Source organism: Pseudomonas fluorescens (assembly GCF_001307155.1).
GTDB classification, from domain to species: domain Bacteria; phylum Pseudomonadota; class Gammaproteobacteria; order Pseudomonadales; family Pseudomonadaceae; genus Aquipseudomonas; species Aquipseudomonas helvetica.
Genome location: NZ_CP012830.1, coordinates 6,238,334 through 6,293,143, shown reverse-complemented (window position 1 = coordinate 6,293,143; position 54,810 = coordinate 6,238,334). Strand labels below are relative to the sequence as shown.

At 56.7% G+C, this 54,810-nt stretch carries 60 protein-coding genes and 4 pseudogenes (2 of these 64 only partly in view); 33 read left to right on the top strand and 31 right to left on the bottom strand.

What is annotated here, in order from left to right:
* The 3 genes in view from kdpB to kdpF are tightly spaced (at most 10 nt apart) and all read right to left on the bottom strand, a layout consistent with a single transcriptional unit that may run on beyond the window.
* Positions 1-1,187 carry the 5' portion of a potassium-transporting ATPase subunit KdpB gene (kdpB, locus tag AO353_RS28945; protein ID WP_054598062.1) on the bottom strand. It extends 892 nt beyond the left edge of the window, so 1,187 of the gene's 2,079 nt are visible here — the first part of the coding sequence; it begins with the start codon at positions 1,185-1,187; its stop codon lies beyond the left edge, outside the window.
* A 10-nt stretch (positions 1,188-1,197) separates the two neighbouring features.
* The gene (gene kdpA, locus AO353_RS28940) at positions 1,198-2,970 is read right to left on the bottom strand and encodes a potassium-transporting ATPase subunit KdpA (protein WP_054598061.1); all 1,773 of its coding nucleotides are present in this window, start codon (positions 2,968-2,970) and stop codon (positions 1,198-1,200) included.
* Complete coding sequence (gene kdpF / locus AO353_RS28935) at positions 2,967-3,059, bottom strand: K(+)-transporting ATPase subunit F (RefSeq protein WP_019689681.1); 93 nt, start codon at positions 3,057-3,059, stop codon at positions 2,967-2,969. Before kdpF ends, kdpA begins: the two co-directional genes overlap by 4 nt.
* A 369-nt stretch (positions 3,060-3,428) precedes the next feature.
* Between kdpF and AO353_RS28930 the strand changes: the two genes are divergently transcribed.
* Positions 3,429-3,701 (top strand): hypothetical protein, encoded by a 273-nt coding sequence (locus AO353_RS28930; RefSeq protein ID WP_024264653.1) that lies wholly within the window; start codon positions 3,429-3,431, stop codon positions 3,699-3,701.
* Positions 3,702-3,956: 255 nt separating this feature from the next.
* On the opposite strand, the gene AO353_RS28925 is transcribed toward AO353_RS28930, so the two are convergent.
* From AO353_RS28925 to AO353_RS28895, 7 genes are all read right to left on the bottom strand, one after another.
* Entirely contained in the window at positions 3,957-4,370 is a 414-nt protein-coding gene (locus tag AO353_RS28925; RefSeq protein WP_054598060.1) for a hypothetical protein, read from the bottom strand.
* 99 nt (positions 4,371-4,469) lie between these two features.
* On the bottom strand, positions 4,470-5,051 hold the full coding sequence (locus AO353_RS28920) for a hypothetical protein (RefSeq protein WP_237142950.1): 582 nt from the start codon (positions 5,049-5,051) through the stop codon (positions 4,470-4,472).
* The gene (locus AO353_RS31840) at positions 5,014-5,775 is read right to left on the bottom strand and encodes a hypothetical protein (RefSeq protein WP_237142949.1); all 762 of its coding nucleotides are present in this window, start codon (positions 5,773-5,775) and stop codon (positions 5,014-5,016) included. The genes AO353_RS28920 and AO353_RS31840 overlap by 38 nt, the downstream gene beginning before the upstream one ends.
* Positions 5,776-5,846: 71 nt before the next feature.
* Positions 5,847-6,314, bottom strand: coding sequence for a hypothetical protein (locus AO353_RS31835; RefSeq protein WP_237142948.1), 468 nt, complete (start codon positions 6,312-6,314; stop codon positions 5,847-5,849).
* Between the two features lie 54 nt (positions 6,315-6,368).
* The gene (locus AO353_RS30325; protein ID WP_081013848.1) at positions 6,369-7,529 is read right to left on the bottom strand and encodes an IS30 family transposase; all 1,161 of its coding nucleotides are present in this window, start codon (positions 7,527-7,529) and stop codon (positions 6,369-6,371) included.
* Positions 7,530-7,642: 113 nt separating this feature from the next.
* Entirely contained in the window at positions 7,643-7,876 is a 234-nt protein-coding gene (locus AO353_RS28900; RefSeq protein WP_054598058.1) for a hypothetical protein, read from the bottom strand.
* Between the two features lie 12 nt (positions 7,877-7,888).
* Positions 7,889-8,368 carry a hypothetical protein gene (locus AO353_RS28895; RefSeq protein WP_054598057.1) on the bottom strand — a complete coding sequence of 160 codons (480 nt, stop codon included), beginning with the start codon at positions 8,366-8,368 and terminating at the stop codon, positions 7,889-7,891.
* Positions 8,369-8,820: 452 nt separating this feature from the next.
* On the opposite strand from AO353_RS28895, the gene AO353_RS28890 reads away from it, so the two are divergent.
* On the top strand, positions 8,821-9,333 hold the full coding sequence (locus tag AO353_RS28890) for a hypothetical protein (RefSeq protein WP_054598056.1): 513 nt from the start codon (positions 8,821-8,823) through the stop codon (positions 9,331-9,333).
* A gap of 241 nt (positions 9,334-9,574) precedes the next feature.
* Here AO353_RS28890 and AO353_RS28885 read toward each other — a convergent pair whose 3' ends face one another.
* Positions 9,575-9,988, bottom strand: coding sequence for a hypothetical protein (locus AO353_RS28885; protein WP_054598055.1), 414 nt, complete (start codon positions 9,986-9,988; stop codon positions 9,575-9,577).
* Between the two features lie 327 nt (positions 9,989-10,315).
* Here AO353_RS28885 and AO353_RS28880 point away from each other — a divergent pair, with 327 nt between their 5' ends.
* From AO353_RS28880 to AO353_RS28865, 4 genes are all read left to right on the top strand, one after another.
* Positions 10,316-11,368, top strand: a complete 1,053-nt coding sequence (locus AO353_RS28880) for an alpha/beta hydrolase family protein (protein ID WP_054598054.1) — start codon at positions 10,316-10,318, stop codon at positions 11,366-11,368.
* Between the two features lie 506 nt (positions 11,369-11,874).
* Positions 11,875-12,171: a DUF7660 family protein gene (locus tag AO353_RS28875; protein ID WP_203226135.1), complete on the top strand. Its 297-nt coding sequence runs from the start codon at positions 11,875-11,877 to the stop codon at positions 12,169-12,171.
* Between the two features lie 40 nt (positions 12,172-12,211).
* Positions 12,212-12,385 (top strand): hypothetical protein, encoded by a 174-nt coding sequence (locus AO353_RS31265; RefSeq protein ID WP_158246517.1) that lies wholly within the window; start codon positions 12,212-12,214, stop codon positions 12,383-12,385.
* Between the two features lie 384 nt (positions 12,386-12,769).
* On the top strand, positions 12,770-12,949 hold the full coding sequence (locus AO353_RS28865; protein ID WP_054598051.1) for a hypothetical protein: 180 nt from the start codon (positions 12,770-12,772) through the stop codon (positions 12,947-12,949).
* A 25-nt stretch (positions 12,950-12,974) separates the two neighbouring features.
* Here AO353_RS28865 and AO353_RS28860 read toward each other — a convergent pair whose 3' ends face one another.
* Positions 12,975-13,301: a barstar family protein gene (locus tag AO353_RS28860; protein WP_054598050.1), complete on the bottom strand. Its 327-nt coding sequence runs from the start codon at positions 13,299-13,301 to the stop codon at positions 12,975-12,977.
* Positions 13,302-13,506: 205 nt separating this feature from the next.
* On the opposite strand from AO353_RS28860, the gene AO353_RS32300 reads away from it, so the two are divergent.
* Positions 13,507-13,878 (top strand): immunity protein Imm33 domain-containing protein, encoded by a 372-nt coding sequence (locus AO353_RS32300; RefSeq protein WP_420480471.1) that lies wholly within the window; start codon positions 13,507-13,509, stop codon positions 13,876-13,878.
* A gap of 193 nt (positions 13,879-14,071) precedes the next feature.
* Here the strand turns inward: AO353_RS32300 and AO353_RS28855 are convergent, their stop codons facing one another.
* A complete protein-coding gene (locus tag AO353_RS28855) occupies positions 14,072-15,280 on the bottom strand; it encodes an MFS transporter (protein WP_054598049.1) in 1,209 nt (402 codons plus the stop codon).
* 98 nt (positions 15,281-15,378) lie between these two features.
* On the opposite strand from AO353_RS28855, the gene AO353_RS28850 reads away from it, so the two are divergent.
* Complete coding sequence (locus AO353_RS28850; RefSeq protein WP_054598048.1) at positions 15,379-16,320, top strand: LysR family transcriptional regulator; 942 nt, start codon at positions 15,379-15,381, stop codon at positions 16,318-16,320.
* A gap of 144 nt (positions 16,321-16,464) precedes the next feature.
* On the opposite strand, the gene AO353_RS28845 is transcribed toward AO353_RS28850, so the two are convergent.
* The gene (locus AO353_RS28845) at positions 16,465-16,854 is read right to left on the bottom strand and encodes a MerR family transcriptional regulator (protein ID WP_054598047.1); all 390 of its coding nucleotides are present in this window, start codon (positions 16,852-16,854) and stop codon (positions 16,465-16,467) included.
* 74 nt (positions 16,855-16,928) lie between these two features.
* Between AO353_RS28845 and AO353_RS28840 the strand changes: the two genes are divergently transcribed.
* Together AO353_RS28840 and AO353_RS28835 are read left to right on the top strand one after the other, a co-directional pair.
* Positions 16,929-17,999 (top strand): SDR family oxidoreductase, encoded by a 1,071-nt coding sequence (locus AO353_RS28840; protein ID WP_054598046.1) that lies wholly within the window; start codon positions 16,929-16,931, stop codon positions 17,997-17,999.
* A 174-nt stretch (positions 18,000-18,173) separates the two neighbouring features.
* Positions 18,174-19,073, top strand: a complete 900-nt coding sequence (locus tag AO353_RS28835; protein ID WP_054598045.1) for a DMT family transporter — start codon at positions 18,174-18,176, stop codon at positions 19,071-19,073.
* Positions 19,074-19,096: 23 nt separating this feature from the next.
* Here AO353_RS28835 and AO353_RS28830 read toward each other — a convergent pair whose 3' ends face one another.
* Both AO353_RS28830 and AO353_RS28825 read right to left on the bottom strand, forming a co-directional pair.
* Complete coding sequence (locus tag AO353_RS28830) at positions 19,097-20,050, bottom strand: hypothetical protein (RefSeq protein ID WP_237142947.1); 954 nt, start codon at positions 20,048-20,050, stop codon at positions 19,097-19,099.
* Positions 20,051-20,333: 283 nt separating this feature from the next.
* Positions 20,334-21,251, bottom strand: a complete 918-nt coding sequence (locus AO353_RS28825; RefSeq protein WP_054598044.1) for a LysR family transcriptional regulator — start codon at positions 21,249-21,251, stop codon at positions 20,334-20,336.
* Between the two features lie 125 nt (positions 21,252-21,376).
* Between AO353_RS28825 and AO353_RS28820 the strand changes: the two genes are divergently transcribed.
* The 7 genes from AO353_RS28820 to AO353_RS28785 all read left to right on the top strand — a co-directional run bounded on the left by AO353_RS28820 (position 21,377) and on the right by AO353_RS28785 (position 28,152).
* A complete protein-coding gene (locus AO353_RS28820) occupies positions 21,377-22,135 on the top strand; it encodes a 5-oxoprolinase subunit PxpA (RefSeq protein ID WP_054598043.1) in 759 nt (252 codons plus the stop codon).
* A gap of 91 nt (positions 22,136-22,226) precedes the next feature.
* Positions 22,227-22,472 (top strand): acetyl-CoA carboxylase, encoded by a 246-nt coding sequence (locus AO353_RS28815; RefSeq protein ID WP_054598042.1) that lies wholly within the window; start codon positions 22,227-22,229, stop codon positions 22,470-22,472.
* Positions 22,473-22,482: 10 nt separating this feature from the next.
* Positions 22,483-23,856, top strand: coding sequence for an acetyl-CoA carboxylase biotin carboxylase subunit (locus AO353_RS28810; protein ID WP_054598041.1), 1,374 nt, complete (start codon positions 22,483-22,485; stop codon positions 23,854-23,856).
* Positions 23,853-24,725 (top strand): 5-oxoprolinase subunit B family protein, encoded by an 873-nt coding sequence (locus AO353_RS28805; RefSeq protein ID WP_054598040.1) that lies wholly within the window; start codon positions 23,853-23,855, stop codon positions 24,723-24,725. The genes AO353_RS28810 and AO353_RS28805 overlap by 4 nt, the downstream gene beginning before the upstream one ends.
* Complete coding sequence (locus AO353_RS28800) at positions 24,722-25,696, top strand: biotin-dependent carboxyltransferase family protein (RefSeq protein ID WP_054598039.1); 975 nt, start codon at positions 24,722-24,724, stop codon at positions 25,694-25,696. The genes AO353_RS28805 and AO353_RS28800 overlap by 4 nt, the downstream gene beginning before the upstream one ends.
* A 111-nt stretch (positions 25,697-25,807) precedes the next feature.
* Positions 25,808-27,130: a purine-cytosine permease family protein gene (locus tag AO353_RS28795; RefSeq protein WP_054598038.1), complete on the top strand. Its 1,323-nt coding sequence runs from the start codon at positions 25,808-25,810 to the stop codon at positions 27,128-27,130.
* Positions 27,131-27,606: 476 nt separating this feature from the next.
* Positions 27,607-28,152, top strand: a complete 546-nt coding sequence (locus tag AO353_RS28785) for a DUF2867 domain-containing protein (RefSeq protein ID WP_054598036.1) — start codon at positions 27,607-27,609, stop codon at positions 28,150-28,152.
* A gap of 375 nt (positions 28,153-28,527) precedes the next feature.
* On the opposite strand, the gene AO353_RS28780 is transcribed toward AO353_RS28785, so the two are convergent.
* Positions 28,528-28,911, bottom strand: a complete 384-nt coding sequence (locus AO353_RS28780; RefSeq protein ID WP_054598035.1) for a tautomerase family protein — start codon at positions 28,909-28,911, stop codon at positions 28,528-28,530.
* Between the two features lie 284 nt (positions 28,912-29,195).
* Between AO353_RS28780 and AO353_RS28775 the strand changes: the two genes are divergently transcribed.
* Together AO353_RS28775 and AO353_RS31170 are read left to right on the top strand one after the other, a co-directional pair.
* On the top strand, positions 29,196-29,681 hold the full coding sequence (locus AO353_RS28775) for a hypothetical protein (RefSeq protein ID WP_054598034.1): 486 nt from the start codon (positions 29,196-29,198) through the stop codon (positions 29,679-29,681).
* A gap of 126 nt (positions 29,682-29,807) precedes the next feature.
* Positions 29,808-30,233, top strand: coding sequence for a hypothetical protein (locus AO353_RS31170; protein WP_146016065.1), 426 nt, complete (start codon positions 29,808-29,810; stop codon positions 30,231-30,233).
* Between the two features lie 89 nt (positions 30,234-30,322).
* On the opposite strand, the gene AO353_RS28765 is transcribed toward AO353_RS31170, so the two are convergent.
* Complete coding sequence (locus tag AO353_RS28765) at positions 30,323-31,183, bottom strand: CAP domain-containing protein (RefSeq protein ID WP_054598032.1); 861 nt, start codon at positions 31,181-31,183, stop codon at positions 30,323-30,325.
* A gap of 353 nt (positions 31,184-31,536) precedes the next feature.
* Between AO353_RS28765 and AO353_RS28760 the strand changes: the two genes are divergently transcribed.
* Entirely contained in the window at positions 31,537-32,442 is a 906-nt protein-coding gene (locus AO353_RS28760; RefSeq protein WP_054598031.1) for a hypothetical protein, read from the top strand.
* A gap of 172 nt (positions 32,443-32,614) precedes the next feature.
* Here the strand turns inward: AO353_RS28760 and AO353_RS28755 are convergent, their stop codons facing one another.
* The 3 genes from AO353_RS28755 to AO353_RS28750 all read right to left on the bottom strand — a co-directional run bounded on the left by AO353_RS28755 (position 32,615) and on the right by AO353_RS28750 (position 34,786).
* Positions 32,615-33,262 carry a VOC family protein gene (locus tag AO353_RS28755; RefSeq protein WP_054598030.1) on the bottom strand — a complete coding sequence of 216 codons (648 nt, stop codon included), beginning with the start codon at positions 33,260-33,262 and terminating at the stop codon, positions 32,615-32,617.
* A 109-nt stretch (positions 33,263-33,371) separates the two neighbouring features.
* Positions 33,372-33,749, bottom strand: a complete 378-nt coding sequence (locus AO353_RS30315) for a c-type cytochrome (RefSeq protein WP_203226144.1) — start codon at positions 33,747-33,749, stop codon at positions 33,372-33,374.
* A gap of 164 nt (positions 33,750-33,913) precedes the next feature.
* Positions 33,914-34,786, bottom strand: a complete 873-nt coding sequence (locus tag AO353_RS28750) for a LysR substrate-binding domain-containing protein (protein ID WP_054598029.1) — start codon at positions 34,784-34,786, stop codon at positions 33,914-33,916.
* A gap of 134 nt (positions 34,787-34,920) precedes the next feature.
* Between AO353_RS28750 and AO353_RS28745 the strand changes: the two genes are divergently transcribed.
* From AO353_RS28745 to AO353_RS28730, 4 genes are read left to right on the top strand one after another with little or no spacing between them, the layout of a single operon-like run.
* Positions 34,921-35,973 carry an agmatine deiminase family protein gene (locus tag AO353_RS28745; RefSeq protein WP_054598028.1) on the top strand — a complete coding sequence of 351 codons (1,053 nt, stop codon included), beginning with the start codon at positions 34,921-34,923 and terminating at the stop codon, positions 35,971-35,973.
* Positions 35,974-35,977: 4 nt separating this feature from the next.
* Complete coding sequence (aguB, locus tag AO353_RS28740) at positions 35,978-36,886, top strand: N-carbamoylputrescine amidase (protein WP_054598027.1); 909 nt, start codon at positions 35,978-35,980, stop codon at positions 36,884-36,886.
* Between the two features lies 1 nt (position 36,887).
* Positions 36,888-37,991, top strand: coding sequence for an extracellular solute-binding protein (locus tag AO353_RS28735; RefSeq protein WP_054598026.1), 1,104 nt, complete (start codon positions 36,888-36,890; stop codon positions 37,989-37,991).
* A 14-nt stretch (positions 37,992-38,005) separates the two neighbouring features.
* Positions 38,006-39,130, top strand: a complete 1,125-nt coding sequence (locus AO353_RS28730; protein WP_054598025.1) for an agmatine deiminase family protein — start codon at positions 38,006-38,008, stop codon at positions 39,128-39,130.
* A 752-nt stretch (positions 39,131-39,882) separates the two neighbouring features.
* On the opposite strand, the gene AO353_RS31830 is transcribed toward AO353_RS28730, so the two are convergent.
* Positions 39,883-40,923, bottom strand: a complete 1,041-nt coding sequence (locus AO353_RS31830; RefSeq protein WP_237142946.1) for a hypothetical protein — start codon at positions 40,921-40,923, stop codon at positions 39,883-39,885.
* 131 nt (positions 40,924-41,054) lie between these two features.
* On the opposite strand from AO353_RS31830, the gene AO353_RS28715 reads away from it, so the two are divergent.
* Entirely contained in the window at positions 41,055-41,615 is a 561-nt protein-coding gene (locus AO353_RS28715; protein ID WP_054598023.1) for a hypothetical protein, read from the top strand.
* Positions 41,616-42,008: 393 nt separating this feature from the next.
* On the opposite strand, the gene AO353_RS28710 is transcribed toward AO353_RS28715, so the two are convergent.
* Complete coding sequence (locus tag AO353_RS28710) at positions 42,009-42,908, bottom strand: LysR family transcriptional regulator (RefSeq protein WP_054598022.1); 900 nt, start codon at positions 42,906-42,908, stop codon at positions 42,009-42,011.
* A gap of 139 nt (positions 42,909-43,047) precedes the next feature.
* On the opposite strand from AO353_RS28710, the gene AO353_RS28705 reads away from it, so the two are divergent.
* The 3 genes and pseudogenes from AO353_RS28705 to AO353_RS30310 form a co-directional block, all read left to right on the top strand.
* Positions 43,048-43,662, top strand: coding sequence for an FMN-dependent NADH-azoreductase (locus AO353_RS28705; RefSeq protein WP_054598021.1), 615 nt, complete (start codon positions 43,048-43,050; stop codon positions 43,660-43,662).
* 112 nt (positions 43,663-43,774) lie between these two features.
* Positions 43,775-44,153 (top strand): annotated as a pseudogene (locus tag AO353_RS28700) (agmatine deiminase family protein); the annotation flags it as partial.
* A 17-nt stretch (positions 44,154-44,170) separates the two neighbouring features.
* Positions 44,171-44,327, top strand: a pseudogene (locus AO353_RS30310) (transposase domain-containing protein); the annotation flags it as partial.
* A gap of 5 nt (positions 44,328-44,332) precedes the next feature.
* On the opposite strand, the gene AO353_RS28695 reads toward AO353_RS30310, so the two are convergent.
* The 3 genes from AO353_RS28695 to AO353_RS32295 form a co-directional block, all read right to left on the bottom strand.
* Positions 44,333-45,541, bottom strand: a complete 1,209-nt coding sequence (locus AO353_RS28695) for an MFS transporter (RefSeq protein ID WP_054598019.1) — start codon at positions 45,539-45,541, stop codon at positions 44,333-44,335.
* Positions 45,542-45,646: 105 nt separating this feature from the next.
* Positions 45,647-46,513 carry a LysR family transcriptional regulator gene (locus AO353_RS28690; protein ID WP_081013846.1) on the bottom strand — a complete coding sequence of 289 codons (867 nt, stop codon included), beginning with the start codon at positions 46,511-46,513 and terminating at the stop codon, positions 45,647-45,649.
* Positions 46,514-46,982: 469 nt separating this feature from the next.
* Positions 46,983-47,306, bottom strand: coding sequence for a DUF3885 domain-containing protein (locus AO353_RS32295; RefSeq protein ID WP_420480475.1), 324 nt, complete (start codon positions 47,304-47,306; stop codon positions 46,983-46,985).
* A gap of 72 nt (positions 47,307-47,378) precedes the next feature.
* On the opposite strand from AO353_RS32295, the gene tnpB reads away from it, so the two are divergent.
* From tnpB to AO353_RS30300, 3 genes and pseudogenes are all read left to right on the top strand, one after another.
* Positions 47,379-47,663: an IS66 family insertion sequence element accessory protein TnpB gene (gene tnpB / locus AO353_RS28680; RefSeq protein ID WP_054598016.1), complete on the top strand. Its 285-nt coding sequence runs from the start codon at positions 47,379-47,381 to the stop codon at positions 47,661-47,663.
* Position 47,664: 1 nt separating this feature from the next.
* Positions 47,665-47,955 (top strand): annotated as a pseudogene (locus AO353_RS28675) (transposase domain-containing protein); the annotation flags it as partial.
* A pseudogene (locus AO353_RS30300) lies at positions 47,933-48,133 on the top strand (transposase domain-containing protein); the annotation flags it as partial. The pseudogenes AO353_RS28675 and AO353_RS30300, both read left to right, overlap by 23 nt.
* 669 nt (positions 48,134-48,802) lie before the next feature.
* Here AO353_RS30300 and AO353_RS28670 read toward each other — a convergent pair.
* From AO353_RS28670 to AO353_RS28650, 4 genes are all read right to left on the bottom strand, one after another.
* A complete protein-coding gene (locus tag AO353_RS28670) occupies positions 48,803-49,093 on the bottom strand; it encodes a hypothetical protein (RefSeq protein ID WP_237142945.1) in 291 nt (96 codons plus the stop codon).
* Between the two features lie 418 nt (positions 49,094-49,511).
* On the bottom strand, positions 49,512-49,946 hold the full coding sequence (locus AO353_RS28660) for a DUF6678 family protein (RefSeq protein WP_054598013.1): 435 nt from the start codon (positions 49,944-49,946) through the stop codon (positions 49,512-49,514).
* A gap of 115 nt (positions 49,947-50,061) precedes the next feature.
* Positions 50,062-50,544 (bottom strand): GNAT family N-acetyltransferase, encoded by a 483-nt coding sequence (locus AO353_RS28655; RefSeq protein WP_054598012.1) that lies wholly within the window; start codon positions 50,542-50,544, stop codon positions 50,062-50,064.
* 114 nt (positions 50,545-50,658) lie between these two features.
* A complete protein-coding gene (locus tag AO353_RS28650) occupies positions 50,659-51,480 on the bottom strand; it encodes a helix-turn-helix transcriptional regulator (RefSeq protein WP_054598011.1) in 822 nt (273 codons plus the stop codon).
* 96 nt (positions 51,481-51,576) lie between these two features.
* On the opposite strand from AO353_RS28650, the gene AO353_RS28645 reads away from it, so the two are divergent.
* A complete protein-coding gene (locus AO353_RS28645; protein WP_054598010.1) occupies positions 51,577-52,533 on the top strand; it encodes a threonine dehydratase in 957 nt (318 codons plus the stop codon).
* Positions 52,534-52,646: 113 nt separating this feature from the next.
* Here the strand turns inward: AO353_RS28645 and AO353_RS28640 are convergent, their stop codons facing one another.
* Complete coding sequence (locus tag AO353_RS28640) at positions 52,647-52,916, bottom strand: contact-dependent growth inhibition system immunity protein (protein WP_146016236.1); 270 nt, start codon at positions 52,914-52,916, stop codon at positions 52,647-52,649.
* A 394-nt stretch (positions 52,917-53,310) separates the two neighbouring features.
* Here AO353_RS28640 and AO353_RS28635 point away from each other — a divergent pair, with 394 nt between their 5' ends.
* Positions 53,311-54,810, top strand: the 5' portion of a protein-coding gene (locus AO353_RS28635) for a hypothetical protein (protein WP_054598008.1). 828 nt of this gene lie beyond the right edge of the window; 1,500 of the gene's 2,328 nt are visible here — the first part of the coding sequence; it begins with the start codon at positions 53,311-53,313; its stop codon lies off the right edge, out of view.

The window sequence follows — 54,810 nt, the reverse complement described above, 5'->3', positions numbered from 1 at the left end:
ACGCCGCTCATGCGGGTCTGCGCCGAAAAGTGCACGAAGTGCGCATGCAGCGCGGTGATGTCGCGTTCGCGCAGGTTGAACCGTTGTTTGGCCAGGACCACGATGCTGCGTCCTTCAGGCGTTTCGTCGGCCAGTGACGCCAGCTGTGCGATATCCGCCAGCTCCGCTTCCTTGATGCCCGGCGCCGGCAAGAACGCCGAGGCGTGGCGGTTGCCCAGGGTGATGGTCCCGGTCTTGTCGAGCAGCAACACGTCAACATCACCGGCAGCCTCCACGGCCCGCCCGGAGGTGGCGATCACGTTGGCTTCCATCATGCGGCTCATGCCCGCCACACCGACCGCCGACAGCAGCCCGGCGATGGTCGTCGGGATCAGGCACACCAACAACGAGATGAGCACGGTGATCGACACCGGCGAGCCGGATTTGGCGGCTGCGACCCCAAACAGGGAGTAGGGCAGGAGTGTCACCGTCACGCCGAGGAACACGATGGTCAATGCGACCAGCAGGATCGACAGGGCGATTTCGTTCGGGGTCTTTTGCCGCTTGGCATTTTCGACCATGGCAATCATGCGGTCGACGAAGGTCTCGCCGGGGTTGGCGGTCACGCGGACGACGATCCAGTCCGACAGCACCCGCGTACCGCCGGTCACCGACGAGAAGTCGCCGCCAGACTCGCGAATCACCGGGGCCGATTCGCCGGTAATCGCCGACTCATCCACCGAGGCCGCGCCTTCGATCACCTCGCCGTCGGCGGGGATCACCGAGTTCGCGAGGTCACCGGCTTCAACCACCACCACGTCGCCTTTGCACAAGTCGCTCGACTGAGCCAACTGCCACTCGGCGCCGTAGTGCGGTTCGCGCAGCTTCTTGGCCCAGGTTTGCTTTTTCAGGTCGCGCAGGGAGGCCGCCTGGGCCTTGCTGCGACCTTCAGCCAGCGCTTCGGCAAAGTTGGCGAACAGCAGGGTAAACCACAGCCACAAGGCAATCGCGAGGATGAACCCGCTGCTGGCTTCACCCTTGCTGCTGAGGGCCTGCCCCCAAAGGGCGGTGGTGATGATCGCGCCGATGTAGACGACAAACATCACCGGGTTGCGCCACTGGATTCGTGGGCTGAGTTTGCGCACCGACTCGACCATCGCAGGCCTTATCAGTTTCGGGTCGAACAAGGAGAACGCTTTACGTGTCATGTTCGTGGTCTCACTTGATCATCATGAGGTGTTCGACGACGGGGCCCAGCGCGAGCGCCGGTACGTAGTTCAGCAAGCCGACCAGCAACACCGTGCCAATCAGCAGTACAACGAACAGCATCCCGTGGGTCGGCATCGTGCCGCCGGTGACCGCCAGGCGTTTTTTCGCGGCGAGGCTGCCAGCGACGGCGAGCACCGGTACGATCACGCCGAAGCGGCCTAGCCAAAAGGCGATGGCCAGCATGATGTTGTAGAACGGGGTGTTGGCCGACAGACCGGCGAAGGCGCTACCATTGTTGTTAGCCGCCGAGGTGAAGGCGTAGAGGATCTCCGAGAAGCCATGGGCGCCAGGGTTGGCGATCCCCAGCTTGCCGGCCTCGGCCATCACCGCAATGGCGGTCCCGAACAGCACCAGCAGCGGCGTCACCAGAATCGCAATGGCGACCATTTTCATCTCGAAGGCTTCGATCTTCTTGCCCAGGTATTCAGGTGTACGGCCGATCATCAAACCGGCGATAAACACCGCGAGAATGGCGAATATCAGCATGCCGTACAGACCGGAACCGGTGCCGCCGAACACCACTTCACCGAGTTGCATCAGCACCAGCGGCACCGCGCCACCCAGTGGGGTGAACGAGTCGTGCATTGCGTTGACCGCACCGCATGAAGCCGCCGTGGTCACCGCCGCAAACAGGCTGGAGGCGCTGATGCCGAAGCGCACTTCCTTGCCCTCCATGTTGCCCGCCGCCGTATCAATGCCCAGCGCTGAAAACTGCGGATTGCCGAGTTGTTCGTAATGGGTGACAGCCACCACCGCGATCACGAAGATGATCGTCATCGTCGCCAGCAGCGCCCAGCCCTGGCGTATGTCACCGACGACATGACCGAAGACGAAACACAGCGCGGTCGGGATCAGGAAAATCGCGAGCAACTGGAAGAAGTTGGTGATGGCGGTCGGGTTCTCGTAAGGGTGCGCCGAGTTGGCGTTGAAGAAACCGCCGCCATTGGTGCCGAGCATCTTGATTGCTTCTTGCGAGGCGACCGGCCCCATGGCAATCGTCTGCTTGTCGGTGCTGGCGGCCTTGGTCACCGGGTTGCCCTGGGCATCGAGGGTCGGCTGGCCGGCGTCATTCAGCACCGGATTCTGGTACTGCATGACCTCCAGCGTCGAGACGTCTTTATACGGGTCAAGGTTTTGAATCACACCCTGACTGACAAAGAACAACGCGAGTATCAGCGACAGTGGCAGCAGCACCCACAAGGTGACGCGGGTGAGGTCAGTCCAGGCGTTGCCGATGCTGTCCACGCTGTGGCGTGCGAACCCGCGGATCAGCGCCACCGCCACCACAATGCCGGTGGCGGCGGACAGGAAGTTCTGCACCGTCAGCGCGAGCATCTGCGTCAGGTAACTCATCGTCGACTCGCCGCTGTAGGCTTGCCAGTTGGTGTTGGTCACGAAGCTGAAAGCGGTGTTGAACGAGGAGTCGGGAGTAACGGCCGCAAACCCCTGCGGGTTGAACGGCAGCACGCCTTGCAACCGTTGCAAGGCATAAACCGCCAGCACCCCCAACGCGTTGAACAGAATCAATGCCAGCGCGTACTGGAGCCAACCCATCTGCGTTTCAGGGTTGACGCCGGCCAGACGATACAGCGGCGACTCGATGCGCGAGCCGAAGGCAAATCGGCCCTCCATCACCGTGGTCAGCCAACGCCCCAGTGGCCAGGCCAGAAGCCCCAGCGCCAGGAGAAAGGCTGCGAGTAAAACCCAGGCTTGAATAGTCACAGGAAGTCCTCCGGAAACAGCAGCGCGGCGACGAGGTAAACCAGCAAGCCGGCCGCAATGAGGCCGCCGAAAAGATAGAAACCGGTCATGACCGCCTCCTGTTGAGCGCCGCGCAGCCGTAGGTCAGACCGACCAGAATGATGAGAAACAGTGCACCGAGTAGCAGATAGAAGAAGTCCATGGCGTTTCCTCCGGGAATGAGGAAAGCCTAAATGGACGCTTAACAAGTTGTTGATAGAAAGGAGGGGCGGGGAATAAAGATTTGATAAAGATGCTGGTCGGGTACGACGAGGCGTTTAAAGGTTCGGGATTGCATCGATACGGGTCTTACATAAACCCAGGAATCCGTCACCTTGCCCCCGTGATCGGGTGGGACTTATAGTTCTCCTCGTCGCCCACAGGCGACTAGGTTTGGCGACCTGATCAACAGAGGATCCCATCAATAAGAGATCTTCAAAATGAATAGATACATGCCCCTCACCGGAATCGACCTGATCCCGGCCTCCCTGCTCATCGACACCCAAGCCCCACTCGACGTACTGCAAGCCACGGCTGACTACCGCATCCGCACGGTTACTCAGGTTCTGGAAAATATCGCCTTTCGTGCTGATATCGAGAGCGACACGGTGGTGCTGGCCGACTTCGCCAAACTGCTGGCCATTCCGTTGCGCGATGGGTGCGATTTGATGGATGTGATCGGTAGACGCTTGCGGGAGGAGGCGGGGAAGTGAGTGAAGGCGGGTGCTTTGAAGGTGTGATGCCTGCTCGTTAAGCGTTTGAAAGATTGCGGCCTGCGGTAGCTCTGAATTTACGTACGGACTCGACTGTCCGGAGTGGGAGCCTGCCGTGGGCTGCGATCTTGGCTATTCTGCATGCACCGAAAGTCTGCGGTTTACTACGTCCTTGTACAAAAAGGCGCGCCCATTACCAACGGCAATAAGCGACCCTTAGCTGACGTTCAAAATCAAACTATTTTGGCTTAAAGATTAGTCGCTCAAATGCTGCGCTCCGGCGCGCTTGTACTGTTCGTTCCACCAGACGACAAGTTCAGCATGTTGTTCATGAGTGATCCACGCCACATTCGTTTTGTCTGTTGGATCGCCCCCACAGACTAACGGCTTCACATGCCACTTGATCTTCCCTGTGAACTGCTCGTCAGGCTCTAGCGAAATCTGCTGGGGCAGCGCAAACGGCGCAACACAGGACGCATCGAGCGGCAGTGTTGGCACCGTAAACATTACTCCGCAAGAGTTGATGACGATAAAGTCGTCCCAACTTCTTAGGCCCAGTAGCGTGTAACCCGGCAGGTAATGGTCAAATCGGTAGGCTTTCATCGCAGCGAAGCTTTCATCCTGCGTGAGGACGATGAGGTAATCGTCGTTTTGCCAACCTTCGTTCATAAAATACTGACTCACTTCCAGGATTCGGTTTGCTATCAGTTGCCCATGGCTGCAAGCCGCCTGTTAGTACATATCATATTGCCCATCACCGCGAGGAGTCTATGTGACCGTAATAGCGAGAACCGCCAAATTTCCCACTATACCGAGAACCACCCACGCAAACGCTACCAGCGCCTTGAATACCTTCCGCGAGGGGCTGAAAACAACGCCAAGCAATGCCCCGATGAGGATGCCTGGAAAGCTGAATAAGTAGAAAAGCCACCCCATGGAGTCTGTGACCCAGAGGTCGAAAAGGAACAAGTACAGCCCCATGGCAGTAGCCATTCCCCCCAGCGATTCTCGTGACGCTTTGCACAGCAGCGCTATGCAAAGCACTGCCGCTTGCGGTAACCAGGAGTATGCAAAGTTATCTAGGAAGAAGGGGCCTTTTCCGGTTGTGTAGACGGCAACGGCAAGGCCCAGCCCGACGCCGATGGCTGCCAGCGGAATACGAGTGAACTGTGGAGGATTATTTTCTATCGATCTCATTCCCTGTGACCTTTTTGAAGCGGGTGGTTCGTTGAAAGTCCGCAGCCTTTTTACAGTGAAATCCCGCCAAATCAAGCGACATTCGAAATGCCAGCTTTCGACCCATTTCTGCCGCTCATGCTGTCGTGTCCCAATAGAAGTGGATGTACTCATCTTCATACTCCGCGAACAGCGAAACGATGAACTCCGTTTTCATTGAGTACATCAATAGTGCTCCTACGAAACCTGTGGACTCATGCAGCGGTTGTTTGAGCGGAGCGATCAAATCGATCGCCTGCTCCGCAACCATCTGGTTGAAAACAGCTTCCGAGACCTCCTCAAACTTAGCGTCGGAAACGTATCCCGCGAAATAATTTTCTCCTCCAGGCCGCCAATCGATCCATTCCGCGAAAAGCCAGAAATTTAATCCGTTCTCGCCTTGCCGCTTGCGGACTCGGGTTACCCTGATGCGCTCCTCCGATGAGCGGGTGCGAAAGGCGCTTTGTGGATAAGCGGTGTAGTAGATACCGGGGCAATGATTGTGCGCTGCCCAAAAAGTCAGTTGCTCACTGGAGAGTTGATCAAAGTCGCTTCTATCGAACATGGAAGAACCTAATGTTTGCGTCGTGCCAAAGGTAAGAGCGTCCGATAGTAGCAAAATGCAACGAAGATCTTTTTCGGGGACCGTCTGCTCCTGGCCGATTCTGTTGAAAAAGTCGGTTCGCCCAAACGGCCTGGTCATTGACTGGTTAAAACGCCTTTTTTGCACACTGCTACGTGAAATCTGAGTCCGGAAGCTTCTGCCGAAAGTAAAGATTTCAATCACGGGCACATACTTTTCTGCTGCGGAAGCCATGGTCGACTTTTTCAACAGAATCGGCCGATAGCAGTCGTTCACACGTCTTTTCTTTCAGCCCGAGGCAGGTGTAACGAACGGCGAGATTAATCACAGGTAGATAGCTTACGCAGCTATTCCCAGTCCATTTTGATATTTTCTTGTTTTCGGAACTCGTCCAGCACGCTCTGATAATGGGACCTTTCAAAGGTCAGGTAGGGTATCGCGTCGTACCAGTCAACAGATGGAAGTTCCAGCGTAATCAAATCCTTTAGCAAGCCAAATCGGCTCCACTGGAGTTGATGCTCATCAGCGCACTGCTCAGCGACAATAACGGTGCAGGTCAGGTCTAGGTCATCAGAGCAGACAAGCAAGGGAACCAGGGTCTTCCATCCCGGTGCAGTGGAATAGATCCGATCCCATATCAACCAAGTATCTTCATCGCTGTACAAGCCTGAATGGGCCGCTACGAGATGAAGCTCAGCATCCGGGTTATGCCTAGGCAGCCAAACCTCCAGAGGTACTCCGTCAACGGCAAAAGTCGGATAGAAGCCGATGCTGTACTTCGATTTATGGCTTGCGATTGAAATCAGGTTGCTCATTACATCCCTCGATTCCCCAGAAATCCGTAGAGCCTACTTAAGGGGACGGTGCGCTCAACCGGTCGGCGCAACAAGACGTTGCAACCTATCAGCCGGTGTTTCGAAATCCAAGGTTTTGCGTGGTCGTTGATTCATCTGTAATGCAACGACATTGAGATCGGATTGAGAATACCCACTCAAATCGGTGCCGTTGCGAAAGTACTGGCGCAATAAACCGTTGGTGTTTTCATTCGTACCACGCTGCCAAGGACTGCGCGGATCGCAAAAAAACACGTTGATGTTTGTGTCCAGCGTAAATCGTTTGTGCTGGGCAAGCTCTGTGCCGCGATCCCAAGTTAAGGAGCGCCAGAGCTGTTCTGGAAGTTGTTGGACCTCGCGTATCAGGCCATCCACAACACTCTTGGTATCTTTGCCCTCTACCCGGACAAGAACCAAAAATCGAGTGGTGCGCTCTACCAGCGTGGCAATGTGGCTGTTTTTAGAGCCAGTTATCAGGTCTCCTTCCCAGTGCCCTGGTATGGCCCTGTCAGCCACCTCAGCAGGGCGTTCGGATATCGAAACGGCATCAATGATATGACCTCTGGGTTGCCCCTTGCTCGTAGCAGTTTTTGCGCGGCGCATCATGCGTCTGGAGCGAAGTACGGCAACCAATTCCTTCTTCAAGACACCTCGTGCTTGAATAAACAGGCTTCGATAGAGCGTTTCATGGGAAATCTGCATGGCGGGAGCGTCGGGATATTCGCGTTTGAGCCAACCCGAGATCTGCTCGGGTGACCAGTAGAGCTTCAGCTTACTCGATACCACTTCGCACAGTTCAGGGGACTGATTCAATCGATACGGTTTGGGGCGAAGTCCGCGTGTCCAGGCTTGCGCATCTGCGTCCGTTGCGCGGTAAAGACCTCGTCCTTGGTTTCTCGATACTTCACGACTGACCGTTGAGGGCGAGCGGTTTAATTGGCCTGCGATGTGGCGAATGGAATGACCGATCGCCATTCCCCTGAAGATTTCTTCGCGCTCGCCCAGCGTTAAAGCAAGCCGAGAGCGGTGCCTGATTCGCGGGGAAATTCCCCCATTGCGAGCCAGTAATGTATGGACAGTGCCTGCTGGTTTTTGAATGGCCAGCGCTATTTTGCTGAGGGTTTCGCCCTTGCGCCACAACCGCCAAAGCTCTGATTTTTGTTCAGCAGAAAACCCATGTGTACCACTGCGTGCCATTTCTTACCATGCCCCAATCAACGAGCGGAAAGTGTACGTTGCGTTGACCGGTTGAGCGCGCCACGGCTTTATTTTCTGATATTAAATCCGCCCGCCTTTCTCGCTCAGCCAACCTACTCAAACCGCCGCCGCTTCATGAACAATCCCATCCCCATCGCCACGGCAAAAACCGACAGCAACCCCAGATCAAACCCCAACAAGCGGATCTGACCTGCCACAACGCAGCCAACCGCACCCGCCGCCACCAACAACACTCCTAGCCACTTGCGTAGCAGATACGGTTTGAGGAATTGATCGAGCAGAAAGGACAACACCAAGGCAATGACCAATTGAGTAATTACGGACATGTACGTCTCCAGTCAGGTCTTGATGATCAATGTCGAGAGGGTGCGTTGCGGGCCGATACCGCCGTTGACCTGCGCCTCGATGCTGACCAGTACGTCGCCAGCATGGTAGGTGGGTAGGATTTCATTGGCATACGTGCGCACACCGGCCCCTACAGATATCGCCACGTAAGAGGGGGCCACGGCCTTGGCGGCGGCAGTGAAGGCCGTGGCTGCAAGGTTGGCGATCGTGGTGCGCTGGGCGTTGAGGGCATCGCCCTGTTGCCGGGTCAACGGCTTGGAGATGCCGATCATCATCACACACGGCAGGTTTTTGGCCAGCATCTTGTCGTACACCTCGACGACCTTGCTGTTGACCTCATAGTGGGCGTTTTTTGCCTCGCCAAAATGCAGCTCGCGCAGGCGCCCACGTTCGCTGTCGGTGAGGGTGATCTGCGAGATGTTGAAGACAATCCCGTGATTGCCCATGTATTGGAAAGTCCCTTCGAACTTCATCGCTCATTTCCTTTTGAGGTAAAGGTGGCGATTCTCTACAACGAGCGTATTGGATTCAAATCATTTCATCTGGCTGGAGCGGGGAGCGGTGAATGCCGGTCAGTTAAGCAGGCACCCTTGGCGAGCATTTTTTCCAGGGAGTCGAGCATAGCTGCGTCCTTATCAGTTTTGGCAGTGATTGACCGGTTGGGAGTTGGACCGCTATCGCGAGCAAGCCCCAGCTCCAGAGCAGAACAAGCCGCCCGCATCACCAAAAAACCTCTCTCCTACAGCTTCCACCTTTGAGATCGGCGCAATGTGTAGCGAGGATCATATAAAAATAGGGGACAGATTTATTTCCGGAAAAATCAATCCGTCCCCCGTTGTAGGGACTCGCCTGCGACCTGTGACCGCATTCAAGGCAAAATCCGCTGCGGCATAATGGCGACTGTCATTTATTGCAGGGTTCGCCGATGTTGCTCGTCGTCTTCAAGGTTCTGCTGACCCTCCCCGTGGCCTGGGCGTTGGCGTGGCCCTTGGTGCATCCTTCGGTGGCCGGGGGAATCTTCAGCGAACTGGAGGCATTGGGCAGCATCGGGGCGTGGATATTGACGCTGGTGTTCCTGATCGCCGTATTCTTTTATTGCCGCGACCTTCAGCGTTCGCTGACATTGGTCAAACCTCCATCCAGGGTGGCGTCGCCTCGAAGTGTATGGCTGATGTTTCTGCTGCCTTACAACTTCATTGAAGACTTTTTCATTGTCGCTCACGTGGCCCGATCGCTACGGCGTGAAGCCAGGCATAACAAAGCGCTGGGTTCGTTCAAAAGCTTTGGCCTGTTCTCAGGGTTGGGGTGGTGTACCGCGCAGATTGTTTCGTTGCTGCCCAACGAACTTGGTTCGCTGGGGGGAGCTTTGGCGTTGCCGCTGTGGATCGTCCACTGGCGGTTGGTGAGGCGGGTAAACAGGCTGATGGCGCTCGCTTGAGCGGTGGCGGATCTAAAGAATGAGCATGGGGCAGACTTATTTATCTGCCATCTGCCTCGACGCAATGAAAAATAATTCTGTCCCCTTTTCGTTAGATGATTGAATCCACAGTCGATTTCGGTCAGTCGTGACAGATAGGAATCGGCCAGAAGCTACCTGTCACGAATCGCCAGTAGCGGAGATTCGGTCTGCGAAATTAAGGGCGGCTCAATCCTCAGTGTATGGCGCGTAAGGTTGGCGTTTATGATCGGTGATTTTCGGCAGGGATGCTCCACATCAGCACGGCCAAAATAGCTGCAACGATGATGCTGGGCGCAAATAACGCGATGCTGACACTAAGAGGATGAACACCGAAAATCATGACCGCAGCTGCAAGCATTCCGCACAACAAGCCAACCATCAGCCTGACCTTGCTTCCGAATCTGGGACGCGACCTCAATAGTCCAAAGTAGATGCGCCACCCCGAATAAACCCCAAGCCAACCGAACACTACCATTGGGAGTGTCAGCGGAGCCGAGAAATCGCCTTGTAACAAACTCGGGATTGAAACCATCAGCCCCATAACACCGAAAAACGCAGCAGCCATTGTCGGCGGAACCATTACAAGCAACGCCATTGCTGTGAGTAAAACTCTACGTTTTGTGAGGGGAGGCATTGACCGACTCCTTTTGGCTCTATGACCGAAAAGAATAGTCACGATATTCGATTGCAGCTATACGCGACCCAGTTCTCGGCCAGTAATCGGAATATTGTCCGCCATGGGTCGGTTTCAGCCGGGTCGTGAAAGACAGAAATCGGCTGTGGATTCAACCGGTCAATGCAGATAACGAAAACTATGAATGTCAGTCGGAGTATCGGCTTTAATGTCGGTGTAGATTCACCTGCTCACGGCGCTGGATTTCTATAATTTGCGAGATGTGATGCACGCTATCGTTGGGTTTCAGGTTCTGAACCCCTCTCTAAATCAAGGAAGACAACCCCATTGAAAACAGCTCTCGGTGCCCTGCTTTTAACCTGTCTGACGACCAACGCTCTCGCTGACGTCAACTCTGTCGGCTTCCAATCCTCCACCCTGCCGGATCCACACAATGAGCGTCCGCTGGAGATGGTCGTCTGGTATCCCAGTACAACGACCGTCACCCCACAGTTGATCGGCGACGATGTGGTGTTTGTCGGTGCTTCTGCGGTTCGCAACGCGCCACCTTCTGCTGGCGAGCACCCATTGGTGGTGCTCTCCCATGGATTCAGAGGCAATTGGAACAATCAGAACTGGTTGGCGAGTGCATTGGCCCATAAGGGTTACATTGTCGCAGCGGTCAACCACCCCGGCACCACGACCCATGATCGCAGCCCGCAAGCGGCGGCGCAGTTATGGCAGCGGCCCATTGACCTGCATCGGGCCATTGAGGCGGTCACCACTCAACCTGAAAAATTTGGCGTGGTCGCAAAGCGTCAAATTGCTGTAGTGGGCCATTCACTCGGCGGCTGGACTGCAATGGAGATCGCCGGTGCTCGTTTCGACCCGGCCCTGTTTGCCCGTGACTGCAAACTCCATCCGCAGTTATCCAGTTGCACCAATTATCAAAAGATCAACCCTGAGAGTACTCCGGCATTAAAGGCTGGTCTGGCCGGCGATTTGCGCGATCAACGCGTCACCGCTGTGGTTTCTTTGGACCTGGGACTCTCGCGCGGGATGACCGATGAGAGCCTTGCGGCACTGCCGGTGCCGGTGCTAGTTATCGCTGCCGGCGCACCATCGGTGGAACTGCCTGCTCAGTTGGAGTCCGCCAACCTGGCCACACGCCTGCCCCAAGCGTCCAGCCGCTATGTCGAGATAAGTGACGCCAGCCATTTCAGCTTCTTGTCGATTTGCAAACCAGGTGCAGTGGCATTGCTCGAAGAGGACATTCCTGGCGATGGCATCATTTGCGGGGATGGCGACAATGCTCGCCCACGCGAGGTAATCCAACAGCAGGTTACGTCACTGATCACCGAGTTTTTGACGCAGTCCGCGAACAACAAAGTGGAGCTCTAGGAATGCTGGCACTCGGCAACTCAGCAGACCTGAAATTTGCGTAGGAGCGCAATTTTTGTGTCGAATTCAGCGACCTATTACGATCAAAAAAGTTTTTACACAGCCTCGGCCGTAAGCGGTCGCTTTTAAGCGACTGCTATCGGCCAATAGCTGCAAGTCACGAAAAGCTGCTTTCGACCCAAAGCAAACATCATGTGTCTAGCAAATCCGGAGCAATTCACTGATGTGTAAATCAAATCCGGCCATGGGCTTTCGGGCGTTCAAACTGGCTATTCGCGGGCTCCTTACGCAGCGGTACACGTGCGGCTGCGATTATGAGTTTGAACCAGTCGGCACGGCTTAACGGCCATCGGGGAAAATGGGGACAGATTTATTTTTCATTGCGTCGAGGCTGATGGCAGATAAGTAAGTCTGTCTCCTTTTCACCCGAGGTTGACCGCCTATGTTGCTGCATAGCAGCATGTCGTTCAGCACTATTTTGTCATTACGCCGCTGCCAGGATGCCTATGCCTATAGATCTTCATGAGTTGTTGGAACGCGTGAGTGATGAGGAGTCCTTCATCAGATTTATCGAGGCTCTTGGCTCTGATTTTGCCAGCGAGCGTTTGCAGGAAGAGACTTCTCCATCATCTCCCTATGGGCCAGGTGCCTTGGGGTGGGAGAACGGGTCGGTTGACTCGTTTCTTGATGCCGCGGCTTCATGGGCAACCGCCAGTACTAGACGTTCCCTGATAGACGTTGCTGTATTGAACGTATGGCAGCGCTGTGCGGCAATTCTGCTGGCCGGCAAGTTTTATGAGTGAAAACCAGCACCGTCTTCGCCCTTAGCTGAAAGAGGTCCTCATGACTAGGGTGTTACCGAAAAATGAACTTCAGGCACTATCAGTTGAAGCTCAAGAAAGTAATTTAACGCTGAGTAGTCTTGATGCGACTTGCCAGAAGTTTGGAGTTGCCCCAGAAGAAGTGCTGAACGAGCTATCCATTGAGGTTGCCGAGGGCTTTCTATTGGATCTCTGACCTATGAGTTTTGCGACGGTGTCATGAACGGGATCATAAGCGCCATAGTTGACTTGGGCATGGTTGGCGATCTCCCAGAGCCAGCCTTCTCGCTCTATCACGCGTTCGATCAAGGCGAATGGATTCGCAGTAACGACACACCGGGTACCGACCCAAGTGAGAAGTACACGAAGCCGATGGTCCTAGAAATAATGCGCGACCTTGAGGGCTAGCTTTGAAGGTCTACTTTTGGCCGATTGCTGTCTGTCGCGAAGGGCTACCATCGAACCAATGCTGCCGGTCAGATCCCGTGGATGTTGGACAAATAGCCCAAGCGCCTACGGCATTTCCAGGATGGTGCTTGTAAGGGTAACCTGAGCACCTTCCCATCTGTGTAGTACCGATATGGACATCAATCTACTGACCGAAACCATGCTTGGCCACTGGCGTACTCCCTCGGGTGTCTGGCAATGCGAGTTCCAGTTCGGCAGCCGTTTGATTTACGTCGAACACTACGATGACGAGCCACCTCGCGCCAGGCTTGCCGCCGCGCAACGCGTGGTCAAGGCAGCGTGTGAAAAATAAATCTGTCCCCTTTTCACACCAGCACTTAAACATTGAAAGCAAGTGCCAGGAGCGGGGTGCCGCCAGCAACGACGATTCGCCAGTTCACAAAAGCTGCACATTCCACAAGCGCTTCAAATTGTTCAGGACAGCGGTGCTTGAAGCTCTGGGCATTGTCGATGACCAATGAAAGCGTTTGTCCGCTTTGAACGTGGATAGACGACATTTCTGCGCTGGGATCATCGAGGTATGAAAGACAATCAACCCAGGCGTCCATATTGCGGCCGTAGAAGCTAGGAAATCCGAACTTTTCTGCGAAAACACTGTGGAATGTTTGCCAGTCAGTAATCAGATTTGTATCCACTTGCACCATTGTCAGATTAACCTTCGCCACGTTGGAAAAAACAGGTATGGCGGTCTTGCAAGGTGAAGTCAATTGCTGACTGCATATTTGCGCAATCCAGGGCTCAATCCGCTACAAACGACGTTGCAGGGGCCGCTTCTGTCCGATTCTGGCCAGTCGTGACAGGCAGCAATCGGCCCAGGCCCTACACCCCAACCATGAGAGTGCGAACTGTATGGCACCCAAATCTGCGGAGAGTATCGCCATGCGAGTAAGGAAGGAGCAAAGCGTTTGTGAATGGCAGGGAGTTACTCCAGATCGACCACAATCCGGATCAAAAGTCGGGATAGCGCTGGGGACTCTGGGGCTTCAGCCCATAAACGGGCTAAGGGTTAAGCCGGAAAACGGTACAAACGGTTGGTACCTGTGGTGCGGTATGGAGTGGTCCGAGGCTGATGATTTTTTTTCACCCCTGCATGTAGGACACATCACGGACTATCTACCGGAAGTTGTCGGATACCTCGATTTGCCGCCAGGCTATCGTTTTTACATTGACGGCAATAATTTTGAAGACGTTTGGCTTGATTCAGAGCTGATATGTACCTGACATCGCCCGATGTCTGGAGGGCAATGAGAACGCTAGGTTTAGTACTTAGGTTACGACCCTGAATGGCCGATGGCTGCCTGTTGCGATTGGCCGCAAACGACCCAATGCTGCCTGTCAGATCCCGTGGATGTTGGACAAATAGCCCAGGACGAAAATGGGTGTCCACTTTTCAATCGGAACGCCTCGGCAGTAGTTAACGCCCGAAAGCATGTCCCTTGGCTATCGAAACAATCAACAGCGCTGGTAGCAACAATGCCAGCGCTACCCAGGGAATAGCACCTGCCCCCCATGTTTCCAAGAGAATGCCGCCGATCACACCACTGCCTGCAAACGCCAGATTGAAGACGGTCACCAACATTGATTGCGCAATATCAGCGCCGTCACTGGCAACATCAGCCAAGGAGGTTTGCAATAAGGTTGGCGCACCACCGAAGCTCATCCCCCACAGGACGATGCCGATATAGATCGCACTGACGGGCAGGTCACCCAGGCCCAGGGCAAACGAAACCAGGATGAATGCTGTCAGGCTGAGCAGTACCAGACTCCGAAGCCTGCCATCAATCAGCGTGCCGATCATCCATAGACCGAACAAGGCCGCAATACCGAATGAAAGGAGGCCCCGATCTATCTGATCGGCCAATCCAACAGAAGCCAGGAACGCAGCAATATAGGTATAGAGGGTGTAGTGGGCCAGGATCCAGAGCATGACCACCGCCAGCACGGGCCGCACGCCTGGGGTTTGCAGGACCCTGCGTAGCGGCAAGCGGCGATCGGAGCGTTGTCCGGGATAATCAGGCACTTTCAGATATATCCAGGCCATCAGCAAAAGGCTGAGTCCTGAGAGAGTCCCGAACACACAACGCCATCCCAGCAGCTTACCGAGCCAGGCACTTAGCGGTACGCCTAGGGCAAGTGCCAAAGGGATGCCGAGCATGGCCAGCGCCATAGCGCGACCGTGCTGCTGTGGGGCGACTAATCGTCTGGCGTAGCCGGCCAGCAGGCTCCAGGCCAGACCGGTTGCGATACCCACCATGAAGCGGGCAGCCAGCGTCAATGAAAACCAGGGCGACAGGGCGGTCACCGCATTACAGGCGCAAAACACCCCGACAGCCAGTAATAGCACCAAGCGCCGACGCCAGCCCTGCAACGCGAGAGTCAATGGAATAGCCGCTAACCCTGAGCCCAGTGCACATAGGGTCACCATCTGACCAGCCCACGCTTGCGACACACCAAATGCCTCGGCGATTTGCGGCAAAAGTCCTGCTGGCACCGTTTCGTTGGCGGTGGCGATAAAGCTCCCCATTGTCAGCGCCAACAGGGCCGCCAATGGGAGACGCCCGGTAGTGAGGTATTCGGTATCGCCCGATGTCGTTAAAGAGCCATTTTCAAATTGCGAAGTCATGACCTGTGCTCAGAGGAATGGGAGACGTGAGTGTGATGAATTGCTTCGTATTTGATAATTGGCCTACCATTTGATGAACCATCAAATTTGAATTGAATATGGCTACTGACCGATTGGGCGACATGCGTTTGTTTGTCGAAGCGGCGGCACTCGGCAGCTTGTCTGCCGCAGGGCGCAAACTGGCGCTGTCGCCGGCCGCGGCCAGCGCGCGACTTATCAAGCTTGAGGCGGCGCTGCGCACCAAGTTGTTTGATCGCACAACGCGTCAGTTGCGCCTCACGGAAGAAGGTCGGTTTTATTTGCAGCAATGCTGGGTCGCATTGCGGGCTATCGATGAGGCGGAAGCGGGGCTTCAAGCCAGTCAAACAGAGGTGCGTGGCAAGGTACGGATATCCGCATCTGCCGATTTTGGCCGCAATCTTTTAAATGACTGGCTTGAGACATTCAGTACATTGCACCCGGAACTGTGCGTCGCGCTGATGTTGTCGGACTCGGTGTCAAATCTGGTGCAGGACGATGTCGATCTGGCAATCCGGTTTGGACAGCCGCATGACAGCTCGATGATCGCCAGGCAGTTGGCTCCCAACTGGCGAGTACTGTGTGCTTCGCCTGATTATCTGGCGCGATACGGTGAACCCCAAACCCCTGCTGACTTGCCTGGCCACAAGTTCATCGTGCTGGTGACGTCTGCAGGTCCATTGAACACCTTTCACTTTGTGGTGGATGGTCAGGAATGGAGCCACACCGTTCCCATGAGCCAGGCATGGGAAACCAACGACGGCGCCCTCGCGCGCGCATGGGCGTTGGCTGGACATGGCATCGCACGCAAGACCATTTGGGATGCGGCAGCCGATGTCCGTGCTGGACGACTGAAAGTCCTGTTACCTGACTTTTGTGTCCGAGAGGCTGGCGTCTACGCGGTATTACACGGCAATCGTTATCGGATTCCCCGCGTGCGTGTATTGCTGGATTTCCTTACCGACCATTTTGATCGCGCAACCGATGAGCTGTTGTTCGACCTTAAAGCACCTGATGCCTAATAGATGGCGCCCGTTTAACCACGCAAGGTCTTTTGGGCGGACGCTTACTGTCTAGGGCCTGGCCACAAAGTTTGAGAAAATGCGTAAGCGCTGGACTTGAAACTGGAAGCAGGCTGCGGCTTCCGTTTCCCGGATGCTGACAGTTCAGTTGGAAGCGTTGTTCCGCTGCTGAAGTTCAAGTTGCCTGGCAGCACTGGCTTCGAGGTTTGCACGCTCTTGATCCAGATACCGATAAATGCTTTGGAAGTTGGCGATTTTCTGTTTGATTTCTGCCATCTTCTTTTCAATTAACTTAGCGCCGTCAGCACAATCGATCAGCTTGTTGCGCTGCGCATCCAGAATCTCGCCTATTTCCCCCAGGGAAAACCCCATGCTTTGCGCACGCTGGATAAAGTCCAGATCCTGCAGAGTTTGCGCTGCGTAAACACGATAGTTGTTAGTTTGCCGCAGCGATGAGATCAGGCCGATTTGCTCGTAGTAACGCAGCGTATGGCGGCTGGCGCCGCTGCGGGCCTCGAGTTCGCCGATTTTCATGAAAACACCGCTTGACTATAGAGTTGGGTCGATAGTTTACGCTTGATTTCTCACCTTGAACAAGGAACAGGGAAATGAGCGTGGAGTGCTTTGTCACGGGGGGGACCGGCTTCGTCGGTCAACATTTGGTGGCGTACCTGAGTGCAAAAGGTCACACCATTCGCGTGTTGATGCGTCGCCCAGAGCGACTAGCTGCACTGCGCGAGCAAGTCGATAATTTGGGAGGGTGCGCAACCCGGGTATTTGCCGTAGCTGGCGATCTGGAACGGGACAACCTCGGGCTGAGTCTTGCTGACCGAGAAGTGCTAAGGCACGCCAGAGTCATATTCCACTTGGGCGCCCACTTCGCATGGGGGCTTTCAGTGGAGCATTCTCGTGCGGTGAATGTGGAAGGGGCAAAGCGTGTGGCGCTGTTGGCGGCTGAGCAAAAAAGCCGTTTAGTGATGATCGGCGGCTACATGCTGAAAAATCATGAACATCTGCAACGCATCGGAATTGATCCTCGTTATCCGGAGTCGACGAATTGGCCGGCCGTCTACCGACATGTCGGTGGTTACGAGGGGAGCAAGCTGGAGGCGCATTTTGCGACCCTGGAGGTCATGTCCGCCAAGGGCGGGGAGATTACCGTTGTCCACCCTGCGACGGTCTGTGGCCACAGCCGCACGGGGCATATCCTTGATGGTCAGCCGCTGGTGGAGCTGATACGCAACCTTGTGCAGGGAAAGCTGACTGCAGTGCCCGGTACCGCCGAGCACTGGCTGCCATTGGTCACCGTGGATTACCTGGTTGAGATAGTGGCGGCTTGTGCTTTTGATCCTGCCATGGTGGGCCAGGAACTGCTGGCGCTTGATGACCAAACTCCCAACTTGCGAGAACTCCTGGTACAGGTGGCACAACCTTTGGGCTTAAAGTCTCCCAAGCATTACATTTCACTCCGATTGCTGAAGTTGCTACTGAGTATTCCTCCCGTCGCGTGGTTTTTGAATACAAAACCCGAAGCCTTGGACTTTATCCAGACCACTCGTTTTGATACCGCAGCGGTCGAGCAATTTGCCAACAGGCATGGAATAGCCAAGCCGGATATACGTCAGTCTTTGCAGCACACGGCAACGTTCGTCAACTCATATTGCATAGCCAAGGGCTAGGCCCTCTGACTTCTCCCTTGGCGGTGACAAGAAGGCGAATAGCATCCTATTGGGCGATCCAGCTATACCACAATAAATACTGGGGTTGGTGGGATCTCGTATCCTCCCACTTTGCGCCGTCGATGTAGGGCGGCATTCTATCGAACGACAATTCAGCGACAGGGATCGTCATCAATGCAATCTACTTTCAGCAAAGGCGTCATATTTGCACTCTCCGCTGCGGCACTGAACGCAACGATCGGTGTACTCAGCAAAGTACTCATGAATCATGGTTTCACCGCTAGCAGTGTCGCTGTCATCAAGACCGTACTGGGTTGCATGCTTCTCTCGATCTTACTGCTTTTCCTCAAGCGCCCGGCGGCGTCGACTAAATGGACTCAGGCGGCTATTTGCGCATTCCTTGGCATCTTTGTGCTGTTCCATTTCGAAACGTCCGCCTATCGACACTACGCTGCGGCAGGTGTGGTGGTGGTGCTGATGGCCAGTGCCTCAATTTCCTCGATTATTCTGGGGCGCATTTTCCTCAAGGATGCCATCACCGCGAACGCTACCGTTGGCGCCGCACTGGCTATTGCCGGGATCTCGGTGATCTTCGGCGGCGACCTGCAACAGGGCTTTACCCTGCAAGGTGCTGCGCTCGCCTGCATGGCCGGCTCCGGCTATGGGGCCTTTTCGGTTGCCATGAAGCGTATGGGGGTGTCGGGGGGGCTGCACTTCACACGACAATTGTTGTTCTTTGGCAGCCTGTACCTGCTGATGCCGGCTGCGGCCGATGGTTTCGCGATGGGCGAGCTGTCGCCGCTGGCGATCGCCGCGCTGCTGGCGCTGGCCACACTGCCGACAATCCTGGGCTTCTTCTGCACCACCAAGGCCATCGAGTATCTCAAACCATCCCAAGTGCAAGCGCTGGAGCTGACCGAGCCACTGTTCGCCGCGCTGCTGGCTTTTGTGGCGCTCAATGAAGTCCCGCGCGAAAGCCTGTACGCGGGAGCGGCACTGATCATCATCGGCCTGTGTTTCTCCAATGAACTAATCCGCTTGGGCAGCAAAGCATCCGTCCCTTCGACCGAGTGAGCTATTTTCGGCTCCTGATTACTTTAGCAATCAGTGGTTTTTGAGTGTTTTGAGCGACTGACTGCTTCTGGCCGATTGCTGGCTGTCTCGTCCGGCCGGGGGCCGACGCTGGCTTGCGCCCTGTCCACCAGCCGTTGCACCCACTCGGCATCCTGGTTATTGACCACGGCGTAGCGGTCCGGGGGGAAAAAGGTCCAGTGATGGGCGACCTCGACAAGGCGCTTGAGTTCATCGGCAGACACCCAATACGGCGTGTCGACCAATGGCATCGGCGCGCCGCCGAAACGCCGGCCGAGAGGGAGGTTGGTGCCGGGGGCAAAGGCGATCGCCAGTTCCTGGCAGGGTTGCATTTGCTTGTCCGGCGTGGGCATTTTGCCAACCCGTCCATAGTTGAAACTGCCCGGATATTCTTCCTTGAGCACCAGCCAGTGGCCCGCAGTAGTCTTGGCCAGGACCCATTGCGACACACCGCTGTCTTGCACGCATTCAAGCTTGCCGTTTGTCCATTGCATGAGGGTGTTGCAGTCCGGATCATAATCGGAGGACCACAGGCTGGTGCCAGATACCAGGCTATGGTGCTCAAGCTCGGCCAACCCTTGGTCCGGCATGGACTGCCAGTAGCGTTTGGTCGGGTCGTGGGCATCGCGCAAGAAGTTGCGTAACCCCCAGGCAACCATGAAGACCAGCGTCGCGAGGGCAAGCCAGCCAAAGGAGGCTCCGACGATCCGGTCAATATCCAGGCCGGGGGCGAATAACGAGCGATAGAGCAACAGGCCTAGTAAAAACGCGATACCCGGCAGAACAGGGCCAAAGCACAACGGCGGCACTAACACCTCGATCCAGCTGAAGCGGTGCCTGGACGCGTGCTCCCGCGCCCAGGCTTGCTCCTGGGCGAGCATCGGCGCCTGTTCGCGTGGGGCAATGCCAGGGGCGGGTGTCTGAAAGCGCATGGACAGTGTGTAGGGGTCATCTCTCATGGATCAAATCATGCTCTTGAAGTAATCGCTCTTCGGATACTTGAGTCATTCCTGCAACTCAGATTCAGTGACGTCCGACGCAGAATAAGGCGTAAGAATGAAATGCATGCCTTCGAGTGACCGCTTTGGGCCGATAGCTGCCTGTCGTGAAGGGCTGCATCCGACCCAAAACGGTCATTCGTGACGGCAGAAAACGGCCAAAATCTTCCCGTCACAACAGACCGGAAATGGCCTAAAGCGCTCATCGTAAATCCACAAGAGGAGGGCATGGTTTTCACTGTTTTCAGCGTCGCGCAGACAGCTGTTGCGGCGCCAAAAATGCATCGTGGAAATAGTTACGAAACGCCTGCATCGCCGGGCTGAATTCGCGCTCGCGATGCCACGCCAGTCCGACACTCATCGGCGTCACCTTGTCGGTGACTGTCAGGGTTTCGATGCGTTTTCCTTCCAGTGACCAGGGGCGGTGCACCAAGTCCGAGAGGATTGCCACGCCGCTGCCATTGGCGACCATGCTGCGCACCGCTTCGACTGAACTGGTGCGAACCCGCACGTTTGGCTGCTGTCGCGCGTGTTCCCAGTAGCGCATGGCACTTTGTTCGGCTTCGTCGACGGTCAGCAGAATGTAAGGTTCCTTCGCAACGTCGGCGAGGCTGACTGCCGAACGCTCGCACAGGGGATGGCGGCTGGGCAGCCATAATCGGCGCTCGGAGTTGAAGAGAATCTCCGAGACGATATCCGGGTGGGTGAGGTTCGCGGTGAGCACCACTGCCATGTCGAATCGACCTTCCAGCAGACCCTGCTCGATGGCCGTCCGTTCTTGTTCGTGGACTTCGATGGCCACGTCCGGATGCCAGTGTTCAAGCCGTTGCAGGTGATGCGGCAGGAAGTAACCGATCACCGTGTAACTCGCCGCTAAACGCAATACACCACTGGCGCGGATGTCCGGCAACGGGCTGTTCAACGCGTCATCGACGCTGCGCAAAATCACGTAGGCCCTATTCAAAAAGTGCCGCCCGGCGTCGGTCAGGCTCATACCCTGGGCCGAACGCTGGAACAACAGCGTGCCGAGGATGCTTTCCAGTTCCTTGATCGCCGTGGTCACCGCCGACTGGGAAATATTCAAATGAATCGCGGCTTGAGAGATTTGCCCGATCTCGGCGGTGGCGACGAAATAACGGACTTGGCGCAGGGTCAGGGACATGAGCACTCCGGGTGACGAGGTATCTGTTTTACAGAAGATACCCCATCTGATAATAGATCTTCCCAAGGGGTTAACAGGAATCTAACTTGGCCTGCATGAAGTCACAAGCGTCGGGAGCAAGCGTCATGCAGGCAGTAGATTTCAACTCGGACATGGGCGAAGGCTTTGGTCCCTGGACCATCGGCGATGGCGTCGACAATGAGCTGATGGGCTTTATCAGTTCGGCCAACATCGCCACCGGTTTTCATGCCGGCGACCCCAGCACCATGCGTCGCACCGTCGAACAGGCCAAGTGCCTGGGCGTGGCCATCGGCGCGCATCCGGGGTTTCGCGACTTGGTTGGTTTTGGCCGTCGGCACATTAATGCGCCGGCCCAGGAACTGGTCGACGACATGCTCTATCAGTTGGGCGCCTTGCGTGAACTCGCCCGGGTTCAAGGCGTGGCCCTGCAACACATCAAACCCCACGGCGCGCTCTACATGCACCTGGCCCGAGACGAAGAGGCCGCCCGTTTGCTGGTGGAGAACCTCCAACGTCTGGAACCGGAGTTGCTTCTGTATTGCATGCCCGATTCGGTGATCTGGCGGGTTGCCACGGAACTTGGCCAACCGGTGATCCGCGAGTTCTACGCCGACCGAGAGTACGACCTCACCGGCTCCATCGTCTTTACCCGCAACGTGCGGGCTTACGACCCGGTCCACGTCGCCGAGCGAGTGCTGCGTGCTTGCCAACAAGGCGTGGTGCGCACCGTCGAGGGCGAAGACCTGGCGATTGAATTCGATTCCATCTGTTTGCACAGCGACACGCCGGGTGCCCTGGCGTTGGTCGAAGCCACGCGTTATGCACTTGATGGCGCGGGCATAGAGGTCCGACCACCGCGCTGAGAAACGAAAGCACCTGGCACAGAGACGCCAGGGTTTGCCCACCGATTCACTTTTTGCCTGCCTTTCTACAACTATTCCAAGAGGAACAGACATGGCCGAACACACTGTAATCACCCCGTTGCCGGGGACCTTCTACCGCAAAGCCACCCCGGAATCGGCGAACTTCGTAGAGGTCGGCGCGGGGGTCAGCGCCGACACGGTAATTGGCCTGATCGAGGTCATGAAGCAATTCTCCGAACTGACCGCCGGGACGGCCGGTCGCCTCAGTGCCTTTTTGGTAGAAGACGGTGATCCGGTGGAGCCGGGTCAAGTCGTCGCAACACTCGACGACGAGTGAGGGCGCGATCATGACCCAAGCCATTCATAAACTGCTGGTCGCCAACCGTGGCGAGATCGCCGTGCGGATTATCCGCGCCGCCAAAGAACTGGGCATTCCCACCGTTGCTGCGTGCAGCGAGGCGGACGTCGATTCCCAGGCCGCGCGCATGGCCGATGAGGTGCACATTCTTGGCCCGGCCCGTGCCGACAAAAGTTACCTGAACGTCGAGGCGCTGTTGGGTGCCCTGAAAGCCACCGGCGCCAACGCGGTTCACCCCGGTTATGGCTTTCTCTCGGAGAACGCCGACTTTGCTGAAGCTGTCCTTGCTGCTGGCGCTATTTTTGTCGGCCCGAGCCCGGAGACGATCCGGCGCATGGGCGACAAGGCCGAGGCACGGCGTACCGCACAAGCCGCTGGCGTGCCGGTGGTGCCGGGTTCGCCGGGTGAACTGTTCGACGTCGAGTCGGCGCTCAAGGCTGCTGAATCCGTTGGCTTCCCGTTGTTGATCAAAGCTTCGGCCGGGGGCGGCGGGCGCGGTATTCGGCTGGCGGAAAACGCCGAGCAACTGAGCGAAGAATTCCCCCGTTCCCAGCGCGAAGCCCAAGCAGCATTTGGCAATGGCGCGGTGTACCTGGAGCGGTTTATCAGCCGGGCCCGGCATATTGAAGTGCAGGTGCTGGGCGACGGTCAGCACGCCGTGCATTTGTTTGAACGCGAGTGTTCGCTGCAACGGCGCCGGCAGAAAATCTTCGAAGAAGCGCCGTCGCCAGTCCTTAGCCAGCAGCAACGGGAAACGCTGTGCGCCAGCGCCGTGCGCCTGACCGAATCCCTGGGCTACAAGGGCGCCGGCACCCTGGAATACCTGTATGACGATGCTACCGGTGAGTTCTTCTTTATCGAGATGAATACGCGGATTCAGGTAGAGCACCCAGTCAGCGAACTGATCACGGGCATCGACCTAGTCCAAGCCATGTTGCGCATCGCTGGCGGCGAGCCGCTGGGCTTCAAGCAAAGCGACATCCGACTCAACGGCGCCGCCCTGCAAATGCGCCTGAACGCTGAAGACCCGGCGCGGGATTTCTTCCCGAGTCCAGGCCTGGTCGAGGAACTGATCTGGCCGAACGGCGAGGGCATTCGCGTTGATACGCATCTGTATCAAGGCTACCGCGTGCCGCCGTACTATGACTCGCTGCTAGCCAAACTGATTGTTCACGGTGCGGATCGCGCCGAAGCCCTGGCCCTAGCGCGAATGGCGGTGGCGCACACCACGCTCACCGGCATGGCCAACACCTTGGCGTTGCACGGTGAATTGCTGGAACAACCGTGGCTGCACAGCGCCGACTTTCACACCGGCACCCTGGAAACCTGGCTGGCCGAACGCCGCAGCGGAGGTGAAGCATGAGTACTCCCATCCGCTACAGCTTTGGCGCCGATGAGCATTTGTTTGCCGAAGTCAGCGACAGCATGTCCCTGGACGCGTTCTTCAAAGGCCTGGCCGTCACCCGCGCCGTGGAACGGCTGGCGCTGGATGGCGTGCTCGATATCTGCCTGGCCAACGCGTCATTCCAGATTCGTTTCGACCCGGATCGCATCGCCCCTCATACCTTGCTCGAAGCGGTAAAAATCGCCGAAGCCGGGGCCGTCGCCGAGCGCACGTTGCACACGCGGATCATCGAGATTCCCGTGCTCTACAACGACCCCTGGACTCACGAAACCCTGATGCGTTTTCGCGACCGCCATCAAGATCCGAGCGCCACGGACCTGGAATACGCCGCACGAATCAACGGTCTGGCCGACGTCGATGCATTCATCGCGGCTCACAGTGGCGCGCCGTGGTTTGTCTCGATGGTCGGCTTCGTTGCCGGGTTGCCATTCATGTTCCAGATGGTCGAGCGCGAGCGTCAGTTGCAGGTGCCAAAATACCTGCGTCCGCGCACCGACACACCGAAATTGACCCTCGGTCACGGCGGTTGCTTTGGTTGCATTTACTCAGTGCGCGGCGCCGGCGGCTATCAGATGTTTGGCGTCACGCCTGCGCCGATCTACGACCCGCAACAGAACCTTGCGTACCTGAAAGAACACATGGTGTTTTTCCGTCCAGGCGACATCGTGCAGTTCAAACCGATGGACCGTGAAGCCTATGACCGCGCGGTGGCCGAAGTGGAAGCCGGTTGCTTTGATCTGCGGATTCGGCCGGTGGAGTTTTCGCTGGACGCATTCCTTGCCGATCCCGTTGGCTATCCCAAGTCGTTGCAGGAGGTATTGGCATGATCAAGGTCCTCAAACCCGGCCTCGCCACTTCGGTACAAGACCTGGGCCGCGAAGGGTATTACCACTTGGGCATTCCGCCGTCCGGCGCGCTTGATCAATACGCTTTGAGCGCGGCCAATCAATTGGTCGGCAACCCAGCAGGTTTGGCGGCGCTGGAATGCACGCTGCTCGGGCCTGAGTTGGAGTTTCAGCAGGATGCATTGGTAGCGGTCAGCGGCGCGCACATGACGCCACGGGTCGATGGCGTGGAAATGCACCACGACACCGCGTTCACCGTGAAGGCCGGGCAAGTGCTGCGCTTTGACTTTCCCAAGGCTGGTGCCCGCGCTTATGTGGCGGTGGCCGGCGGCATTGATGTGCCGGTGGTGCTCGGCAGTCGCTCCACCTATGCGCTGGGCGCGCTCGGCGGTTTTCAGGGGCGACGCCTGATTGCAGGCGACGAATTGCCGGTGGGCATCGCCAGTGGCAAGAGCCGCGCCGGGGCCAGTTTGCCCATGGCGTTACGGCAATCATTGGGTGGCGAAATCACCCTGCGGGTGGTGCCCGGTTTGTACTACCACCGCTTGACCGAATCGGCTGCGAAGAGATTTTTCGCCGAGCCGTGGACGGTCGGTTCGGAAGCCGACCGCATCGGCTATCGCTTCAAGGGCGGCAGCGCGCTGAGCTTTCAGCCCCGGGAGCAGCCGTTCGGCGCCGGTTCCGATCCGTCGAACATCGTCGACAGTTGCTACCCGATCGGCTCGATCCAGGTGCCCGCCGGGCTCGAACCCATCGTGCTGCACCGTGATGCGGTGTCCGGTGGCGGCTACGCGATGATTGGCACGGTGATCAGCGCCGACCTCGATTTGATCGGCCAGATGCAACCCAACCAGAAGGCCCGCTTTGTCGCGGTAACCCTCGAAGAGGCGCTGGAAGCGCGACGTTCCTATAAGAAAAAACTCAGCTGCCTGAGCAAGCTGTTCCCTTCCTGATTCTGCCCGCCGTCTAGCGCGGGCCATGCCAAACGGTACGCCAACGCCGCACTTCGGTGCGGTGACGGCTGCCCGCGCTTCAACCTTTGACTGGTTTTGGAGTTCACGCATATGGCTGCTTTATCGCAATCGAGTCAAACCGGGCAAGACCCGGCGCATCATCCTGTTCCACCCGAAGCACGCATGGGCCGATTGTCCCTGACCATGGCATGGTGGGCGGTGTGCAGTGCGATGTTTTACATCGTGGTGGGTGCTTCATTGGCGTTGTCGTTCGGTGCGCGCAATGCGCTGATCGGCATGGTCCTGTCGGTGATCAGTTATGGACTGGTCAACAGCGTGCTCAGCCGCTTTGCGATTCGCAGCGGTTTGTCGGTGGCGTTGTTTTCACGGCTGTTGTTCGGCAGCACCGGGGCGTGCCTGGCGACGTTGATTTTCTTCTCGACCGCGATCTATTACGCGGTGTTCGAAGGTTCGGTGATCGCCGTCGCGCTCAATCACCTGTACCCGGAACTGGTCTATCCGCTGGCGGCATTGGCGGTGGTGCTCTACAGCGTGCCGATGATCCTGGGCAGCGTGCAGCACTGGCTGGACAAGCTCAACGGCGTGTTGCTGCCGGTGTACCTCGGTGGTTTGCTGGTGGCGGTGGGGCTATCGATCAGCCGTTATGGCTACCAGCCGCAATGGCTGGATTTCGGCCCGGCAACGCCTAGTGCATTCGGCTGGTGGGATTGTTTTGTCGCCTACATGGGGGTCTGGGTGTTGATGCTGTTCACCTTCGACTATGCGCGTTTCGGCAAGCCTGAAGACGCCGAGTACCACGGTCGCTGGAACTTCGGCATGCCGTTCTACGCGGTGACGTTTCTGCTCAACGGCGCGGCGGGTATTTACCTGGTCAGCAGCATTCCCCACGAAGGCGCGCTGAACGAAGTCTCGGTGGTGATGGCGATTTTGCAGTTGATGGGCCTGTGGGGATTGCTGTTTGTCTGGGCCACGCAAACCCGGATCAACACCGCCAACTATTACTTGGCGACCCTGAACATGCAGGCGTTCTTTGGTCGATTTGGCCTTCGCGGTTCGTACCTGATGTGGGCAGTGGCGGTGGGGGTGGTCGTCTACGGCTTGATGCTCGCGGACGTGTTTGCCTACATCCTCAAGGCGTTGGCCTATCAGGGAATTTTCGTGGTGGCCTGGGTGGGTGTGGCGTTGGCGCAGATTGTCTACGGACGTAGTGACGTCGCAGCGCTCGAACGGGTAGTCGCGTTTAACCCTGTGGGCTTGACGGCCTGGTTTGGCGCCACCGCGTTAGGTCTTGCGTTGATGTTTTCCGGCGGCGGACTGAGCAGCTTTTCCGCGCCATCTACCGTGATAGTTGCATTTGCCTTGCAAGCAGGCTTATCCCATCGAAGCCGATTGCAGTTACGGCTGGCAGAGTAGAGTTTTGCAATCACTCATCCCGTACCCGCCTGCTCTAACAAGGTAGAGCGGGCAATGGGAAGCTCATTACGAATTCGCTGATGGGTTTCCAGTGACTGCTTCTGGCCGATTTCTGCCTGCCGCGAAGTACCGTAAACGGCCTGAAGCAGCCGGCGAGTACCAACAAGCGTCGGAGATCAGTGGGGCGTTCGGTTGCGTCTACTAAGCCAGGGGCTATTCAATGCTACGCTTCCTGTGATTCGTACTCGAACCTCATCCAGAGCCAAAAAATGACAGCACTGAGGTTCTTTTTCGTGAAGTACGGATATCGCCTCAAGTCGTCGCTCGATAGCGAGTCCTGGTCCGAAGGCACAAGGCCGATACGGGCGGATAGCCAAGAAAATGCCAACTACAGTGCTAGGCAAATGCTCCCGCAGGAGATGCCAGATCATGTGGTTGAAATTTTAGACCTCAGAAACGAACCATAGGCCGCATACATGTCAACCGAACACCATCACGCAACATCTGTGTCGCTTCCTCCGGAGTCGGCGATTGCTAAAGCCTACGCATCGATGAATCTCGCCGACGCTTACTCGATCGAGCTTCCCACCGGAGCGTCAACCAATCCCGAATTGTTGGCGAGGTTCATCTTCGCTCACCAAGCGCCTTGGGTCGGCAGCCTCTTGACGGTTCGAGACGCGCTCGTAGCCGGCTTCGGCCTCAAGACAGCTAAGCATCTCGCATCACTGGATGCGGAGAGCGGAGCGGGCCGACTCGGCATCTTTAAGGTCTACAGCACAAGTCCAACTGAAGTCGTTCTTGGAGAAGACGACAAGCACCTGGACTTCAGGCTCTCTGTTCTATGTTCCGGTCAGTCGTCGCCGGGAGCTAAACGTCACTTGACTCTGTCGACCGTTGTTCATTGCCACAATCGCTTAGGTCGTCTCTATATTTTTCTCATTGCCCCGTTTCATCGCTTAGTCGTTCAGTCCAATCTTCGTAGTGCGGCACGGATCGGCTGGCCGTCGGCGACGGAGGCGTAAGCCAAAGTCCAAATCATCATGCGCGGCCAACTGAGGTCTAACCCTTCCCTCAACCCGGACCGCAACCGAAGACTGCCGCTGCGCGGCATAGGTTGCGGCCTGTTAGCTCGGCGTTGAACGACAGCTTCCGGGAAGCATGACCGACGGCAAAGGGTCGTCCTCTGCCGGTGCTGTTTACTGAGCGTTGAAGTCCGATGCAAACGCTGGGTTAGTTAAATGCGAACGGGTGGTCAAGTCAGTGCAATTGATCATTAAGCGATGGCCTCAAGAAGGCGTGTTGCTGGACGCTTACAATATTCATGACTGCCTAACGTTTAGGTTAAGGGGCCGCGGTACGCGGTCCCAGAGAGCGAAGCGAACGGCTTGAACCTTTTGTTATACGTTAACCCTGTAACTCAAGGTTGCCTCATCGCCTGTGATCCCTCGGAATCCCCAGCAATGACTTGGCTGCTCAAATATTGTGATTTCAACGTCAACCGGATTTATAGCCAAGTCTCGCTCAAAGGCTGTAAATATTTGCTTTATGAGCTTCTTTTTAGTTTCTTCCGTTCGCCCAGAAATCATGCTTATTTCGATTACTGTGTATTTTTCAGATCTACCGCCGGGGTAATAAAAATTAGTTTTATCTAGCGGGACGAAACGGTGAGCACGCTTGTCTTCGGGTAACCCAAGAACAGTAGTCATGCAATTATGTAGCACATCGGACATCTGTGCTTTTTTGGCATTTAAATTGTAGTCAATTCCATAGACGGTGATCATTGCGATTCCTTGCAAGCGTATAACTGCTATTAGGTGACATGGATGAGGGCAAGCCCTGCTGCCCTCTAGATTCGAAAACAGCATCCGTGACACTACTCATTTGCCATCACCGTGTCTACCGTCCACTTTTGGCCGTTTTCTGCCCGTCGCGAGAGGCAGAAAACGACCCAATGCTGCCTGTCAGATCCCGTGGATGTTGGACAAATAGCCCAAGCGCCTACGGCATTTCCAGGATGGTGCTTGTAAGGGTAGCCTGAGCACCTTCACATCTGTGTAGTACCGATATGGACATCAATCTACTGACCGAAACCATGCTTGGCCACTGGCGTACTCCCTCGGGTTTCTGGCAATGCGAGTTCCAGTTCGGCAGCCGTTTGATTTACGTCGAACACTACGATGACGAGCCACCTCGCGCCAGGCTTGCCGCGGTGCAACGCGTGGTCAAGGCAGCGTGGGATGACGTGCCCCAGGCACTGAAGTTTGCCGAACAGCACTGTAAAGCACAGATGCCCGAACTGATGCGGCTATGCGAAACCCACATGCCGTGGGAGTCCCCGTTGTTCGTGTACTCGATCCACTTCGATCTCGACCAACCTTATCCTAGCTACGCCATTTCCAAGAACCCTGACTTCGATTGGGATCGCACCCTGATCGACGAAGATGAACTGTGCCAGGACCATAGCGTTTGCATGGAGCAGTATGAGCCAAGGCATGACTTCTGGATTTATGTCAGGCGTGTGGATTTTCAGCAATTTCAGCTTGGGGATTAGCTTGGCAACTACCTTCCCTCAGCAGGTGCAAAGCGTTGGCTGATAGGGGAGGGCGTTGTAGGGGCTCGCCTGCGACCCGTGACCGCATTCAAGGCAAAATCCGCTACGGCATAATGACGACTGTTATTGATTTCGGGGTTCGCCGATGTTGCTCGTCGTCTTCAAGATTCTGCTGACCATCCCCGTGGCCTGCGCGCCGTATTCATTTATTGCCGCGACCTTAAGCGTTCGCTGACATTGGTCAACCCTCCATCCAGGGTGGCATCGCCTCGAAGTGTATGGCTGATGTTTCTGCTGCCTTACAACTTCATTGAAGACTTTTTCATTGTCGTTCACGTGGCCCGATCGCTACGGCGTGAAGCCAGGCATAACAAAGCGCTGGGCTCGTTCAAAAGCTTTGGCCTGTTCTCAGGGTTGGGGTGGTGTACCGCGCAGATTGTTTCGTTGCTGCCCAACGAACTTGGTTCGCTGGGGGGAGCTTTGGCGTTGCCGCTGTGGATCGTCCACTGGCGGTTGGTGAGGCGGGTAAACAGGCTGATGGCGCTTGCTTGAGCGGTGTCGGATCTAAAAAATGAAAATGGGGCAGACTTGTTTATCTGTCATCAGCCTCGACGCAATCTGTCCCCTTTTCATTGATTTGCTCATTTCGCGCCAAATAGCATCGTCCAATAGATGCCGTTGTCGCTACGCGAGTTCGCGGAATAGGCCGCGCCAACCTGCGTAAACATCGGGTTCATCAGGATGGCGCAATGCCCGGGGCTGGCCAGCCAGCCTTCCATAGCCTTGTCCGGTGAACGCTGCCCGGCGGCGATGTTCTCTCCGATCTGCCGGCCACCGTAGCCGGCGGCCTTCGCTCGGTCCCACGGCATATCACCGTTGGGGTCCTGGTGCGCGAAGTAATTGTCGTTGGCCATCGCCCGGCTGTGCCCCTGCGCCGCTGTCCCCAGGGCGGCATTCCAGGTCAGCGGCGGTGCAGCGGCGAAGCGCTGACGACCACACAGGCGCGGTTTCGCCCGTGCCGCGTTGACTTCTGCCAGCAACGTCTTGCCCGCCGCTCGCGGGTCGTCCAGATGCCTATCGAGCAAGGGCCGCGCCAGCACCACCTGCCATTCACTCTCGTCGCGATACACGCCAATATCGGTGAACTGGGTATCGAGCAGGGCCCCACAGTAGCGGCTCTCGAGCATGTCAAAGGCCTCCTCGGCATCTTCAGCGTCGACCAGACGGATAGTCCGTACAGACACCGCCTGATAGCCGGAATCCTTCAACGTCTCCCGCGTAACGCCGCCATAGCCGATCGGCAAGGCCAGGTTCGACTTCAGCGCCAGCGGCGTCAAGGCTCGGACCGTGCGCCCCGCGCAGCGCTGCGGTTGGGCGCGGTAGTCGTTGATGTCCTCCACCAGTTGCCTTTCCTCGCCGGCATGGGCGGGACTGGCGAACAGGGGGAGCAAAGGAATAAGGCAGAGCGAGAAAATGCAGGAGGAGCGAACGGTCTGGCGCATGAGGCGGGCAGCTCTGATGGGATGACGACGGTAATGGCGATAGTGGGCAGAGGAATGACCGCAGAGCGTTTTGCTGTATTGGCTTGCAGATGGATTCCAAGGCTGGGCTAAGACTGTGGGCCTCAACACAAGTTTCACGAGCAAAGGGGGGAATTTATTGTTGGAGTCGTGCGTTGGCTCCTGGCCGTTAACTGCCCGCTGAGAACTGCCATAAGCGCCCCATTCATGGCTTGAAGGTCGCCTGTTGCTTGCGTCCTCAGGGCCTGATCCGCGCTTTTTCGCCTCACCTGCCACTTTCGCCACAATCAGCGTGGATCTAAAGTCAGGGGCGCACCTTCAGGGGACTTACAGTCATGTACAGCTCGCTTGCCATACCGAGCACCGCTCGCCAATTGCATGACCGGATTTATGCTGGCGAGATCATTCGCTTCACTGATCTGCAGCCCATGACGACGCTGGTGGAATATACGCGTGCGCTCCTCGAAGACGCGCTGCATCCCTGGTCGCCGCAACTGATCCATCGCCATTTGAGCCACCCTGAGCAGATTGAGCGCTTTGCGAAAATTCAGAACGACTTCGCAGGCTCGGCTGAGGTCCAGCAGCGCTGGCAGGACGTCGTGCAAAGCCTTGGCATCGCCCCCGATACCCTGGCGTGCGATCGCCTGCATTTGCGTTTTCAGCCGCATTGCGAGCCAGAACAGTCGACGCCGCGTGCCCGCACGACGGCCACCATCGCGTTTCACCGCGATACCTGGGGGTCGAATATCTATGCACAAACCAATTGGTGGGCGCCCATCTATCCCATCGCGGCAGGGCGTACCGTCGCCTTGTATCCAGGTCTCTGGCAGCGACCGCTGGGTAATTCGAGCGCAGATTTCGATATGCGCGCCATTTTGCAGCGATCCCATCGAGACGGCCGCAATGCCGTGGATGCCGACGAAGCCATTCCGCATCTGCTGGAAGCGATCGACCCGCAGGAGGGGATTGCCGTCGATATCGCTCCGGGGAGCCTGATCGTCTTTTCCGGGGCTCATGCCCATGCCGGCGTTGGCAATAGCACCGGGCTGACACGCATCTCTTTCGAGACCCGATCAATACTGATCGCCGACCTGTTGGCGGGATTGGGAGCGCCCAATGTCGATGGTCACGCGCCGTGGAAGACGATTGGACTGTTTCGCCGAATGAACGATGCGCAACGCCTGAACGAGATCCTTGGCTGCGGCTTTATCGAGCCCTATCTGCGACCAGCAGAGCCCTAACGCTGGCGCCGGTGTTACTTCGAAAAAGTGATACCCATTTTTCCTTTAAATGTCCCGTCCTGAATAAGGTTTACACCTGTTTCAGGACTAGACAAAAACTGATCCTGGCTTGGTCACTTTGTGGGCGATGCGTTTCAACGCAGGGGCTGGCGAAGCTTGCGATCTTATGGTCCTAACCATGAACAATCGGCAATGTTTTCAAACCAGTGGGGGTTTGAATGTGCGCCACCAAATAGGGCTTTGAATGTGCTCCCAACCCATGAAGACGAACCGGTCCGGAAAAGTTGATTGCGCTGAGCAACGCCTGGACTTTCTCAGGATCAGGATCAAACACATCCAGCGCCACCAGCGAACACCCCTGATCCAGCATCGCGCTGGCGGGATGTTGCGCTTGTTCCCATTGAATCAATGTCGGCGCTGATCCATTCAGCGGCAGGTGGCCATCGGCAGGAATAGTGATCTGCCAGGACAACGTACCTCGGGTCATGGGTTCGGGTTCCCCGATAATGGCGCGGCAGGCTTCGTCCATTGCGTGGATGTCGTCGGTGCGTGCGACCCAGGTCGCCAGGCATTGCGGCGTATCAGCGGCCAATTGGTCCATGCCGAACCAGCGTGGCCGGTCGGGGCGATTGGCGGACGGGTCCACGGCAATCACTTCCAGATAAGTCTCCGGGCCAAGGCGCAGCAACCGATTATGAGTGCCCATGCGCGGATGCACCCCGCCCGGTTGAAGCTCCACGCCGAGTGCGTTGGTGACGAAGGCACAGCCGGTGTCGAGGTCGGGGGCGACGATGGCGAGGTGGTCAAGGGTGGTTTTCATGCGCCGTGAACCTCCGGATATCTTTTATTAACGAGGTGGAAATAGTAACAACAGATACACCATGACGTTACGTTGACCGGTAGAGCGCGCTGCCCCCTTTTTCTCAAAATCATCGATTTTTTGAAATCACGCCACTCATGTATTGATTCAAATCGCGCAGATCCTTAATGCTCCAAGCGTGTGGCGGAATCTTTACACCGTTCTCTTGCAACGTTTTTGGAATCAAGTCTCCATTGGGGCGAAGTATTATCGATGACACAATAACGCCCGGATAATCATTTAGTCTTTTTTTGAAAGCGGATGTTGTAAGGTCAGGTGTAGGAGGATTGCTTTTATTAGCCAATGGTCCTGTTGCTTTGATATCTACTCCGTGACACATGACGCATCTCTGTAAATAGAGATTTTTCCCATTAGCATTATCCGCGAAGGATAGTGATGTTTGAATTAGCGATAAAGTTACTAGCGAAGCGACGAATAATGGTTTCATTAACATGTGGGTTTTGTCTCGTCCGTGAATGCTAGAGAGCGTCTCTGCTGAGCTAGCGTTAGTTTATCCGAAGCTGCTTTGCCATAGGCAAGTGGTTCTGGGCACGGTAGCTCCTGGCCGATTCTTGTCTGTCCCAATTGACCGAAACCCACACCCCAAAACCTCTACATCCCCTGTCTCCCCACTGCCAGCTCGCTCAGCAACCACCCACTAAAACTCCGCGCCATCGGATTATTCTCACTATCACGATGAGTCAACAACGCCCAGTTGGGGCCGCGAATCGTCTCCTCAACCAAGGGCTGCAACAGCCCATTGGCGCGCGCTGGCTGACTCAGTAACTGGCTGACCAGGGCGATGCCGAGCCCCGCACACGCGGCGTCCAGCAGCAGGCCGGGGTCGGAGAAGTTCAGGCCCTGATCCTTCTGGCCTACATCGATGCCAGCTTCCACGGCCCAGTGGCTCCAGTCCATTTCCCGCTCGCCATGCAGGGTGGTGCGCTGGGCGCTGGGCACCGCCAACAGGCTGGGGTGGCACGCCGGGTAAAGGCGGTCGGCGTGCAGCACCTTGAAGCTGCATTCGGCCTGGGAGCTGATGTCGTCTCGCACGGCGAGGTCGATCGTCTGGGTCGTCATGTCCGGGACTTCGTCGGTACTGAAGATCCACAGATCAACTTCCGGGTGCTGGAGGCGGAAGTCTTCCAGGCGGGGCAGTAGCCAGTGACGGGCGAACGCCGGGGTGGTGTTGAGGACCAGTTGGTTGGGTTTTTGGTACTGCCCAAGGCGACGAATGCCGACGGCCAGTTGCTGCAGCAGTGCCTGGGTGGTGCTGAGCAGGTCGTGACCGGCATCGGTCAGGCTGACGCTGCGGCCACTGCGAAAGAACAAGGGCTGTTCCAGGTATGCCTCGAGGCTGCGAATCTGCTGGCTGATCGCCGATTGGGTGAGGTGCAGTTCTTCGGCGGCCTTGTGGAAACTGCCCAGTCGGGCGGCGGCTTCAAAGCCGCGAAGGGTGCCGAGCGGCGGCCAGTGTTTGAGCATGCTGATAAGTTCCTCTAATCATTTATCTACAAAATCCATCGTTTGTTTGCCCGTTTTTGCAGCCGTAGCATGCATGCCAAGACCGCATAGGCAGTTTTCATTGAACACAATGACTTAACTTAAAGGTGCTTGTCATGCAGGAGAATGAAATTCAAAACAATGGTTGGTGGATGCCGGCGGAGTGGGTCAGGCACGCCGCAACCTGGATGGTTTGGCCGCACAACCAGGCGCTCTGGGAGTCGGGTTGGGGTGTCACGTTGGCGCGGGTGCAAGAGGATTTCGCTCGTGTAGCCAACGCCATTGGCCGTTTTGAACCGGTGAAGATGGTCGTTGATCCGTCTGCTGTCGCGAGTGCCAAAGCGTTGTGCGGGCCAAACATCGAACTGATCGAGCTGGCGGTGAACGACAGCTGGTGCCGGGACTCCGGCCCGAGCTTCGTCTGCCACCCGCAACAGGGGCTGGCCGGTGTGAGCTGGCGCTTCAACGCGTGGGGCGGAAAGTCGGCCCATGACCTGGACGAAAGCCTGGCTCGCCGCGCACTCAATCACTTGGGCGTGGCGTGCTTCGGGACCCCGTTGAGTAACGAAGGCGGCGCGATTCATGTGGACGGCGAGGGCACGCTGATCACCACTGAGTCGGTATTGCTCAATCCCAATCGCAACCCGGGCATGAGCAAGGCGGAGATGGAGGAGATCTTCACGCGTCTGCTCGGCGTGAAGAAGACTGTCTGGCTGCCGGGCGATCCCGACTACGTGACCGGTGACATGACCGACGGCCATGTCGATGGCGTGTGCGCTTTCGCCCGCCCTGGCGTGCTGCTGGTGGACGCTACTCACGACAAGAGTTCGATCTATGCCGAGGTGGTACGAGAAAACCGTCGCGCGTTGGCGCTGGCAACCGATGCCCACGGTCGACCGTTTGAGCTGATCGACCTGTATGAAGCCACCGATGCCGTGGACACCGAGGCTGAAGTGTTTTGTGCCTCCTACACCAACTTCTACATCGCCAATAACGCCATCATCATGCCGGCCTATGGCATCGATGCCGACAACGTGGCTGCTGAAGTGTTGGCTCAGGCGTTCCCCGGGCGCGAGGTGGTGCCGGTGCGGATCAATCATCTGGCGCATGGCGGTGGCGGGGTGCATTGCATCACCCAGCAACAGCCAGCCTGGCCACTGAAGGATTAATGCCATGACCATTTTGACTATTGCTACAACTCAAATGCCCTGCACCTGGGATCTGAAACACAACCTCGATCAGGCTGAGCAGTTGGTACGTGAAGCGGCGGCGAAGGGCGCCCAGGTCATCCTGTTGCAGGAGCTGTTTGCCTCGCCATATTTCTGCATCGAGCAACATCACAAACACCTGGCGCTGGCTGAGGAATATCAGCACAGCGCCGTGCTCAAACGCTTTGCCGCGCTGGCCAGGGAGTTGGGGGTGGTGCTGCCGCTGAGCTGGTTCGAGAAGGCCGGCAATGCCTACTTCAATTCGTTGAGCGTGGCCGATGCCGATGGGCAATTGCTGGGTGTGTATCGCAAGACGCACATACCCAACGCCATCGGTTATCAGGAGAAGGAATACTTCAGCCCCGGCGATACCGGCTTTCGTGTCTGGGACACTGCGTTCGGGCGTATCGGTGTGGGCATTTGTTGGGATCAGTGGTTCCCCGAGACCGCCCGCTGCCTGGCGTTGATGGGCGCCGAAGTCTTGCTGTTTCCCACCGCCATCGGCTCTGAGCCCGGCTGCGTCGCGCTGGATTCACGTGACCACTGGCAGATGACCATGCGCGGCCATGCCGCCGCCAACCTCCTGCCGGTGGTGGCCGCCAACCGCATCGGCCGAGAGGTGGCAACCACCGATCCAACGCTGCAGGTGAACTTCTACGGCTCGTCCTTTATTTGCAACCACAAGGGCAAGCTCCTCGCCGAAGCCGACCGCGACAGCACTGGCGTGCTGGTACACAGCCTGGACTTGTCGGCCATGCGCGAAGAGCGCCTGACCTGGGGCATCTACCGCGACCGCCGTCCCGACATGTACGGGGCGCTGTTAAGCCTGGATGGTCGTCACATCAATGCTCGCTGGAACACTCAAGGGGTCTGACATGAACGTGACCAAAAAGCTTTTGCTCTGCTCCTTGGGATTGGCGCTGAGCGGTGCCTTGTCGTCAGTGCAGGCGGAGGAGAAGACCCTGAGGTTGTACAACTGGGCCGATTACTTCGCTGAGGACACCCTGTCCAAATTCACCGCCGAAACCGGGATCAAGGTGATCTATGACGTCATGGATGGCAGTGAGACGCTGGAAGCCAAGCTGATGGCCGGCGGCAGTGGTTATGACCTGATCTTTCCGGGCGACACTGTTGGCGAGCGTCTGATGCACGCCGGCAGTTTGCAGCCACTGGACAAGTCAAAGCTCACCGCCCTGGATGACATCGAGCCGGGGCTGCAGAAACTGCGTACGCATTATCTCTACTCGAGCAAGGCCACCGTCCCCTATACGTGGGGCACCATCGGTCTGACCTACAACGCCGAGCAGATCAAAAAGCGCATGCCGGATGCGCCGGTGAATAGCCTGGACATGTTGTTCAAACCGGAGCTGGCCGCCAGGTTTGCGGACTGCGGTATCTCGCTGATCGATTCGCCGGACGAAGTGTTGGCGGTTGCGCTCAATTACCTCGGCCGTGAACCGCGCAGCGCCAAGCCGGAGGACTTGGCAGCGGCCAGTGAGTTGTTGCTGAAACTGCGGCCGTACATCCGCAAGTTCCAGTCGCAACCGGTGACCGATCTGGTGAACGGCAACTTGTGCCTGTCGCTCGGTTACAGCGGCGATATGACCCAGGCGCAACGGGCGGCAGATGCCGCCGGCAAGAAAGCCACGTTCCAGTATCACATCCCGCGCGAGGGCACCACGGTGTGGATGGACACCATGGCGATCCCCGTCGACGCCAGGCATCCAGAGTACGCCTACGCGTTCATCAACTTCGTCATGCGCCCGGAGAACATGGCCGCCATCAGCAACTTCACCGGTTACCCCACCTCCAACGCCAAGGCGCGTCCGAGCGTCGATGCAGTGATGCGTAACAACCCGGATATCTACCTCGATGACGCCACTTACCAACGACTGATTCCGGGCAAGGACATTCCCCAGGTGGACATGCGTGCGCGCATGCGGGCGTGGACCAAATTCAAGACAGCTTCCGCGAAATGAACGGAGAGGTACGCATGTCAACACGTCGTGAGTTCATCAAGCAGGTATCGGTGGTTGCCAGTCTGGGCGCAGCCGCGTCCATGGGACTCGGCCTGAATGCTCCACGGATACAAGCAGCCATCAAGGGCGGTTGGCATATGCCGGATGAGGGCGACAAACATCGGCGAGCCTTTATCGCCTTTGGTGCACAGGAGGCCATCCATGAGGACTTCACGCCTGACGTGCAAGATACCTTGGGCCGGATCGCCCGCACCATCGCCAACCATGAGCCGGTCACCGTGTTCTGCCGCGAGAGCGAGCGGGATCTGGCTGAAGAAAAGTGTGGTACGGGCAACATCACCTTTGTTGTCACGGAGCTGGACGATATCTGGATGCGCGATATCGGAGCCAATTTCGTCATCGATGGCGAAGGCGGGCTCGGTGCCGTGGATTTCAACTTCAACGGCTGGGGCAACAAACAGCAGAATGCCAATGATGCGCAGATTGCCGCTTCGGTCGCCCGGACTGCTGGCGCCAGTTACATCCGCAGCCGGCTGGTGGGCGAGGGCGGCGCTATCGAAGTGGATGGCCACGGCACGGGGATCATGACCGAAAGTAGCTGGATCAATACCAACCGCAATCCCGGCTGGAGCAAGGTCGACGTAGAGGAAGAACTGAAGAAGAGACTTGGCTTGCGCAAAATCATCTGGCTGCCGGGCATCAAAGGCCAGGACATCACCGACGCCCATGTCGACTTCTACGCCCGCTTCGTCAAGCCGGGAGTGGTGATCGCCAACCTCGACAACGACCCCGAGTCCTATGACCACGCAGTGACGCTCGCCCATCTGGACATTCTCAGGAAGGCCACTGATGCCGATGGCCGCGCGCTGCACGTGCACACCGTGTCGCCTCCGCTCAATCCACGAAAAAGTCGGTTCAGCAAAAACAATCCAGACTTCGCGCCAGGCTATATCAACTACTTCGTGATCAATGGAGCGGTCATTGCCCCCGAGTTCGGCGACAAGGCGGCAGATACCCAAGCCTTTGACCTGTTGTCCGAGCTCTACCCGGACCGAGAGGTGGTGCAGCTCAATATCGACGCCATCGCCGCCGGTGGTGGTGGGATCCACTGTGTGACCAGTCACCAGCCTTGGGTTTAGGTTGGGTCAACCGTTGCCCTCGACAAATGCTAGCTCTAGAAGCGGATAAGGCGCCCTAGGCGCCTGATTCGTTATTTGAGGTCTATCCGCACACCACTTCCCTAATCAAGAGTGTTGGCGGGTAAGCAAGACAGCTTTTTGTGTCGTGTATCCGTATCGATCGAGTGGCGGTTTTTGATTGATTTTTGCCGGTGGTGACTGAGTGGAATAGACCTGAAACGGACGGTACGCAGGAAGTGCAAAGTGAATGGCTGCGCACTTTTTACTGAGGCTTCAGTTCCGACCACAAAGGGCTGCGTCCGATACTCATCATTAGCGTTCCATAGTCTTCGAACTTACCGATGTTGACTTCCTCTTGGCGTTTCCATGTTGCTTCACACTCCTCGCAGACCCACAGCAAAATATGCGTAGAGCGGATACGCATCGCTAGGACTGAGCCTTGACCGCACCTTTGGCACTGAATCGGCATTCTAATAGTCTCTAGTTGTTTTCTGACGCAATACGGGTGTGTGTCCGCTATTAGCCGAGGCTGTGTAAAAACGTTTTTGTGCGAGACAGGTACTCAATATCGGACTGGAAATCGCGCTTCTACGCGAAATCCACATCTGCTGACGTGCCGATAAATTTCAGATTTAACGTAGACGCGCACACTTCAATTTTGGCGAAGCGTTTTTACACACTCTGGGCCGATAGCTGTCGCTCGGCGATAAGCAGTGTACCTGTTACGGCCGGCACCCTCAGGCCGACCCCTATTAATTTTGCCAGCAGGCCGCGAAACGCTTGCACACCTCAAAGCGCTGATCCAGATCGGCCATGCGTGCCTGATGCGCGCTCAGTGTTTCCTTCAGCAGTTCTCGCTGGGTTCGGTAGTAGTATTCCAGCATTGCATTATTGGTGGACATCGCCTTGCTACGGTCGGCCGTTTCGCTGTCGGGCAGCAGTTCATGGATCTCGGGGGTGTCGAGCAGGCTCAGACGGTTGGTGTAGTAGTCCTTGTACAACAGCAATGAACGCGCTTTGGTGCCTGTCATCTCGTTGGCGAACTGCTCCAGGTTCTGGTGATATTCAGTCCAATAGGCATCCGGCAGGCTGAAGCCGAGGCGCTGTTTGCGTTCCTCCATCGACTTGTCGAGCAACGCTTCCCGCACCGACGAGGAATCGTCGGCTTCGGGCTTCATTTTCGCGATGACACTGGCGTCGACGATCTGCGCGATCAGTGCTGTACGCTCCGCTGACTGTGGCGGTGCTTCGGCGGGCTTGGGGAAAATCGGGTTGCGGCCGACGCAGGCGGGCAGGCCTTTGTTGGTCAGCGCGATCGGCGAGCGCATAACCTTGCCATCAATCTGGCGCAGACGGCTAAGGGTAATTTGGCAACTGCGACCTACGTAGCGGAAGTTCGCTTCGTACTCGCCACCGCTCTGCGGGGTAAAGTTGAACGCCACGGTGCACACGCTACCGGTGCTTAAGGTATTGGCTCGCGCGAACAGTTCATGGCCCGGTTGCAGCCGCACTTCCAGATAGGCCTTGGCATTCTCGGGTACAGCGGCGCTCATCGCCGCCCGTCGCCGGGTATTGGCGGAGAACAGGTTATTGAGCAGCCCCGTCGTCTGGCCGTCGCAGTGTTCGGCATCGAACAAGTCGAGCGTCGAGTTTTCATTGCTGCTGATAAAGCGCAGCTTCGCCGCATCGGGTCCACTGGCGTCCGGATAGGAACCGTTGAAACTGCACCCGCCAAGTAACAGTGCGGCAATGCTTACAGCGCCACGCAGGCGCCATCGGGAAAAACTGAACATGTTGATGTATCGTCCTTGATGTACAAGTAGGCGAAAGGCCATCATGCTAATAAAGGTAGTCGCCGCCGTCCAGCGCGCTGTCGGCCTTGAATTTATTTTGGATTTTGTTCGTCTCCCACCGAGGTAACGGAATGCTTTACTCGCACCACATCTTTGCAATTGGCCTGATCGGGTTGCTGGCCGGTTGCTCGTCAATGCCCGCTGAAATGGCGTTGAATTCCCCCGTTTACAACGCGCAAAACGCTGGTCTGGTGGTCGGCACGCTGCTGGAAGGCGGCCCCTACGGAACTTACCTTGAATTTCGTGACATCAAGAGTGACAAGACTTACGGCTGGGGACCCAAGGATGATTATTCGGCATGGCTGCCCGCCGGTGACTATGAGGTGAGCCGCCTGGGTCACCGCCGCGGGGTAATGGGGGCTTACTCCAAACCGCTGCATTTCACCGTCACCCAAGGGCAGCTCAATTACCTTGGCGAGATGGTCTACGATTGCTCGGCCGTCGCGCAACCGGTTGCGGTATACGGCGTCATGAGTTGCGGGTTCCTCGCGCTTGGCGAATGCACCGTCCCTCGCCCCAGCGTGAACGTATGCGTGGTGGATCGCCAGGATCAAGCCATCAGGCATTTTTTGCAGCAACACCCCGAACAAGCCGCTTTACCCGTGCATAACGCGGTCATGTCGCGGCGCTAGATATCGCGCTTGAGGGCGTTTTCTACTTTGCTGTGGACGTTGCATGCGTCGATGACTCAGGGTGTCACTGACAGAAGAGCCTTTCAGTTATATGGGCTCGATCGGTCTCAAAAGATCTCGGCAAAAAAAGTCGCTATGGCTACTGCGCAGCACTGCGTCTTCCCGGAAGCGGGCGGCCGCACCTGTCTTTGAAATACAAAACGCCCGATGCGATGCACCGGGCGTTGGGGTGAAACAGGTGTAAACCTATTTCAGGACTAGACATGCTGTCGAGGCAGGTATGACAGAGAACTAAGTTTGTCCCCTTTGCACTGCACAACCGGTTCGATTAACCGCATCAGCTCTTTGGCCTACGGGATAACCAAACCGCTGACGTTAGTCGTCTTCGTATCATCACCTGCACAGACGATGGGTCAGATCATTCAGAAGCCATCGGCCTGCTTTCCCTAAAGAGCGATTTTGCATGTGCGCTGCGTAGATCGTCAGTGTGTCTGGTGTGCGCTGAAGTTCGGCGGCTAACTCAAGTGGTAGGAGGCGTCCTGAAGCCAGATGATCGGCAATCAGATGCTCTGGCATTCGGCACCAACCGAACCCGGCGAGCAAAAAATCCAACCGCCGTGCCAAATCTACAAACCGCCACTGGTGACTGCCCGTCACCCCATAACTAGGGCCATCGGGGGAAACCGGATCGGAAAGTACCAGTTGCACATAAGGCTTGAGGTCTGCACTTGTTGCCCGACGGCCTAACGTAGCCAGGGGATGCCCGCTGGCTACTACTGGTCTCAAGTTGACGCTGAGCAGCGGCAGTGCGGTGACATCGTCGGGCACTGTCGGAATCAATGTGCAAAGCGCCAGTGCCGCATCGCCGTTGCGCAATCGGCGCTCTGCGCCGCCTAAGCCTTCTGTAGAAAAACTCACTGCCAGATGCGGAAAAGTCTCACGGATAGCGCGCAGGCTTTCGATGAGCGGTGCGCTAGGGACCAAAGGGTCTATGGCGAGCGCCAACTCCGGCTCAACCCCGGCTGCCGTACTTGAGGCCATTGCTTCAAACTGGGCAGCGCTTGCCAGCACGGCGCGCGCTTGAACCACCAGCACTCTACCGACCTCAGTGAGCGTTGGACGATGGCCGCTCCGATCAAACAGCCTCACACCTTGAACTGACTCAAGTGTGGCAATCGACTGGCTAATGGCAGATTGAGCACGCCGCAGGTGACGTCCCGTTGCCGAGAAACTGCCTGTATCAGCAATGGTTACAAGGATTCGCAATTGATCCAGGCTGAGACTTCCGATCATGACCCATCACTTAAACAGATGGATTCAATCATATTTACATCACTCCTGCGTATAGATCGTATTGGGTAGAGTGTGTCGCACATCGCCTAGAGCGACAACGCAAAACATACCGCCGCGTCACCGCGCAGGAGTTACTTACATGTCCAGGCTTCTCACCATTGAAACCAGCCCACGTGGGGATGCTTCAATCTCCCGGCAGCTCACTCGCCGATTTGTGGCCGCGTGGGAAGCTGCACACCCTAGCGGCGCCATCAAAATACGGGATCTAACGGAGACTTCGCTGACGTTCGTGACGGCCCCTTGGTTGCAGGCTTACTTCACCCCGCAAACCCAACATTCGCCTGAAATGAAAGCCGTGTTGCAGCTATCCGATGAGCTTGTAGCCGAGTTGCTGGAAACCGATCACCTGGTTATTTCAACGCCGGTCTACAACTACAACGTCCCTGCGGCGCTCAAGGCGTGGGTGGATCACGTGGTACGTAAAGGCCTGACCTTGGGCTTTGATGGTAAAGGGCTGGTGACCGGTAAAAAGGCAACGGTGCTGCTCGCCTCGGGAGGTGTATACACCAACGACTCCCCGATTAGAGACCGTGACATTGCGACCCAATATTTGAAACTGATCCTGAACGTCCTGGGTATCACCGATGTCACCTTTATTACGGCCGGCGGCGCTAAAGCTGTAGATCTCGGAGACATCGGCATGCGCGATTTTCTGGATACATTTGATCATCAAATTCAAAAGTCGCTGGTTTAGGCAGCATCTTCCCTAGCCAATCGATTCTGCTCTATCGACTTCGCGTGGTTAAACGGGCATCGAGTTATGCGGCAGCGTGAAGAAAGGGGCGCCACAGATTTATCTTTCATTCTTTCTGCCGGGAATCAAAGGCAAGGACATCACCGACGCCCATGTCGACTTCTACGTCCGCTTCGTCAAGCTGGGAGTTCTTGATCTCTAACCTCGACAACGACCCTGAGTCCCATGACCACGCAGTGACACTTGTCCATCTGGAGATTCTCAGGAATGCCACCGATGCCGATAGCCGCCCGCTGCTTGTGCACACCGTGTCGCCTCCGCTCAATCCACGAAAGAGTCGGTTCAGCAAAAACAATCCAGACTTCGCGCCAGGCTATATCAACTACTTCGTGATCAATGGAGCGGTCATTGCCCCCGAGTTCGGTGACAAGGCAGCAGATACGAAAGCCTTTGACCTGTTGTCCGAGCTCTACCCGGACCGTGAAGTGGTAAACCGGTGTGCATCTCCAGCCTTTGGTCGATGCAACGAGAGGCGGCAATCATGAGCCTGATCCAGTCATGCGCGCGTGAACGGGCACGATCCATACGCCTATCTGAAAGACGTCCTCATGCGCTTTCCTACCCAGCGCGCCAGTCAGATTATCGGTCTGCTGCCACATAAGTGAGTTCGTTAAGCCTCGCTGTGTGTACGAGTTTGACTTTGCTTAGGGACGTGCCTCCAAAGCTGCATGAGCGCCAAAGAAGCAAGACTCGCGATAATGAGCGCAAGTGAGCTTATTCCAATGCTCAGCCCCCAAAAGTCGATCAAGTAACCTGTTACCACCGGGATCACTCCGGCGGGCACATACCCCCCCATGTTGAACACTGCGTTGGCTTCGGCTCTGCGCTGCGCAGGCACGCGATCAGCAATAAGGGTCAGTCCACCCAACTGGCCCAAGCCTTGACCGGCGCCTGCCAACAGAGCGGAAACGATCAGCCATGGAGCGGAACCGGTTTTCAGCGCGATCCACACGAAAATCATTGAGAAGACAGTACCGATCCCGCTAAGCGAAAACACAGTACGGCTGCTGTATCGCTTCGCCGCAAACTGCACGCTCACGGCGACGAGGAACATTGAAAAGGCCATACAACCTGTGACAAGGGGACTATTCACGCCTAGAAAAGTCGCTATCAGCTTGGGGCCGAGCGACAGGATGAATGATGTCGAAGTTATTCCAGGGCCGAAGAACGCTATCCCCAATAGCACGATGCCGAGGTTTTCCTTAGCGACGGTGGGCAAGCGCGGTTTAAACGTACCGACCCCAAGCTTCTGGTTCTTTTGATTGAGTAACGCTAGGAGCGCCACGCACAAAATCGCGATTTCCACTCGGAAGACTGTGTGGATCGGGTTCGGAAGATATTGCGCAACGACCCCTGCCAATAGCGGCCCGGTGCCCGCTCCAGCCACCATCGCGACAGATGCCATTAGCGAAGCAAAATGCTTGCGATGAGGCTGAGCATGCTCGACGACATTCGCCATACCCCCAGATACAACGAGGCCCACCGAAACGCCGGTGAGGAAGCGTGCGAGCATCAAGACGCCGATGCTGTGCGCTTGGTCGAACAGAATCGCTGCAATGATAGCCAGCCCCACACAGGGTAGAAGCAAGGCTTTGCGCCCGTAGTGGTCGGACAGCTGCCCAGCGATGGTGAGCGTTAGAAGAAGACCGATGATGTAGCAGGCAAAAATTACGGTTAGCACCCCCGACGCGAAACCGAGGGACTGCTGCCAAAAGCTGTAGAGTGGCGTAGCGGCATTTGAAAGTATAAAAATCGCGGTCACGATCCACGCTGTACGGTATACAGCCATTGAGCTTTTTATGGGATGGGAACTGCTCATTGGTGAAGGGCCTCTCAGTGGGCAGGAATTCAATTCGGAGCCCAGAGTAGAGAAATGTTTCGTGATGACCCATTCATCAAAGTCACAAACCGGATGTGAAAAAATTCACAGCTCCTGTGCCTGCACTAATCCCTCCATGAGGAAATCAAGAACTGCCCGGATTTTTAGAGAGCTGCGTAAATCTTCATGAAACGCGAGCCAGATGGGTAGTTCCAGCGGTGTGTGATCCATATCAACCCTTGCCAGCCCATATTCTTTGCCTAAAAAATCCGGAAGGAAAACTATGCCAGCATTGCCTACGGCAGCTAATGCCTGGATGCGCAGGTCGTTGCTGGTGACGGAAAGCGGTCTTCCTTCCAGCCGATCCAGGAGCCATTGCTGCTGTACCGAATCGTCCATGCTACGGTCGTAGCCTATGAACTCGAACTCTTCAGGTTCACGTTGACTAATGTAGCCCTCGCTAGCATGCGGGTAAAAACGCAAGGAGCCGAGACTTTTGGCGACGACACTCTGTTCATCCGGCCTGCTGAAGGTAATGGCAATATCGGTTTCTTTCCTTGCCAGCGACGCAGTGGACTTGGCTCCGACGAGCGTCAGCTGCAACCGGGGATAACGCTCGCGCAATACCCCAAGTCGCCGAGCTACCAACGTTCCGAGGTATGCAGGAGGTGCAGACAAGATCACCGCACCCTCAATACGGCTTTCTCCCCCGTCAGCGAATCGCCTGAGCGCAAGTGACGCAGACTCCATCTGCGCTGCATATTCACCTACCCTCACACCGTCCTCGGTCAGTTGGTAGACACGGCCCCTACGATCTACCAGCTTCATGTCCAAAGAGGCTTCAAGGGCAGCTATTCGGCGAGCCACAGTCGCGTGCTCCACCCGCAGAGAGCGAGCCGCAGCGGCTAAGGAGCCCTCATGAACAAAGGCAAAGAAAAAACGGAGGCTGTCCCAGTCAAGCATATTGGTCATCAGGGTATGGTTAGGAGTGGATTTACAGCGAGCTAAAAGCGTAGCTTACCGATAAATCAGGTGGCGCTGCCGCATAAAGCTTGGACTTCATTTCGTCCCCACGTTTTCCGCCCCGCAAAAACCGTTTGGCGATTACAGCGATCACGACGAGCAAGGAATATTCAGTCCCCCCCGGGGGCCTGTAGAGCAACGGGCAAAATCGCGGGTGATATCAAGGGGCCCTTGTCCTTCCATCGGCGCTCCGACTTCGGCTCCACTGCTCACTACGCGCACTTCCATTTGCACCTAACACATCGCTTCCAGCATCCCCGACGCGGCTGCGGTTAGGATTCTAGCCCGGTGCAAGTCAGTTACGTTGCGCAAGGTGTATTGGACGGACGTACGATTTTTGCAGGTGGCAACTGAGTGGAATCGACCTGAAGGAGGTGGCGGCCCAGTGGGCACAGTTTCAGCTCCAATGTAAGCAAGGCTAGCGCGCAGGCCCTGCGAATGTGCTGTCCATCGCGTGTCGGTCGTAATCCAGCAGGTATGTATGATGCTGACGATACAGCTGTGAAAGCAGATCTTTGTTAGGGCCAACTACATCCATACCCCTGTCGTCATATGGGAAAACCATGACCCGCTTCTTCAAATTGAAGAGGTACAAAGCACACTTGGGTTTAGGCTCAATTGCAGCCAAATCTCTAGCCAATGCACACCAAAGAAATGCTTGAAGCAGGGCCACAGGCGCTTCAAATGCGATATTGATCCAATATTCCGGTTCGCTTTCGCAATACCAATCCTCTGGATCTATCTCCTCGCTCCAGACTGACCGTTCAGTGGGGATGTCAATGCCAGCTGATCGAAGGGCGTAAATCGAGGCCCGATGGACATGCGCGCAGGCACCGATACGGCTTTAGCCAAGGTGATTGCGGTGTTCGGTGCGGCGCAGCCGCACAGTGCTTATCTGTTCGCCAACCGCCGCACCAATCGCATGAAAGTGCTGGTGCATGACGGATTCGGAATATGGCTGGCGGCGCGCCGGTTGAACCAAGGCAAGTTCCACTGGCCTGGCATTCGCCATGGTTCTGAGATGGAACTGGATACCGAGCAACTTCAGGCATTGGTGCTGGGACTGCCATGGCAACGCGCAGTTGATGCAGCGTGTTGAGATGCTCTACCGTCAGGTTGACACGCTGGGCAAGACGGTCGAAACGATGGGTAAAACCATTGAGACGATGGGCAAGAAGATCAACCGCAATCAGGCGGTGATCGAGAAGCTGGCCCACGAAATCGCCCAGCTCAAGCGTTTGAAGTTTGCCAAGCGCAGCGAGCAGATGAATCCTGAGCAGGCCAGTTTGCTCGATGACCTGATCGATACCGATATCGCAGCGATTGAAGCAGAGCTTCAGGCCTTGCAAGCAGTACCAGCGGCGTCCGAGAAAAAGCTGGCTCTTCGCAGGCTCGTTACGCAGTGGAAAACGGGCGGCGGCGATCATGAGTTTGATCCAGTCTGCGCGGCTCAATGGTCATGATCCGTATGCATATCTGAAAGATGTTCTCACGCGCCTGCCGACGCACCGGGCGAGTGAGATCGACCAGTTGCTGCCGCATCAGTGGGGGCCGACCCAACTAATGTAGATTGAATTGGGAGGCTCTTGCCACTCAAGGGCCGACTATTGGGTAGTGCTTAATACGGCACCCATAATTATTGCCATCTCCCTTACATATGCCATCCAAATACCGGTAATTAACGTGCACGGACTGTCCTTTGTTGGGCCACTGTCGACGTGGGAGCTCACTTTGGTAGTTTGTAGTTTCTGGGGTAAAAGTGAGGGTGGACCCTTCTTTTGGACATTCCACAGTGGGCGATGCCGGGATTACCTTCAGGATCTGGGCCTGTAGCTGCGGATACGGACGTTTCAATACATTAGTGATACGTAGTTCCAGACTGCAAATTTGCCATACTGATGCTTGTACTGGCTCGCACAACACGAAGAGGGACAAAGCAAATATCACATAGCGTGCTGCATAATTATCCATTATTTACCCTGCCTAGGACCCTGATATCCAGGGTATTATCAGACTCGGATTCATTGAATCATAGAGTGCTCATCAACCTTTTGGGTGAGCATTCAGCTAGGTCGATGCTGAATCAGTGGTCGGCACTAGGTGATTTGGCTAGCCGCTTACGCTAAACCGAGCAGCCAGCGTTTTCATTTTGCCGATTTTTGTCGACGTAGACCGGCAGCTATCGATCCGAATGAGACCATAGACGTCAAGAGCTGATAAAGGAGGACGGTGCTACGGCTAAACACTCCATCCTGGTTCCGTGTAGGGGATTTGATCTTGTTCGGGAAAGTCTGTCTGGTATTCGCCCCAGTCCATATACGAATAGTATTTGGTCATCGCTACGAAGTGACTTTCAGCTTCAACCTCCCAGATAAGTTTGGCTTTTTCGTGAAGAAGCCTGCGCGCCCCATCTCCGTGAGCATCGGCTAGGCAGAAAGTCTGGCAGCCATCCGGTTCCAGCCAAAGTTCATGTTTCATATCCACTACTCGTTTTTGTTTGGCTTTATGGAGCCCGAAAATCTTGATCAAGTGTCCGCTCTAGGGGCACGCTCTACCCATTTCCTCGTACAAAGCATCGACGACTGTGATGCGCTCACCCCAAGTAGTTTCAGCGACTTCCCGGATAATTTCCGCTAGCGTCTCAACATCCACACCCTGGGCCTTGATGCAGGCCAAACGTCCGAGCGACCAATCGATAACGGTGCACTGTGGATACTTCCATAGCAATGCGGACAGGGCTTCCTGAGGCGGCTCTTTGCTGGTGTACATGAAGTCAAGGTACGGGGCACTGGCATCCTGAAGCGAGTACACCAGAGCCCAAGCATTTGATGGACCGGGAAACCACAGGGTGACATTACGATGTGGAAAAAGGGGGGCAGATTTATTCTTCATTGCTGTTGAGGCTGGTGACAGAGAAATAAGTCTGTCCTGTTTTCATTGCAGCCTGTCACACAGGCGGAAAGTCTTCATACGATTTTGGGATGTACCCCCAAATTCTCAGAACGTCAGCGCGCACGTCAAACTCGAATCCAATGTGTGCGACGACCTTCGATATTTCGTCTGTATGGTCAATGGTTGTACGTGCAAGCAGCCTTCCTTTTGAGGGGGCTGCTTCCAACAAGCCAATGTCGAACCATTCGACGGACGCAAATGGAAACGGCAGATGGTAAAACCACTCGACATCCCACCCTGAGATGTATCCAGTGACGGACTTGAATCGGTATGACGGACGCCAACCCTGAAGCTGGCGGAAATGGTTGATCAGCTCATCCCACTTGGTATTGTTCGATGCGCTTGCCAAGTTTCTCGCCGCTACGGCAGCATGGATTTTCTTCCGTGTTACATCATCATGGCCCGTGCCGGACTTCGGTAGCTCGCTCATATTCAGTCCTATCGATTTTTTGGTGTTCAAGAATGAATGACCGCTATTGGCTGTCAGTCACGAATGCCCCCGCAGAGGTCCCTTGAACCTCTTTTCACCTTTAGGGTGATCGCCTTTACAGACGCATTCCCATCTCGAAAGCACGAGTCTCAAACCCGAACTCTGTGTACATGCGAGCAGCACGTGCATTGAACGGCCAGACAGACAACCTCAAGTCCTGAGCGTCATGTTCGATTGCCCAGTTTTTAACGAGTTGAATAAGCCCACGTCCAATACCTTTCCCCCAAAATTGCTCGGCAACACATACCGATCCGATGCGAACAACATTCAGCGGTTGCATCAGCGGCCCAGAACTTGCCGACAGGCTGGCAGTAATGAAGGCGGCGGTCTGGTGACCGACATTCGCGATGAATACAACCTGACCCGGTTTCTCGAAAAGGCCTGACCAGTGAGGAAGGTCGCGCGAAAAGTCTTGGGTGGCAGCTGCGTAAATATCGGGACGGGCAGCGTGGTGCACCGCGTTAAGCAATTGTCCCAACTCACACATGCTAAGTGCGTCTTCTACCGTTGCGGTTCGGTAAGTAATGGCTTCGTCCATGATGTTCAACTCTCCTTGATTGGGTAGGTGGTTCGCAGGGCTCCCGGTCGTTGTCTCATGGCTGGGAGGATATTCCAATGGCTGCTTTTGGCTGATATTTGCCCAACACCTGCACTAACACGACCTCACATATCCACGCAGCTGTACCGGACTTAATCCAAGGCGTTGCCTGAACGTGGTTGCCATGTGCGCCTGGGAGTTAAAACCGCAGGTGTGGGCGATCTCTGCCAGGCTTGCTGTCGAATCGCGTATCAGTGCGCGGGCCTTGGCAAGACGTCGGTCGATCAGGTAACTGTGCGGGCTCTTGCCCGTCGCGTTCTTGAACGCCCGCATGAAATAGCCTTCGGACAATCCAAGTAAGCCCGCCATTGCCGGTATGCCCAGCGGCCCGTCGAGGCCAGCGTCAATGAACTCATCGAGCAGACGCATCCGGCTGCCGGTGATAGAGCCTTGGGGTGGAGCCGAAAATGTTTGATCGCCCGTCGCCCGTTCAGCCAATGCGAGTGCCCAGGCCTCCCAATCGTCCTCCACTGAGGCTTGCAACAACGCGCCGCGCATTCGCAGGGCGAGGGTAATGGCCTGCTGATCAATGCGATTGTTGAATGCACTTTCCCCGACCAACGCATTACCGTCAGTGCGCATTACCCGCAGGTATTCACCGCCCATGGGGGACTCGGACAGCACGTCACAGCCGGCGGGGACGAACGCCAGACCATTGGGCATGGCATCGAAGGGCAGCACTCGGTCGCTGCCAATGGCGTGAAGGCCTCGCTGGCTGTCGAAGGCAAAGCCGATCGCTGCCTGGGGCGCCACATACCGGGTCGCGTAGGCGGCGCCGGGTAGCAATTCAATCGTCCATGGCCCTGCCTCGACTCGGCGGACCGGTTCGGGGCGGGGCGTTGGCTGAAGGCGGCTTCGATGGTTCATGAACACCATAGTAGTGAAGCGGGGGCACAAAAGTCAGGTCAGTTTTTTGAAAGCCTGCGTGATGCGCCCGTATCTAGACTGGGCAAAACCTCAGGGAGACGACTCATGAACAGACTGACTCGCGACGATATCGAACACGCTGCTCAGCACGTGTACCAGGTCATGCCCGCTACCGCTCAATACCCTTGGCCCTTGTTGGCCGAGCGCTTGGGTTGCACCGTTTGGGTCAAGCACGAAAACCACACACCGACAGGTGCTTTCAAGGTGCGTGGCGGCATTACCTTTATGCACTGGCTAAAGCGCGAGCACCCGGGCATCAAGGGCATTGTCTCCGCCACTCGCGGCAACCATGGCCAGAGCCTGGCGCTGGCAGCCGGCGCGCTGGGTTTGAAGGCGCTGATTGTAGTGCCGGAGGGTAACTCGGTAGAAAAGAACAATGCCATGCGCGCCTTTGGCGGTGAAGTGGTCGAGTGTGGTCGCGATTTCGATGAAGCCCGTGAAGAGGCCGCGCGCCTGGCGCAAGCGCATGGCCTCTATCTGGTTCCGCCGTTCCATGCCGAGTTGGTCAAAGGCGTGGCCACTTACGCGCTGGAGTTGTTCAAGGCTGCGCCGGATCTGGATACGGTCTATGTACCGATTGGCTGTGGCTCGGGGATTTGTGGGGTGATCGCCGCCCGCGACGCACTTGGCCTGAATACCCGGGTGGTGGGCGTGGTTTCCACTAATGCCGAGGCCGCAAAGTTGTCGTTTGACGCAGGAGCACTATGCGAAACCGCCTCGGCGAATACCTTTGCTGACGGCCTTGCCGTGCGTAAGCCAATTCCAGAAGCCTTTGCCATCTACGCGCAAGGTGCGCAGCGAATCGTATCGGTCAGTGAGGCGCAGATTGCCGAGGCCATGTGCGTGTATTACACCGATACCCACAATCTTGCTGAAGGGGCGGGTGCGGCGGCCCTTGCTGCGCTGATTCAAGAGCGTGAAGCAATGGTTGGAAGGAGGGTGGGGGTGATTCTGTCCGGTGGGAATGTGGACCGATCGGTGTATGCGAGAGTGATTGCGTGAAGTAAGTCGATGGGGTAGATGACTGCTTCTGGCCGACTCCTACCTGTCGCGGAGGGCTGCAATCGATCCATAGCTGACATGCCGTGCCGAACGTAATAACCCGTCGGGATGAATTACCCCCCAGATTGCACGCGCTCTATCGCTTCGAGAAGCTGGCCGTCGAAGTACTCGGTTTCATCTCGCTCCTGCTCTTTCATGCGACGCCTTGCCTCGACAAGCAGATGTTCGGTCGCGATGTTCTGATTCAAAAAAGTGGCGACCATAAGGTCATTCAAACTCTCTAGAGGTGTATCCCATGCCTCCTTGCAACGCTGCATTAGCCCTGTGTTGTCATCTCCACTCCATGGACCTAAAAGATTCGAGACTGTCAGGGGGGAGGTCATGAATATGCCTTTGAGAGAAATTGAAGGGCTGGTAATTTCGCACGCTCGGGAGATTGATGAATAGCGAAATCGAATGCCCGCTCCTGGCCGATTTCTGCCTGCCACCACCGGTTGAATCCACAGCCAGAAGCAGCCCTTCGAAGGTGCCTGCCAATCCAGGGGTGATTCACAGTGTCGATCCGCTGTTTGCACGTTAATCACTGACTCCGCTCCCCGCACGCTCTTGGATTTTCAAATGCCAACTGGTAGCGTGCAGCACCTCGCTGTATTGCCCGATCCCTTTCGTCATCGTTGCCAGTCCAAGGCAGACGCACGCGGCTACCCGCTGCCCCACACAAGGGTGCTGCGCAGGACGCATCGGGCGATGCACAGTCATTCGCAAATGGAGTTCACAATGACGCAAAACAGCACCGTGCTGTCCGGCATCCAGCTGGATCAATTCATGGACCGTCTTGAGGTCGAGCATCAGGAACACGGTGCCGACTACCTGCTGGGCCAGCTGCGCGCCCAGCCGCTCAAGGCGGCCTCGCTGGAGTCGATCGACCGTCTGCACGTGCTGTGGGTCAACGCCGGTGACGCTGACGCGGCCAAGGCGGTACTGGCCGACGACGGCCAGGCACTGATCGAGACTACGCCTGACGACGCGCGCAATGAACTCAAGGTCAATCTGCTGATCTGCCAACTGCGGCTGGGCAACTACCTCAAAGACGAGCAGGGCCTGCTGCAGGTGCTCGACACCCTGCAGCAATTGACCAACGAGCCGCTGACGTTCGACATCGAGCAGTACCGGCGCTACCGCATTTTCGACGATCTGCAGCACACCACCCTCGACGTCGCCCTCAAGGTTATCGAGGTGCGTCGCACCCTGGCCCTGATCAACCCCGGCCGTCACGCCCTGCGGGCCTGGGACGATGCCGATCAACACCGGCGCCGGGCCCGGGTGCTGGCCGCCCATGAACGTGACGAAGAGGCTCGCGAAGCCGCGCTGGCGGCAATTGCCGCGTTGCGCAACGCCGGCGAAGATCAGGATGTCGACGGTAACGACTGGCTGTGGCTGGGCGATGCGCTGATCGAAATCGTGCCGTTGCGCCTGGCGATGTTCGAGCAACCTGTGGTGCGGTTGATCGCCGAATTGTCGCTGCCCCGGCGCCGGGAATGGGAAGTACGCCTGGCGCGTCTGGCCGCCCGTTCACTGAAGGCCCAGGGCGACCTGGCCGGCGCATTGAAAATCTGTGAAGTGGCGACCCTGAGCCTGGAGTCCGGCGGCGGTGACAACTTCGTTGATTTCCATTTGCCCTGGCTGCTTGAGAACGGCCAGATCGACGAGGCCGGGCAACGTGCGTTCATGGAAATCTATGAAGTGCGCGACGAAATGTGGCCGGGCACGGCCTACTGGGTACACGATCGCCTGCTCGATGCCGAGGACCAGTCCGCGTGGTGGCCGTTGTGCGTGATGCGTGCCTGTGACGATCAAGCGGTGCTGGAGCGGTTCATTTCCGGCCTGCCGTGGCGTGACGAGTCGACGCCGTCCCAGGGCCCGCTGCTCGATGCACTGCATGCTGCGCGCGATGACCTTGAGCAAATCGACAACGTCTTCGCCCAGGCCCTTGCAGAAGCTCGGCGCCGCGCGCCGAACCACCCGTGGATCACCCGCCTGATGGCGGTGCGTGAACGCCAGGCCGGGCGCATCGACGTCAACACCGAACTGACGATGCTGCGCGAGGCCGTCCCGGCCGGCGATATGCAGGACAACCGCAGCGCCTACAGCCTGGTCAGCGCCCATGCCAGTGTGTTCGGCATTATCGATGCCCTGCGCCAACCTTTGCCGCCAATGGCCAGTGGCATGTACTACTACCAGTTTGCGAACGCCATCGAAGACCTGGTCGAAGCGCAA

Bases quoted from the DNA above. Each gene is read 5' to 3' on its own strand.
- AO353_RS31830 (WP_237142946.1), bottom strand. From the start codon at position 40,923: ATGTTCAGTTTTTCCCGATGGCGCCTGCGTGGCGCTGTAAGCATTGCC.
- AO353_RS28760 (WP_054598031.1), top strand. From the start codon at position 31,537: ATGTACAGCTCGCTTGCCATACCGAGCACCGCTCGCCAATTGCATGAC.
- AO353_RS31835 (WP_237142948.1), bottom strand. From the start codon at position 6,314: ATGAGCAACCTGATTTCAATCGCAAGCCATAAATCGAAGTACAGCATC.
- AO353_RS28845 (WP_054598047.1), bottom strand. From the start codon at position 16,854: ATGAAAATCGGCGAACTCGAGGCCCGCAGCGGCGCCAGCCGCCATACG.
- AO353_RS28705 (WP_054598021.1), top strand. From the start codon at position 43,048: ATGTCCAGGCTTCTCACCATTGAAACCAGCCCACGTGGGGATGCTTCA.
- AO353_RS28805 (WP_054598040.1), top strand. From the start codon at position 23,853: ATGAGTACTCCCATCCGCTACAGCTTTGGCGCCGATGAGCATTTGTTT.
- AO353_RS28645 (WP_054598010.1), top strand. From the start codon at position 51,577: ATGAACAGACTGACTCGCGACGATATCGAACACGCTGCTCAGCACGTG.
- AO353_RS28890 (WP_054598056.1), top strand. From the start codon at position 8,821: ATGTTGCTCGTCGTCTTCAAGGTTCTGCTGACCCTCCCCGTGGCCTGG.
- AO353_RS28795 (WP_054598038.1), top strand. From the start codon at position 25,808: ATGGCTGCTTTATCGCAATCGAGTCAAACCGGGCAAGACCCGGCGCAT.
- AO353_RS28895 (WP_054598057.1), bottom strand. From the start codon at position 8,368: ATGAAGTTCGAAGGGACTTTCCAATACATGGGCAATCACGGGATTGTC.
- AO353_RS28745 (WP_054598028.1), top strand. From the start codon at position 34,921: ATGCAGGAGAATGAAATTCAAAACAATGGTTGGTGGATGCCGGCGGAG.
- AO353_RS28715 (WP_054598023.1), top strand. From the start codon at position 41,055: ATGCTTTACTCGCACCACATCTTTGCAATTGGCCTGATCGGGTTGCTG.
- AO353_RS28875 (WP_203226135.1), top strand. From the start codon at position 11,875: ATGCCTATAGATCTTCATGAGTTGTTGGAACGCGTGAGTGATGAGGAG.
- AO353_RS28775 (WP_054598034.1), top strand. From the start codon at position 29,196: ATGGACATCAATCTACTGACCGAAACCATGCTTGGCCACTGGCGTACT.
- AO353_RS28830 (WP_237142947.1), bottom strand. From the start codon at position 20,050: ATGAGAGATGACCCCTACACACTGTCCATGCGCTTTCAGACACCCGCC.
- AO353_RS28865 (WP_054598051.1), top strand. From the start codon at position 12,770: ATGGACATCAATCTACTGACCGAAACCATGCTTGGCCACTGGCGTACT.
- tnpB (WP_054598016.1), top strand. From the start codon at position 47,379: ATGGACATGCGCGCAGGCACCGATACGGCTTTAGCCAAGGTGATTGCG.
- AO353_RS28825 (WP_054598044.1), bottom strand. From the start codon at position 21,251: ATGTCCCTGACCCTGCGCCAAGTCCGTTATTTCGTCGCCACCGCCGAG.
- AO353_RS28750 (WP_054598029.1), bottom strand. From the start codon at position 34,786: ATGCTCAAACACTGGCCGCCGCTCGGCACCCTTCGCGGCTTTGAAGCC.
- AO353_RS28920 (WP_237142950.1), bottom strand. From the start codon at position 5,051: ATGAGTACATCCACTTCTATTGGGACACGACAGCATGAGCGGCAGAAA.
- AO353_RS28710 (WP_054598022.1), bottom strand. From the start codon at position 42,908: ATGATCGGAAGTCTCAGCCTGGATCAATTGCGAATCCTTGTAACCATT.
- AO353_RS28930 (WP_024264653.1), top strand. From the start codon at position 3,429: ATGAATAGATACATGCCCCTCACCGGAATCGACCTGATCCCGGCCTCC.
- AO353_RS28785 (WP_054598036.1), top strand. From the start codon at position 27,607: ATGTCAACCGAACACCATCACGCAACATCTGTGTCGCTTCCTCCGGAG.
- AO353_RS28810 (WP_054598041.1), top strand. From the start codon at position 22,483: ATGACCCAAGCCATTCATAAACTGCTGGTCGCCAACCGTGGCGAGATC.
- AO353_RS28800 (WP_054598039.1), top strand. From the start codon at position 24,722: ATGATCAAGGTCCTCAAACCCGGCCTCGCCACTTCGGTACAAGACCTG.
- AO353_RS28925 (WP_054598060.1), bottom strand. From the start codon at position 4,370: ATGAACGAAGGTTGGCAAAACGACGATTACCTCATCGTCCTCACGCAG.
- AO353_RS30315 (WP_203226144.1), bottom strand. From the start codon at position 33,749: ATGAAACCATTATTCGTCGCTTCGCTAGTAACTTTATCGCTAATTCAA.
- AO353_RS28695 (WP_054598019.1), bottom strand. From the start codon at position 45,541: ATGAGCAGTTCCCATCCCATAAAAAGCTCAATGGCTGTATACCGTACA.
- AO353_RS28755 (WP_054598030.1), bottom strand. From the start codon at position 33,262: ATGAAAACCACCCTTGACCACCTCGCCATCGTCGCCCCCGACCTCGAC.
- AO353_RS28885 (WP_054598055.1), bottom strand. From the start codon at position 9,988: ATGCCTCCCCTCACAAAACGTAGAGTTTTACTCACAGCAATGGCGTTG.
- AO353_RS28900 (WP_054598058.1), bottom strand. From the start codon at position 7,876: ATGTCCGTAATTACTCAATTGGTCATTGCCTTGGTGTTGTCCTTTCTG.
- AO353_RS28660 (WP_054598013.1), bottom strand. From the start codon at position 49,946: ATGAGCGAGCTACCGAAGTCCGGCACGGGCCATGATGATGTAACACGG.
- AO353_RS28835 (WP_054598045.1), top strand. From the start codon at position 18,174: ATGCAATCTACTTTCAGCAAAGGCGTCATATTTGCACTCTCCGCTGCG.
- AO353_RS28780 (WP_054598035.1), bottom strand. From the start codon at position 28,911: ATGATCACCGTCTATGGAATTGACTACAATTTAAATGCCAAAAAAGCA.
- AO353_RS28765 (WP_054598032.1), bottom strand. From the start codon at position 31,183: ATGCGCCAGACCGTTCGCTCCTCCTGCATTTTCTCGCTCTGCCTTATT.
- AO353_RS28650 (WP_054598011.1), bottom strand. From the start codon at position 51,480: ATGGTGTTCATGAACCATCGAAGCCGCCTTCAGCCAACGCCCCGCCCC.
- AO353_RS28815 (WP_054598042.1), top strand. From the start codon at position 22,227: ATGGCCGAACACACTGTAATCACCCCGTTGCCGGGGACCTTCTACCGC.
- aguB (WP_054598027.1), top strand. From the start codon at position 35,978: ATGACCATTTTGACTATTGCTACAACTCAAATGCCCTGCACCTGGGAT.
- AO353_RS28655 (WP_054598012.1), bottom strand. From the start codon at position 50,544: ATGGACGAAGCCATTACTTACCGAACCGCAACGGTAGAAGACGCACTT.
- AO353_RS28730 (WP_054598025.1), top strand. From the start codon at position 38,006: ATGTCAACACGTCGTGAGTTCATCAAGCAGGTATCGGTGGTTGCCAGT.
- AO353_RS28735 (WP_054598026.1), top strand. From the start codon at position 36,888: ATGAACGTGACCAAAAAGCTTTTGCTCTGCTCCTTGGGATTGGCGCTG.
- AO353_RS28850 (WP_054598048.1), top strand. From the start codon at position 15,379: ATGGCTACTGACCGATTGGGCGACATGCGTTTGTTTGTCGAAGCGGCG.
- AO353_RS28855 (WP_054598049.1), bottom strand. From the start codon at position 15,280: ATGACTTCGCAATTTGAAAATGGCTCTTTAACGACATCGGGCGATACC.
- AO353_RS28690 (WP_081013846.1), bottom strand. From the start codon at position 46,513: ATGACCAATATGCTTGACTGGGACAGCCTCCGTTTTTTCTTTGCCTTT.
- AO353_RS28820 (WP_054598043.1), top strand. From the start codon at position 21,377: ATGCAGGCAGTAGATTTCAACTCGGACATGGGCGAAGGCTTTGGTCCC.
- AO353_RS28640 (WP_146016236.1), bottom strand. From the start codon at position 52,916: ATGACCTCCCCCCTGACAGTCTCGAATCTTTTAGGTCCATGGAGTGGA.
- AO353_RS30325 (WP_081013848.1), bottom strand. From the start codon at position 7,529: ATGGCACGCAGTGGTACACATGGGTTTTCTGCTGAACAAAAATCAGAG.
- AO353_RS28840 (WP_054598046.1), top strand. From the start codon at position 16,929: ATGAGCGTGGAGTGCTTTGTCACGGGGGGGACCGGCTTCGTCGGTCAA.
- AO353_RS28860 (WP_054598050.1), bottom strand. From the start codon at position 13,301: ATGGTGCAAGTGGATACAAATCTGATTACTGACTGGCAAACATTCCAC.
- AO353_RS32300 (WP_420480471.1), top strand. From the start codon at position 13,507: ATGGCACCCAAATCTGCGGAGAGTATCGCCATGCGAGTAAGGAAGGAG.
- kdpF (WP_019689681.1), bottom strand. From the start codon at position 3,059: ATGACCGGTTTCTATCTTTTCGGCGGCCTCATTGCGGCCGGCTTGCTG.
- AO353_RS31265 (WP_158246517.1), top strand. From the start codon at position 12,212: ATGACTAGGGTGTTACCGAAAAATGAACTTCAGGCACTATCAGTTGAA.